Here is a 57,011-nt window from a genome sequence, read left to right as displayed (position 1 = left end):
CATCCTGCCCTACGCGAAGCTCAAGGCGTGGCGCCGCGGCCTGATCTTCGCTCTGTTCGTGTTCGCCGCGATCGCCACCCCCGGGCAGGACCCGTTCTCGATGCTCGCGCTCGCGTTCGCGCTGACCCTGCTGTTCGAGGTCGCCGTGCAGATCGCCCGCCTCAACGACCGCCGCAAGGCCCGTCGCACGGAACAGGAATGGGGTGCTCTCGACGACGACGAGGCGTCGACGATCGCCGCGCCGACGGACCTGAACGAGGCGTTCGACGTCGCCGCCACACCGGTCCCCGAGCCGGCGGGCCGGTTCCGGCGGTCCCGCAAGTCGGGCAAGTCCGGCGCTGCGAACAAGAACGACGACGCGAGCACGACCGGCAGCAACACACCGGGTCAGGACTTCTCCGACACCCTGTGACAATCTGACGGGGTGGCAGTGACAACAGGTGACACGACCGGCGGCACCGAACTCGATGTGTTCTCGGCGCAGCTCGGCTTCGTGCTCGACCCCTTCCAGATCAACGCCTGCCGCGCGCTCGAGGGCGGCCACGGCGTCCTCGTCTGCGCCCCGACCGGCGCGGGAAAGACCGTGGTCGGCGAATTCGCCGTGCACCTGGCGCTCGGCGCCGGGCGTAAGTGCTTCTACACCACACCGATCAAGGCGCTGAGCAACCAGAAGTACGCGGAACTGGTGCGGCGGTACGGCAAGGACACGGTCGGGCTGCTGACCGGCGATTCGAGCATCAACTCGGACGCCCCGGTGGTCGTCATGACCACCGAGGTGCTGCGGAACATGCTGTACGCCGACTCCCCGGCGCTGCGCGGATTGTCCCACGTCGTCATGGACGAGGTGCACTTCCTGGCGGACCGGTTCCGCGGGGCCGTGTGGGAAGAGGTGATCCTGCACCTTTCCGAGGACGTCCGCCTCGTCAGCCTGTCTGCGACCGTCAGCAACGCCGAGGAGTTCGGCGCGTGGATGGAAACGGTGCGCGGCGACACCACCGTGGTGGTCGACGAGAACCGCCCGATCCCGCTGTGGCAGCACATCATGGTCGGGAAGCGGCTGTTCGACCTGTTCGACACGAGGGCGCGCAGCGGGGACGCGCTCGAGGATCTGGTGGTCGACCAGGATCTGGTCCGTCACGTCAAACAACGGCAGGCCCTCGAGCGGGCCGACTCGTGGGAGTCGCGGGGCAGGGGACGCCGCGGTGGCGGCCGCGGGTTCTCCAACGACTTCCGGCCGCTGCCCCGACCGGAAGTGATCTCGCGCCTCGACGACGAGGGACTCCTCCCGGCGATCACGTTCATCTTCAGCCGCGCCGGGTGCGACGCCGCGCTGGCCCAGTGCCTGCGGTCCCGCCTCGATCTGACGACGCCGGAGCAGGTCGCCGAGATCCGGACCATCATCGACGCGCACACCGCCGAGTTGCCGAAGGCCGATCTGGAGGTCCTCGGGTACTGGGAATGGCGCAAGGCGCTCGAGCGGGGCCTCGCCGCGCACCACGCGGGGATGCTGCCGGCGTTCCGGCAGACGGTCGAGGAGTTGTTCGTCAAGGGACTGATCCGGGCCGTGTTCGCCACCGAGACGCTGGCGCTCGGCATCAACATGCCCGCCCGCACGGTCGTCCTCGAACGCCTCGTCAAATACAACGGCGAGGCCCACGCCGAACTCACCCCGGGGGAGTACACGCAGCTCACCGGCCGGGCCGGACGTCGCGGCATCGACATCGAGGGTCACGCGGTAGTCCTGTGGCAGCCCGGGGTGGAACCCGTGGACGTCGCCGGGCTGGCCTCCACACGCACGTTCCCGCTCCGCAGCTCGTTCCGTCCCGGCTACAACATGACCATCAACCTGGTCGATCGCATGGGCGCGGCGGAATCACGGGCCCTGCTCGAGCGGTCGTTCGCCCAATTCCAGGCCGACCGGTCCGTGGTCGGCCTGACGCGCGGCATCGAACGTAACGAGGCCGCGCTCACCACGCTCCGCGAACGGCTGGGCGGCGAGGACGGCGAGTACTTCGAATACGCGCACCTGCGGGAGGAACTGAGCAGCCGGGAACGGACACTCGAACGGGCAGGCCGAACCGAACGACGGGACGCCGCCGTCGCCTCGCTCGTCGCACTGCGGCGCGGCGACGTGATCGCGATCCCCGTCGGACGGCACTCCGGTCTGGCCGTGGTGCTGGAACCGGACCGGGACCCGACGGATCCGAAACCACTGATCCTCACCGAGGCGAAGTGGGCGGGCCGGGTGTCGGCCGGCGACTTCCCCGAGCCTGCACGGTCTTTGGGATCGATGCGGTTGCCGCGGCGCTTCGATCACCACACCGCCCGCGTGCGACGCGATCTGGCATCGGCATTGCGCAGCACCGGAATCGTTGCGCCGGGTCGCCGGAAGCGAAAGAAGTCGGGTGCCGGCGCCGACGACGCCGAGATCGCGCGGCTGCGGCGCGCCATCCGGCAGCACCCGTGCCACAGTTGGCCCGACCGCGAGCAGCTCAGCCGGATCGGTGAACGCTACAACCGGCTGGCCCGCGAGACCGAGACGATGCGGCAGAAGGTGGCTGCCACGACGAACTCGTTGGCGCGCACGTTCGATCGCATCCTGTCGCTGCTCGCCGAGCGCGACTACATCTCGGCGGGCGAACACCCCGACGCCACCGAACACGGCACGCGGTTGAGTCGAATCTATTGCGAGAGCGACCTCTTGGTGGCCGAGTGCCTCCGGCAGGGTGTGTGGAAGGGCCTCGGGCCCGCGGAGCTCGCCGCCGTCGTGTCCGCCGTGATCTTCGAATCGCGCCGTGAAGGGGACACCGTCGAAGGTGGCGGTCCGGGAGCATTGCGGCACGCCCTCGACGAGACGGTGCGGGTGTGGCGGGAGCTACGGGCGGACGAGATCCGGCACAAACTGCCGCCCACCCGTGAGCCGGACCTCGGCTTCGCTGCCGCGATCTTCCACTGGGCGAGCGACAATTCGCTCGTCGAGGCGCTGATCGCGGCAGGAGATCAGGGGCGTGCGCTGTCTGCCGGCGACTTCGTGCGGTGGTGCAGGCAGGTGATCGACCTGCTCGAACAGGTCCGGTCGACGTCCCCCGATCCGGAGGTCGGCAAGGCCGCAGGTCGTGCGGTCGCGGCGATCCGCCGCGGTGTCGTCGCCGTGGATGCTGCGTGACCCGACGCCGTGTGGTTGGATTCGCACGCCGTCCGAGGGCCCGAATCCGATGGTGGGGCGTTACGGTAGGTACAAAACTTGACACGTGAGCGGGAGGCGACGATGAGCGGCCCTTACGGACCGAACGACCCGAACGGGCAATGGGCCCAGGGACAGCAACCGGGCCAGGGTAACCCTGACCAGACCGGCGGCCAGTACGGGGCGCCGCAGTACGGTCAGCAGCCGCCCGCCCAGCCGTGGGGACAGCCGGCACCGGGTCAGCCTCAGCAGCCCGGGCAGCCGCAGTGGGGTCAGCACCCGCAGCAGCCCGGGCAGCCGCAGTGGGGTCAGCAGCCGCAACCCGGTCAGCTCGGACAGCCGGGTCCGGGACAGTGGGGTCAGCAGCCCGGGCAGCAGCCGCAGTGGGGTCAGCAACCGGGTCAGCCGCAGCAGTGGGGCCCGACCCCCGGCCAGCAGCAGTGGGGGCAGCCGCCGTCGTCGGGGAAGTCGAAGCTGCCGTTGATCATCGGCGGTGTGGTGGCTCTGCTGGTGATCGTGGGTATCGCCCTGGTGCTCGCGTTCACGGTGTTCGGCACGGACACACTCGACCAGAAGGCGGCCGAGGACGGTGTCGAGCGCATCGTCACCGATTCGTACGGCGCCGAGAACGTGTCCGGTGTCACGTGCCCCGCGGATCAGGAAGTGAAGAAGGGCAACAGCTTCACGTGCAGTCTCACCGTGGACGGTGAGAAGAAGCAGGTCACTCTCACCTTCACCGACGACAAGGGCACGTACGAGGTGAGCCGCCCCAGTTAGACACGCCCTCGGCCCACCCGGCCGTCACGGAACCCGTGCGGCGGCCACCTTTTTCATCGCCGCCGTGAGGCGGCCGACGGAATTCTCGATTCCGAGTTCCTCCGCCAGCCTGCCGAGCCGGTCCGCATCGACCGGTTCGGCGGGCAGCGTGTCTTCGCGGGACAGTTCGACATCCGCGTTCCGCACCACCCGCACCACCGGCAGTGCCGCGTCGAGATAGTCGGCTGCGGCGGCGAATTTCGCGCGCGCACCCTTCGCCATGTCGGATTCGGGATCGACTGCGGCGGCCCGCAGGGCGGTGAGCGATCCGTATTGCATGATCAGGCTCGACGCGGTCTTCTCGCCGATTCCCTTCACACCCGGCAGCCCGTCGGACGAGTCGCCGCGCAGCAGGGCGAGTTCGGCGTAGGCCTCACCGGCCCGGTCGGCGGGCACCCCGTACTTGGCTGCGACCTCTTCCGGCCCGAGCAGTTCGGCCTTGGCGAGGCCGCGCACCACGTACAGCACCCGCACCGGCACCGGGTCGTCCGTGACGACCTGCAGGAGGTCGCGGTCGCCGGTGACGACGATGGTGGTGTCGCGGGTCTCGGTGGCGGCCAGGGTGCCGAGAACGTCGTCGGCCTCGAGGCCTTCCGCACCGGCGGTCGCGATTCCGGTGGCGGCCAGGACATCCAGGATCATCGGCACCTGCGGCGACAGGGTGTCGGGCACCTCTTCCTCCGCCCCGCCGGTGTCCTCGGCGACCCGGTGCGCCTTGTAGGTGGGCACGGCCTCGACGCGGAACGCGGGCCGCCAGTCGAGGTCGAGGCACACCGCGAGCCGGGACGGCTGGTGCTTGGTGATCAGTGCGGCCACCATGTCGGTGAACCCGCGCACCGCGTTGACGGATCGACCGTCGGGTGAGGTGATCGAGTCGGGTAGCGCGTAGTACGCGCGAAACCACAGGCTGGCACCGTCGAGGAGAAGCAGAGGCCCTGTCATGACCCTCATCCTGCCAAACCGGTTTAGCCTGAAGCCATGAGTTCCCTCGGCGCATCGACTTCTCGCTTCCCGACCACCATCTATGCCGACCGGATCGCTCGCGCAGGCGCACTGGCCCGCGACGCCGGACTCGACGGCCTCCTCATCACCCCCGGACCCGACCTGCGGTATCTGCTGGGTTCGCGCGCGGAGTCGTTCGAACGGCTCACCTGCCTGGTGATTCCCGCGAACGGCGACACCGCGTCCGTGGTCGTGCCGCGGCTCGAACTGGCGTCGCTCACCGAGTCGGCGGCGTCCGAACTCGGGTTGACGATCCGCGACTGGGTCGACGGGGTCGACCCGTACTCGTTGGTGTCGGGACTGCTGCCGTCGCCTGCCCGGACCGCCGTCACCGATGCGATGCCTGCGCTGCACCTGATTCCGCTGTCGGAGGCGCTCGGCGCGCTGCCGCTCCTGGCCACCGGGGTGCTGCGGGAGCTGCGGATGGTCAAGGACGACGCGGAGATCGACGCGTTGCGCCGGGCCGGTCAGGCCATCGACCGAGTCCACGCTCGGATGGCGGAGTTCCTGAAGGTCGGCCGCACCGAGGCCGAGGTGGCGGCGGACATCACCGCCGCGATCCTGGCGGAGGGACACACCGAGGCGGCGTTCGTCATCGTCGGCTCGGGGCCGCACGGCGCCGACCCGCACCACGAGGTGTCCGAGCGGGTCGTCGAATCGGGTGACGTCGTGGTCATCGACATCGGCGGACCCGTCGAGCCCGGCTACAACTCCGACTCCACCCGCACGTACAGCATGGGTGAGCCCGATCCGGGTGTGGCCGCCAAGTTCGCGGTACTGGAGGAGGCGCAGGCGGCGGCCGTCGACCTGGTGCGTCCCGGCATCACCGCCGAGGCGGTCGACGCGGCCGCCCGCGACCTGCTGGCCGCGCAGGGGCTGGCCGAGGTGTTCGTGCACCGGACCGGGCACGGAATCGGGTTGTCGGTGCACGAGGAGCCGTACATCGTGTCGGGTAACGCGATCGAGCTGGCCGAGGGGATGGCGTTCAGCGTGGAGCCGGGCATCTACTTCCGCGGGGAGTGGGGTGCACGAATCGAGGACATCGTCATCGTGACCGCCGACGGCTGTGAGCCGGTCAACACCCGGCCCCACGGGCTGACGGTTCTCCCCGGCTGAGCACCGGGAGTGTGCGGGGGCGGTGCGGCGCGGGTAGTAACATCTTCCATTTGTTCACGACCGCACTCGCCGCTGCACGTCTGCGGAGAGTCGGGATCACAGATCACGCGAAGGTGTCATGGAAAGCGTCGCCCCGAAGGTAACCGTCGTCGTACCGACCTACAACGAACGCGACAACCTGCCCAAGATCGTCGAGCTTCTCGCGGCGTCGGAAATTCCGAACCTGCATGTGCTGGTCGTCGACGACAACTCGCCGGACGGCACAGGTGAGGTCGCCGATACGCTCGCGCAGAGCGGTCCGATCCCGGTCGGAGTCCTGCACCGGACCGTGAAGGACGGCCTCGGACGGGCCTACGTCGCCGGGATGACCCGGGCGCTCGCCGAGGGCGCGGACATCGTGATCCAGATGGACGCCGACCTGTCGCACCCCACCGAAGCCATCCCGCGGATGGTGGAGACCCTGGCGACGACGGATGCGGCCGTCGTCCTCGGCTCCCGCTACGTGGCCGGTGGCGCGGTCGCCAGCGACTGGCCCTGGCATCGCAAGGCGCTGTCGGCGTGGGCGAACTTCTACGTCAACGCGATCCTGCGGTTGCGCGTCAAGGACGCCACCGCGGGGTTCAAGGCGTGGCACGCGGACACGCTGCGGGCCATCGACGTCGACGGTGTGCAGAGCAACGGGTACGCGTTCCAGGTGGAGATGAACTATCGCACGGTGCAGCGCGGCATGACCATCGCCGAGGTCCCGATCCGTTTCGAGGAGCGCACCGACGGGGTGTCCAAGATGAGCCTCGCCGTGCAGATAGAGTCCGCGCTGGTCCCGTGGAAGTTGCGGTTCAGTGGTGACGCAGCGCAGCCGAGCCGAGTACGCGGCTGACGGCGATCTCCACGACCACGCGGGTCGGGTTCACCCGGGGCTGGCGGTACCTGGCGGCGTAGCGGGCCACGGCGTCGGCGACGGACTCGGGGTCGGTCAACACCCGGGCGGGGCCCTCGAGGGTCATCCAGCGCGGCCCGTCCACCTGGCTCACCGCGCCATACCCTCCGCGTTCGGCGTTGAGGGCCTTCTGCGAGGAGCCGTTGGTGATGACCCGCGCCAGCCCGTGCTCCTGATCCCAGGTGAAGCCGACGGCGACGACGTGCGGGGTGCCGTTCTTGCGGAGCGTGGTGAGCGTCCCGAGATGGTATTCGCCGAGGAAGGTGAGCGCCGCGTCGGTCAGGCGGATCGGGGTGGAGGGGGTGCGGTCCATGCCCCGACGGTAATCCAGGACACTGGACGGGTGAGCCTGGGATCGAAGAAGAACAGCGGCAAGCCCGGCGACGACGGGGTGGTACTCCTCCTCGGTGGTCGCAGTGAGATCGGCCTCGAGATCGCCACCCGCCTCGCGCCCGGCCGCACGATCGTCCTCGCCGCCCGCCGCAGCACCGAACTCGGCGCCGAACGGCAGGCGCTGCTGGACGCGGGCGCGTCCGTGGTGGACTGCGTGGAATTCGACGCCGACGACCTCGACAGCCACGAGAAGCTGCTGCGGTCCGTGGTGGACGCGCACGGACCGCTGTCGGTGGCAGTGCTGGCGTTCGGCATTCTCGGCGATCAGGCGCGCGCTGAGCGGGACGCACGGCACGCCGTTGCCGTGGTCCACACCGACTACGTCGCGCAGGTCGGTGTGCTCACGCATCTCGCGACCCTGCTCCGGGAACAGCGGTCGGGACGGATCGTGGTGTTCTCGTCCGTCGCGGGTGTGCGCGTGCGCCGCGCCAACTACGTGTACGGGTCGGCGAAGGCGGGCCTGGACGGGTTCGCCTCGGGTCTCGGTGACGCCCTCCACGGCAGCGGCGTCTCCCTCCTGCTCGTGCGGTCGGGTTTCGTGATCGGCCGGATGACCGAGGGGATGTCGCCGGCGCCGATGTCGAGCACACCGGCACAGGTCGCGGACGCGGTCGTGCGGGGTCTGCACCGCGGTGCGAGCCGAGTGTGGGTGCCGGGACGGTTGCGCCCGGTGTTCTTCGTCATGAGGTTGCTGCCGCAGGCGGTCTGGCGCCGGATGCCGCGATGACCGACCCGATCGTCGTCGTCGGTATCGGTGCCGACGGGTGGGACGGTCTGTCGGCGTCCGCGCGACGCTCGATCGAGGGCGCCGACGTCGTGATGGGTTCGGGCCGGCAACTCGCCCTGATTCCCGAGTCGCCGGCGCTGCGGGTGGCCTGGCCGTCCCCGCTCGTCCCCGCGCTGCCGGGCCTGTTCGAACAGCACCACGACCGGCGGGTGTGCGTCCTGGCCAGCGGAGACCCGATGTTCCACGGTATCGGCGTCACCCTCGTCGACCTCCTCGGTGCGGAGCGGGTGCGGGTGATCTCGCACCCGTCGTCGGCCACGCTGGCCTGCGCCCGGCTGGGCTGGGCGGCGCACGAGACGCCCGTGGTCAGTCTCGTGAACCGGCCCGTGGACACTCTCCTGCCTGCACTCGGCGATCACACGCGACTGCTCGTGCTGAGCCGCGACGAGCACACTCCCGCCGCCGCGGCCGAACTCCTGACGAAACACGGGTTCGGACTGTCGCGGCTCACCGTGCTCGGCGAACTGGGCGGACCCGCCGAGTCGAGGCTCGACGGCACGGCGTCGGCCTGGTCGCACGAGCCGGGGGCCCGGCTGAACGTGGTCGCGATCGACTGCCGGGCCGATTCCGGCACCCTCCGGTTGACCCGGATGCCCGGACTGCCCGACGTCGCGTTCACGGGCGACGGGCAGATGACCAAACACGAGATCCGCGCCCTGACGCTCTGCGCCCTCGCCCCCGCGGCGGGGGAGCTGCTGTGGGACGTGGGAGGTGGGTCCGGCACGGTCGCGATCGAATGGATGCGCACCCACCCCCTCTGCCGGGCAGTGACTTTCGAGCGCAGCGCGGCACGTGCCGACCAGATCGAGTCGAACGCTTCAGCGCTCGGGGTGCCGTCTCTCCCCGTGTTCGGTGACGCACCCGCAGCGTTCGAGGACGTACCGCCGGAACTGTCCACACCGGACGCGATCTTCGTCGGCGGTGGCGTCACGCAGGACGGTCTGCTCGAGGAGTGCTGGTCCCGGCTTCGGCTCGGCGGCCGGATGGTCGCCAACGCGGTGACAGCGGAATCGGAAGCACTTCTGCTGCAGTGGTTCTCGAAATGCGGAGGGCAGCTCCGCAAGTTTCAGGTGTATCGCGGTGAGCCGCTCGGCGGGTTCACCGCGTGGCGGCCGCAACTGCCGGTTGCGCAGTGGTCGGTGACGAAGCAGTCGAAAGGTGATGCGGCATGACGGTGTACTTCATCGGAGCAGGTCCCGGCGCGGCCGACCTGGTCACGGTCCGCGCGCAGCGGATCATCGCGGCGAGCCCCGTCTGCCTGTACGCGGGCAGTCTCGTCCCGCAGGAACTGCTGGCGGAATGCCCCGAGGGTGCGAGGGTGATCGACACGGCGCGGCTGAGTCTCGACGAGATCGTCGCCCTGCTGATCGAGGCGGACGCCGCCGGTCAGGACGTCGCCCGGCTGCATTCGGGTGATCCGTCGATCTTCAGTGCCGTCGCCGAACAGGTGCGCCGGCTCGAGGCTGCAGGCGTCGCGTACACCGTGGTGCCCGGGGTTCCCGCGTTCACCGCCGCGGCGGCGTCGCTGGGGCGGGAGCTGACCGTTCCCGGTGTCTCGCAGTCGATCGTGCTGACCCGCGTGTCCACGCTGTCCACCGCGATGCCGGAGGGTGAGGACCTGCGTTCCCTCGGCCGCAGCGGTGCCACGATGGTGGTGCACCTCGGTGCGCACCGGATCGATCAGATCGCCCTGGAACTCACCGAGAACTACGGCCGCGACTGTCCCGCCGCCGTAGTCGCGTTCGCGTCGCGTCCCGACGAGATCGTGCTCCGCGGCACCCTGGCCACGATCGCCGATCAGGTGAAGGCCGCGGGCGTCACGAAGACCGCCGTGGTGATCGTCGGGAAAGTGCTTGCTGCCGAAGGATTTCCGGACAGCTACCTGTATTCCGCCACCCGCGAGCGCACCACCCACTGAGCGTGGCACGGATCCTGATCCTCGGCGGCACCGGGGAAGCCCGAGCGCTCGCCGCCGCACTCACGGACGTTCCGGGGGTCGACACCGTGTCCTCCCTCGCCGGCCGGGTCCGCGATCCGCGCCTGCCCGTCGGCGACGTGCGGATCGGCGGATTCGGGGGAGCGGACGGACTCGACGAGTGGCTGCGCGCGCATCCCGTCGACGCGATCGTGGACGCGACACACCCGTTCGCGGCGCAGATCACGAGCAACGCCGCCGATGCCGCGCACCGTCGCGGGATACCGCACGTCGTGCTGCGGCGCCCGGAATGGTCTCCACGTCCCGGCGAACGCTGGCACAGCGCCGCCGACCTCGCCGACGCGGCCGCCCTGCTGCCCGACCTGGGAACGAGAGTCTTCCTCACCATCGGCAGGCAGGGTGTTGACGCGTTCGCCGGCCTGCACGCACTGTGGTTTCTGATCCGCGCGATCGATCCACCCGACGTGGCGACGCCACCGCAGTCGACACTGCTGCTCGCCCGCGGGCCGTTCGCGGTGGCCGACGAGATCGCACTGATGCGCGAGCACCGCATCGACGTCCTGGTCACCAAGAACAGTGGCGGCGGTCAGACCGACGCGAAACTCGACGCAGCCCGCGCACTGAGCGTGCCTGTGCTGATGATTCGCCGTCCACCGTTGCCGTCGGCAACAGCAACGGTGGACGACGTCGCGGGAGCAGTCGAGTGGATCGACTCGGTCACACGATGAGGACGTGGGCGCGGTGACCCGTCAGCAGGCCGGCGCCGGCGCGTCCTCGGACAGGGGCTTGCCCTCCGGTTCCGTGTAGAACGCGAGCAACACCAGCGGTTCGGTGCCCAGATTCGAGCCCTCGTGGACGTGATCGCTTCCGTGGTCCTCGGTGATCGCCTGACCGGCTGTCGTCACCGCTTCCGTGCAGTCCTGCAGAGTGCGGGACAGCACACCCGATTCGACGAACGCGTACACCGGACCGTCGTGGTAGTGCCATCCCGTCGTGCCGCCGGGGGCGATCTCGATGCGCCGCAGCGTGAGATCCGTGCCCGCCGAACTGCCCGCGACCGCCGGAATCGTCGTCTCGAACAGAACCTGCGCGGTCACACCCGAAGACGGCGTGGCCTGGGCCGGAGACGTGGACAGTACCGCGGCGACGGCACAGGACAAGACGACCACACTCGATCTGAGCAGCATCGTGACGACCTCTCGGCGCGCTGGCCCCGCACACTGTGCGCAGGCATCCAGGGGAGTGCATTCCGGCGTGTCCAGGGTAGGGCTCCGGAGAGAGCCGCCGCGGAGATATCCGCGAAACCCGATCCCGCGTGGACTACTTCAGCCGCACTTCGAGACGACCTCCCCGTCATCGTCGCACCGATATCGCGCCCGGGCCGGTCGGAGTCAGCCGTTGTCGAGTTCGGTGCGGATCTGCATGGCCAGGACCTTGGAGTAGATCCGGCACAGCTGGAAGTTGCCGGCGGAGAACCACAGTCCGGGTTGTGCGGTCCGCCTCCACGTGTTGCGGACCTCGCCCTCGTCGTCGTATCCCCAGATGGGGCCGACCGTGTCGGCGATCTCGTCGCCGAGCAGCGCGCGGACACCCTCTTGCTGGGTCTGGTATCCGGTCGCCAGGATGACGGCGTCGGCCTCGACGACGTCACCGTTGGTCAAACTCACACCGTCGGCGACGAAGCCTGCCGTGTCGGCGTACTGGACCAGCCCGACCTGCCCGGAGATCAGCAGATCCGAACAGCCGACGTTGAGGTAGTAGCCGCCGCCGCGGCGCATGAACTTCATTTGCTGGCCGGTGTCCTCTTCGCCGTAATCGGTTCGGAAACCGATGCGATTGAGGGCGGCGATCAGGTCCTTGTCGAGTTCCTTCATCGTTGCGGTGATCATCTGGCTGCCGGTGTAGAGGTCGGGATAGACCGTCGCCATCGAGAGGAGGTCGCAGTCCTCGAGGGTCGGTGCAGTCAGGTACGACGCATCCGCCGCCGCGGCCGAGGGGTCGACGCTCACGATGGTGGTCGAACTGCGCTGCACCATCGTCACGTCGATACCGTGAGCATGCAGGTCCTGGGCGACATCGTGGGCACTGTTCCCGGTTCCGACGATGACGACTCGCTGACCCGCGAATTCGCCGGCGTCGTCGTATTCGCTCGAGTGCAGCGTGCGACCGGCGAACTGAGAAAGTCCGGGTAGCTCCGGGACGTACGGGATGCCGCTGACACCCGTCGCGATCACGACGTGCTTGGGGCGCAGGGTGCGAACGGTGCCGTCGCCGCGACGAACCCGCGCAACCCAGGACTGCGACTGTTCGTCGTAGTCTCCGCCGATGAAGGCGGTGGCACCCCAGAAGTTGATTTCCATGGCCTCGACGTACGCCTCGAACCACCCGGCGAGCTTGTCCTTGGGAACGAACTGCGGCCACGTTGCGGGGAAGGGCATGTACGGGAGGTCGTTGAGCCACACCGCGTTGTGCAGGGTCAGGGCGTGGTATCGGGTGCGCCAGTTGTCGCCGGGCCGCGCATGGGTGTCCACGACGAGGGCATCGACGTCGAGCTGTCCGAGCCGGGCCGCGAGGGTCAGTCCCGACTGGCCACCGCCGACGATCAGCACGTCGGGGTCGCGGCTCTCGTAGGCTTGCGCGGCGACACGGCGGTCCAGCCAGTTGGGGCCACCGAACTTGGACGAGTCCGCCTGTCCGACGGGCCGGTGCTCGCCGGTGCGTTCGGGGTGGTCGGCCAGCTGGTCGAGCGTTGTGAACAGGGAGCGTACGAGCAGACCGCGTTCCGGCACGTCGACCAGCCGTGCGACCCCGACCGCGGACCCGGCGAGGGTGTCGAACTCGAAGATGACCTCCAGGCAGGGGATACCCGCCCGCTCCACCAGACGGGGAGGCGTCCGGTTTTCGGCGATCCGGATGTTCGTCGCCTTCGTGAGCTTCTGGCGGCGGAGCAACTCCGCGGGAATCTCGTCGCTGAACGTGCGCAGATCCCCGGTGAATGCCAGCACGTCGCGCCAGTAGGACTGCGGGGCGAAGACAGCGGTGGGCGCGAGTTCGGCGGTGAGGAACCGGGAGAATCCGTCGAGCCACGCCTGCGCGTCGGTTCGAAGATCGGTGTCACTGAAAGTGGTGGTCATGATGTAGTCCTGTCGAAAGTGTAAATGGGTTACGGAATCAGGCGAAGATGCTGGAGCTGCTCGAGGTTGGCGACGAAGCTCTCGTGGGTGTCGATGCACGCGGTGAAGCCGGCCTGGCGGATCTTGATCGTGCTCTGCACCATGTCGGACTCCATGGCGAACCATCCGTCGACGAACGGCCAGGCTGCCACTGCGGACAGCGGCAGCGGACGTAGCTGGTGCCGGGCCACGACGTCGTCCCAGAGTGCGGATTTGTCCGCCATCTGCTCGGCGAGCGTCATCGGCTGCATCGGTGCGACGTCCATGCCGAAGAAGCCGGCGATGTCCGACCACAGATGCTGCCAGCGGAAGTTGTCACCGTTGGTGACGTTGAAGACCTCTCCGCGCGCGGTTTCGGCCTCGAGTGCCCAGTGCACAGCTGCGCCCACGACGCCACTGTCCGTTGCCTGGTGCAGCGCCGTCCAGGCTTTCGGCGTGCCGGGGAAGCGCAGGGGCAGACCTTGATGTCGGCACAGGGTTGCGTAGACGCCGACACCGGTCAGCATGTTCATCGGTGATCCGATGCTCACCCCCAGCACTGCATCCGGTCGGAGGACGGTCCAGGTGTACCCGTGCTGCCGGGCGTCGGCGAAGAGCAGGTCCTCCTGGTCGTTGTAGAAGATGGGACCGAGGTGGCGGGGGTCGGTCTCCTTGGCGGGTGTCTTGTAGAAGCCGAGGTGCTCGCCGTACGACTTTCCACCGCCGATCAGAACGACGTGCCGAAGGGTGGAGGGTGACCCGCCGACCGCCTCGAGCACGTGCCGAAGCATCGCGACGTTCGGTGCGACGGTGGCCGCCATCGACTCACGTTCGGCGTACGCGGCGTAGACGATCGTGTCGATGTCGGAACGGCCGGCCAAGGCAGCCGAGGTGGCCGCGCCGTCGAGGAGATCGACCTGGATGTGGTCGGCGGCTGTCGTCCTGCCCGGCAGCTCGACCGGGCCGCGGCGTGCCACCGTAACCACGTCCCTGCCCTCGTCGGTCAGCGTGCGTACCACTGCGCTGCCGATCACTCCGTGGGCGCCGACGACCAGAGTCTTTCCGTCGCTCATGCGATGCCTCCGGTGCTCGTGGGTGCGGTGCCCGCGCCCAGTGCGACGTACTTCGTCTCGAGGTATTCGGCGAGGCCTTCCGGGCCGCCTTCCCGCCCGTAGCCGGAATGTTTGACACCGCCGAAGGGTGCTGCCGCGTTCGACACCGTTCCCTGGTTGATCGCGACCATTCCGCTGTCGAGTTGTTCGGCGGCGCGGAACGCGCGGTCCAGGTCGCGGGTGAACACATAGGCCGCGAGCCCGTACCGACTCGAGTTCGCGGATTCGAGAACCGCGGTTTCGTCGTCGAAGGAGATGATCGGCGCGACGGGCCCGAAGATCTCCTCCTGGATCAGGAGCGCGTCACCGGGCACGTCGGTGAGGACAGTGGGCGCGAAGAAGCAGCCCGGGCGGTCGAGGGCGTGCCCGCCCGTCTCGACGCGTGCGCCCTTGGCGACGGCGTCGTCGACCAGCCTCTGCACCTGGCGCCGCTGCTTGTCGTCGATGAGCGGGCCGATGTCGGTGCGGGGGTCCATGCCCGGGCCGATGGTCAGCGCGGAGAACCGTTCGGCGAGTTCGGCAGCGAACTCGCCGGCGATCGAGGAATGGACGTACAGGCGGTTGGCGCTGGTGCAGGCTTCCCCGTTGTTGCGCAGTTTCGCCTGTATCGCGGCGTCCACAGCCGAGCCGATGTCCGCATCGTCGAAGACGATGAACGGGGCGTTGCCTCCGAGTTCGAGCGACACGCGCAGCAACTGGTCGGCCGATTGCCGGACCAGTGACTGTCCTACCTCGGTCGAGCCGGTGAACGAGATCTTCCGCAGCCGTGGATCATTCATCGCCGCGGCCACGATTCGGGTCGAATCACTGCTGGGCACGATGTTGACCACTCCGGGGGGAACACCGGCTTCCTCGAGGATCGACGCCGTCGCCAGCATGCTCAGCGGAGTCTGCTTCGCCGGTTTGACGATGCAGGTGCAGCCTGCCGCCAGCGCGGGGCCGATCTTGCGGGTGCCCATCGCCAGGGGAAAGTTCCACGGTGTGACGAACAGGCACGGACCGACGGGCTGGGCCATCGTGACGATCCTGCCGACCCCCGATTCGGTGGGGGTGTAGCGGCCGCCGATGCGCACCGCTTCCTCGGAGTACCAGCGCAGGTATTCGGCTGCGTACGTCACCTCGGCCTGGGCCTGGGCGTAGGGCTTACCCATCTCGAGCGTGGTCAGGGTGGCGAGGTAGTCGGATCGCTCGAGCATGAGCGTGTAGGCGCGGCGCAGGATGTCCGAGCGCACCCGGGGAGCGGTGCGTGCCCAGTCTCGTTGGGCGGCCGCGGCGGCGTCGACAGCGGCGGCCATGTCGGCGAGCCCGCCGTCGGCGATCTCGGCGATCACGTCGCCGGTGGCGGGGTTCTCCACCGCGATGGTCTGACCCGTACCGGGTGACACCCACCTGCCTCCGATGAACAGATCGGTGGGCACTTTTGCCAGTGCGGCATCGGGTTTCATGGTTTCGTACGTCATGGTTTCCTTTGGTCGTGTGTCAAGCATGCTGCGCCCCCGAGGACTTCATGCGCAGCCGGTCCAGCGCCACCGCGAGCACGATGACCGCGCCCTGGATGATCTGCTGGTAGAACGTCGAGACGTCGAGCAGCGTCATACCGTTGACGAGAACCCCGATGATCGCCGCACCCACCAAGGTGCCGATCAACGAGCCTCGCCCACCCATCAGTGACGTCCCGCCGAGGACCACGGCAGCGATCGCGGACAATTCGTATCCGGCGCCGAGGTCCGGCACCGCGCTCTGCAGACGGGCCGATGCGATGATTCCGCCCACGGCGGCGCAGAGGCCGGAGATCACGTACACGGTGGTGAGCACTCGCCGGACGGGGATGCCGGCCAGCCGGGCGGCTTCGGCATTGCCGCCGACTGCGCGAACCCAGCGTCCGAAGACGGTGCGATTGAGCAGATACCACCCGCCCGCGAAGACCGCGGCCATGACGAGCACCGGAATCGGCACGCCGAGAAGGGAGCCGTGGCCGAGGACGGCGTAGCCGAGGTCCGTCGAGAACAGGGTCTTGCCGCCCGTACCGACGTAGGTCACTCCGCGTAGGTACGTCAGCGCGGCGAGGGTGACGATGAACGACGCCAGCCCGAGCCCGGCCACCAGCACACCGTTGATCAATCCGATGATCAGGCCGGCGGCCAGCGCACCGAGCAGGGCGACCGGGGCGGGAGCGCCGTTGATGGAGAGAGCGACGGCGACGAATGCGGTCACGCCCACCGCCGAACCGACGGACAGGTCGATGCCTCCGGTCATGATGACGAAGGTCAGTCCCGCACCGAGTATGGCGGTCACGGAGATCTGCCGGGCGACGTCGAAAAGGTTGTCCACCGACAGGAAATACGGTGCGACCGCGGAGAACACGACGATCAGCACGATGAGCGCAAGTGCCACACCGAGCCGATCGGCGAGTGCGGCGACGTGGTGGCGGATGCCGTTCGAGCGCGGGTGCGGCGCCGCCGGCAGGGTGGGGGAGGGAAGTCGGGTGGTCATGAGGTTACCTCGGTGAGCGATGGAGGGGCAGTCGCGCTTCCGGTGGCGTGCCGGATGATGTCTTCCTCGGTCATGCCGTCGCCGGAGACCTCGGCGACGATCTCGCCTTCGCGCATGACGAGGATGCGGTCGGAGAGCCCGATGACCTCCGGAAGCTCGGAGGAGATCAACAGTATTGCAACGCCTTTCGATGCGACCTCGTTGATGAGTGCGTAGATGTCGGCCTTGGCTCCGATGTCGACGCCGCGGGTGGGTTCGTCGAGGATGAGTACCGACGGTTGTTTGGCGAGACAGCGTGCGAGCAGGACCTTCTGCTGATTGCCGCCGGAGAGGTCCCCGACGCGCTGGTCGACGCCGGTGGTCTTGACGCGCATCTGCTCGGTGTATCGAGTGGCCGCGCGCTTCAACGCTGCCGGTGAGGTCCGGCCGAAACGGTTGCGGCCGAACGTAGTACCGAGGCAGACGTTGTCGGCGATCGACATGTCGAGGAACAAGCCTTGTTCTTTACGGCTCTCCGGGAGCATCACGATCCCGGCTGCAGCCGTCGAGCGGGGGTTGCCGAGGTCGACGTGTCGTTCGTCGACCTCGACGCGGCCGGCCGCGGCTTTGTCGAAGCCTGCCACCAGGCGGCACAGTTCACTTCGGCCCGCGCCGACGATGCCGGCCAATCCGACGACCTCGCCCGCGCGGACCTCGATCGAGCACGGTTGCACTCTGTCGGAGGAGAGATCGCTGACCTGGAGGCGGACGTCGGTGCATGTCGTGGCTCGCCGGTGCTGGTACATCGTTTCGACCGGTCTGCCCACCATCGACGTGACGATCCGGTCCGGGGTCATGTCCGCTCGGGCCATCGAGTCGGCGACGACGCCGTCGCGGAGGACGGTGACGTGATCGGCGATGCGGTCGATTTCCGCCATCCGGTGACTGATGTACAGCATGGCCAGACCGTGCGCCTTGAGTTCGGCGACCAGGCGGAGCAGGTTGTCGGCCTCGTCCTGAGAGAGTGCGGCGGTCGGTTCGTCCAGAACGAGGATCCGGGGCTCCTCGGACAGGGCGCGGGCGATCTCGACCAACTGTTGCTGACCCGTACTGAGTTCGGCCACATAGGTTTCGGGCCGGATAGCCGATCCCACCCGGGCCAGGGCCGCGACCGCGAGTCGGCGGGCGGCACCGCGGTCCAATCGACCCAGGCGGTGCCGTGGCTCGCGGCCGAGCACCATGTTCTCGGCGACGGTGAGTTCGGGAACGACACTGAGCTCTTGATGGATGACCGTGAGTCCGTGTGCGCGCGCGTCGCCCGGGCCGCTGAAGTGCGCTGGGGCGCCGGCGATGTGGATCGTTCCCGAGTCCGGTTGGTAGATTCCGGTCAGCACCTTGATCAGGGTCGATTTTCCTGCACCGTTCTCACCGGCGAGGACGGAGACCGATCCGGAATGCAAGGACAATGACACCCCGCGCAGCACCGAGTTGCCGTTGAAGGACTTCGTGATGCCTTCGAGATGCGCTGCGGGGACCTTCGTGAGCGTACCCATGGTTCATCCCCAGGTGTTGTAGGCAGTGATGGTGTCGGCGGTGACGAGGACGGTAGGAATCAATGTCGGTGCGCTGTCGACTTTCTCGCCGCCGGCGAGACGAACGGCGGTGTCGAGTCCCGAGCGGCCGAGCTGGGCGGGGTCCTGCCCCGAGGTGGCGATGATGGAACTCTTGCCGAGGAGGTCGGTCAGTTGTTTCGCGCCGTCCACTCCGACGACCTTCACGTCGACACCCTTTTGCTGTGCAGCGAGGGAGATTCCGATCGCGGTGGGATCATTGACGCCGAAGAAGCCGTCCACGTCGGGGTTCGCGGTGAGGATGGTGCTCGCGACGTTCATGGCCTTGTCTCGGGTGAGATCTGCGCGCTGAGTGGCAACGACCTCGACATCCGGGTGTGCGTCGAACGCTTCCTGGCAACCCTGCATGCGGTCCGAGATCGCGGATACGGCGGCCCCGTCGACGATGGCCACTTTGCCGGATCCGCCGAGTTGCTCGACGAGATACGTGCACGCTTCGCGGCCTGCCTGGACGTTGTCGCTGGTCACGGTCGCGTCGGCGCCGATCGCGGTGACATCGACGGCGACGACGGGGATGTTCGCCTGTGTCGCCCGGAGCAAGGCGGGACCGATGCCGTCGGAATCGACGGCGTCGACGATGATCGAGTCCACCTTCTGCCGGATGAACGTATCGATCTGGTCGCTTTGCACGGCGACGTCGGCATTGGCGTACTGGACGGACACTTCCACGCGCTTCTCGGCGGCGGCCGTTTCGATCGCCTGGCCTTCCGCGAGGAAGAAGGGGTTCGACGCCGCGTTGAGGGTGACGCCGATCGTGGTCCTGCCGTCGTCTCCGGCACCCGCGCCGGACGCGCACGCCGTCATGGTGCCGGCCGCTATCAGCGCGGTACCCAGGGCAGCGGCGATCTTCGACGGCGTTTTCGCACGCGGACAGGTTCTATCGAGAACTGACATCTGGCTGTTCCTTCTTGCTGGTCTGGATCGGTCAGACGACGGGCGTGACGCCGCCGTCGATGCAGAAATTCGCCCCCGACACGAAACTTGCGCGGGTGGACGCGAGATAGACGACGATGCCCGCCACCTCGTCCACGGTTCCCAGCCGTCCAACCGGGATCTTGTTCAGTTCAACGTATTTGGCGAGCGCAGTCTCTTTGTCGACGCCGAATTCGGCCGCCAGCGAATCGGCGATACCGCCGGGCCGGTCGTAGATCGGAGATCGGATGAACGCCGGCGACACGACGTTCGATCGGATGCCTTCGGAGGTGAACTCCGCGGCGAGGACTTTCGAGAGCATCAGAATCGCAGCTTTGGAGACGCTGTAGTCGGGCAGCCGGGGATTGGGCATCCGGGCCGCTTCCGATGCGATGTGGACGAGGGCGCCGTCGCCGTGCCGGCGCATGGCTGTGATCGCCGCACGGGACGCCCGGACATAGCCCATCAGATTGAGGTCCAGCGTGAGCGCCCAGTCGTCGTCGGACGTCGTCAGGAAGCTGTCGCGTACCGGTGCGACACCGGCGTTGTTGACCAGGACGTCGACGCGCCCGAACTGGTCGAGCGCGAAGTCGATCATCGTCTGGGCGCCGGACGGATCGAGGAGGTCGACGTTCGTCAGGCGTAGGTGCTCGGAATCGTGGGGCAGGTCCGAGGTGGTGACGTCGAGATCGGCGCCGACCACCTCGGCCCCCGCTGCGAGCATGTGTCGAACACAGGCCCCGCCGATGCCGCCCCCTGCACCGGTGATCACGACCACGCGGTCGTGAAGCTCGCCGCTCATGTCCTTGCCTCCTGCTGGTGAGTTGAACCACTGACTGTGGTGCTCACCACTGTCTCACGTCACGGACGACATGTCTAGTAGGCGGGACAAACTAACCAAGGAGGACGCGAATGGGTGGGGTGCTACCCGAAGTTCGCGACCTTCTGGCCGGCGAGATCTACGCCGAGGGCACGAGAAATCTCCTGTCCGCCGCTGATCACCTCCGCCTTCCAGCGGTCGCTATCGGCTCCGAGGATGGATTCGCGAACGCCGCTGATCGACAGTGCGGCCCGGACCCGGCCCTGGTAGTCGATGATCGGGACGCCGATCGCGGCCACGCCGACCGTCACGTCCTGGTCGCTGATCGCGATCCCCTCGTCGCGGGTGCGCCGCAGAAGTGCCCGCAATTCGGATGGCTCGGCGGGGGTGGAGGGCGTCAGTCGTGTCAGCGGCGTGTTGCGGGCGATATAGGCCTCCCACTCGCTCTCATCTCGGAATGCCAGGATGGCGCGGGAGGCGGCACCAGTGTGCATCGGCAGGGACCCGCCCAGCCGCAGGGCCAGCGACTGCACGCGTTTGCCGTCGAGGCGTTCGATGCAGACTGCCTGGTCGCCGCGGGGAACGCAGAGGAATACCGTCTCGCCGGTGAGTGCGTGCAGCCGTTCCATGACCGGCTGTGCGAACTGGCGCTCGTCGAACCGTTCGACCACTGCCGAACCGAGTGACACCAACTTGAACCCGAGGCGGAACTTGCCGCGCCGCGATCCCGCCTCCACGAGGTCTTCCTCTTGCAAGCTCGCCAGCAGGCGGTACATCGAGCTGCGCGGCTCGTTTATCGCTTCCGCGATTTCGGTGGCGGTTGCCTCCCCCTTGGCCAGGAAGTCGAGCAACTCCGCGACCTTGCGTACCAACATCAAACTTCCGTCATTTGCCATACGTCCAGATTATCGCTCAGTGGACAAACAGTCCATCAAATAGTTTTATTGCTCTATGGACATAGCGTCCGACAGTTGGTACTTTTCGTCCATGCTGACACCAACCCCACCGGTCACCGACCACGACGACGAGCTCGTCGACCTGATCTCCGAACGCGCGCTGTTCGCACGCCTCGAAACCGTCCGCCTCATCTCCATCGCCAAGACCGGCCATTACGCCTCCGGGTTCTCCTGCGCCGAGATCCTCGCGACCTTGTACTACGGCGTCATGCGGCTTCGGAAAGGCGAACCGGATTGGCCCGACCGCGACCGTTTCCTGTTCGGGAAGGGCCACGCCGCGGCCACGCTCTATCCGCTCCTGGCGGATTGGGGATTCTTCGACCCCGCCGAGCTCGACGAGTACACCCGCCTCGGCAACGCGTTCGGCGACCACCCCGACATGACCCGTATCCCCGGCATCGATTTCAGCAGCGGATCGCTCGGGCATGCCTTGTCCACCGGCACCGGAATCGCGCTCGGCACACGTCTGCAGGGCCGCCCGTCCAACGTCTTCGTCCTCCTCGGAGACGGCGAACTGCACGAAGGGCAGATCTGGGAAGCCGCGCTCGGTGCGGCCCACCACGACGTCGCGAACCTGATCGCGATCGTCGACCGCAACGACCACTCCCTCGACGGCCGCATCGACACCGTGACGAACATCGAGCCGCTCGGCGACAAATGGCGCGCCTTCGGATGGGACGCGCACGAGGTCGACGGACACGACGTCCGTGCACTGCTCGCGACCTTCCGCGCGATCGTCGAGGACCCCGAACGAACACGCCCGGCGGTGATCATCGCGAACACCGTCAAGGGCAAGGGCATCTCCTATATGGAATCCGAATTCGGCTGGCATCTCGGCTGGCTGGCAGAACAAGACGAAATCAACGCGATCGAAGAACTGAGGAACAACCGATGAGCGTCGCACCCGGCCTGCAGGCCGAGTCCTGGCACCTGCTTACCCTGATCGAGCGGGCCCCCGGCTTCCATATACTCGCCGACACGTTGGCCGATCTGGTGGACGAGGGTCATCCCATCGTCGCCGGAACCGCCGATCTCAAGTATTCGAACGGCCTGGTCGCGTTCCAGGAGCGGCACCCCGACCGCTACGTCCAGTTCGGAATCTCCGAACAGCACATGGTTTCCACCGCCGCAGGACTCGCGACCACTGGGCTCCAGCCGTACGTCGCCACCTTCGCGTCGTTCATGGCCTACCTGGCCTGCGAGCAGATCCGCACCGACATCGCGTACACCAAGCAGCCCGTCCGGCTCATCGGCCATCACGCCGGTATCACGCTCGGGTTCTACGGCACCTCGCACCACGCCACCGAGGACCTCGCCATCACGCGCAGCATCCCCGGGCTCACGGTCATCGCCCCCGCTGACACCGCTCAGCTCGGGGCGGCGCTCCGCGCCGCCGTCGATCATCCGGCACCGATCTATTTCCGGATCGGCCGTGGTCAGGATCCGGACGTCTACGCCGACGGCACTCACCCCTTCACCATCGGCACCGCCATCGAACACGGCACCGGCACCGACCTGACGATCATCGCCACGGGGTCGATGGTGCATCCCGCTCTCGAGGCGGCGCAGGCTCTGAACTCCGGCGGTATCTCCACCGGAGTCGTCGACATGCACACCGTCAAGCCCCTCGACGCTGAAGCCGTCGCCCGCGCCGCACAGCGGTCCCGCATAGTCCTCACCGTGGAGGAACACAATGTCATCGGCGGGCTCGGGGGAGCGGTCGCGGAGGTCGTCGCCGAGTACGGGTACGGCACTCGTGTCGTCCGACACGGAGTGAAGGACGAATACGCGCTGATCGGACCGCCGACCCACCTGTACCGGCACTACAAGCTCGACGCCGCCGGTATCGAGGAGGTTGCGCGAACTGCCGTAGGGTCGTAAATCCGCACACGGCAGCGACATTCCTGCGTTCCGATACTCGGCCGGGCGGGGTGGGTCGTCACGACAACACGACACCCGCCCGGCCTCGCGGCCGATGAGGGTGCTCTTTTCGTCCACCTCGGCGACACTGTACTGGCGTGCCGGTTGCGGCGATGACGTCGTGGCCGTGAGGTATTCGGAGCGGACCGACGGGAAGAGTATGACGATCGAGCATTTGCTGACAACGCACTTCCCGGACGATCCCGTGTTGGATGCGGCGCTCGCCACGGCACTTCTGCGCCGGACCGCGCGAGAGCCGAATGCCCCTGCGCTGATCCGTGTCTACAGTCCTGCGCGGACGCTGTCGTTCGGGCGACTGGACGCTGTTCGACCGCAGTTTCCGGCGGCCGCCGCGGCGGCGCGGCGACACGGATTCACCCCCGTCGTCCGAGGAGCCGGCGGTCGGGCGGCGGCCTACCACGAGCAGACCCTCGTCGTGGAGATGTTCTCCCGGGACACTGAGGGCATGGTCGGGGCGCGCCCCCGCTTCGAGCGCATCACCCCGAGGCTCGTCGACGTGCTGAGGAAGCTGGGTGTCGACGCTCGCATCGGACCGGTGCCCGGTGAGTATTGCCCCGGTGATTGGACGGTGAACGGCGCGGGCCGCGTCAAGCTGGCAGGAACTGCGCAGCGAATCGTTGCCGGGGCGTGGCTCTTCGGCTTCGAACTGGTGGTCTCCGATTCCGACCCGGTGCGGGCGGTGCTCACCGATGTCAATGCCGCCCTCGAGTTGGAGTTCGACCCCGGCACCGCGGCGTCCCTGACGGACCTGAACCCGGCCGTCACGCTCGAACAGGTCCGGGCAGCGATCCTCGCCGAAATCGGCGTGGTCCGCGAACGGACCGCCGACCCCGACCTCCTGGAGGAGGCCGCGAACCTGCGCGACACACATGTGGCGTGAGGCGTTACCGCGCCGTGCGTCAAGGACGGCGAATTCGACTTGCGACGGCACGTCCTTCCGGGCCCAGAGTATCGAGTCCTACCCGAAGCAGCAGTGCGGATGTCCGATTCGGTGGAGTACGTGAATGTGCAACGTCTCGTGTCCTCACCGCACTGCCCGGCGCGGGTACCTGGAATGTTCCATGAGGAAGGGGTCACGCATCGAGGATCGCCCACGCGGCGTCCGACGCCCGGGCACGAGCACTGTCCTCGGCGCGGATCGAAGGTCGCCCGATGTGCGAGCGTGATCGACACCAGCAATCTCTCTTGGGCGGGTCGGTGACGGGCCTTGCGCTCGCCGCGTCCTCGTGTCAGGCTCTAGAACTATGACTACCGGAAAGGCGGACACCGCCACCGTCGCGTGAGCGCCGCACCGTTTCGCTCGGCGGCTCGACCCCGAGCGGAATTCACTCAGAACGCTGATCCCTTCTCCGACTACATTCTCGTGGTCGAGGCTGTGCGCGATGCATGGCTCAGGCACGGGCTGTGCGCACACCCCTCCGATCGCACCACTGCGGAATCGGCTGTCGCGCAGCTGTATCGACAATCAAAATCTCGCGAGCCGGAGTTCGTCTGGGTTCCGTCTCCCTCAGCCGGATCGAACCTGATCGCCGCCGAAGGCCTGTCGATGCCGATGTCGCTCGAGGGCGACGGAATCCATGGCGCTACCGCCGGTATCGCAACCATGCTGTCGGAATCACGTAAACGCATGGACGCACGCATCAAGCGGAGGGTATCCGACTGGCCGAACGAACGCCGGGCGGTCGAGACCGCACGGGTGAAGCCGCCTGAGGATGCCGCCCGCGTCGGCATCAGCCCCGATCGGATCATCCGAGCTACCGTCTGGGATTCGCTGCACACCACGCTTTTCGACGGGGTTGCAGCTGCGATACGGACGCTTCTGCCTCCAGCTGTTCTCGGTGTCACCTGGTACGGACAACAAGAAGCCCACCGAGTCGCCTACTACGACACGTACCGTCGGCTCGGCCTCGCGAAATTCCACTCCCACGACGACGCACTACTCGACGCCAACATCGCGTTGACTGGCGCCACCGGATGGTGGTGGGCGTTCGACGACGTATGTGTCATGGCAGAGCGTCCCACCACCCTTCATTCCGAGCCCATACCGGGCCGTGTGCACAACGAACACCGGCTGCACCACTCGGATTCCCCGGCACTCGAATTCCAAGACGGCGATGCAGTGTTCGTTCAGCACGGAACCATCGTCCCGGACTGGGTCGTCCGCGACCCGACTGCCGAACGCATCGCGCGCGAACGCAATGTCGAGATTCGCCGATGCGCGATCGAGCGCATCGGGGACACCTACATCGATGCGGCCGACCTCGCGCTGGTCGACCAAGCCGACGATCCCGGCAATGCCGGTGGCACCCTGCGGCTCTACGCGACCCCGGACGGCTGGGGGCGCACTGGCCGTATCCTGCTCGCGATCAACGGTTCTCCCGAACGCGACGGACATCGGCGACAATACGGGCTTCACGTGCCCACATGGATCTCATCCGCACTGGACGCCGCGGGCTGGACCTACGGCCTCGGCGGCGACGACTACGCCCGCCTCGTTCGTCGCACCTGAACAAGACCGAAACCTGACTCCCTGAACTCGAAGGTGACTCGCATGAATGCAACCATGACCTTGTCCGCTCTCACTGCCCTCACCGGCCTCGATGTGTTCGACTATCTCGCCCAGGAAGTGTCCATACCCGTCGTCGACGGTCTGCAGGCACAGGGAGATCTCATCGTGATCCCGTATTCGCTTCTCGCCGACACCGTCACGTCCGCCCCGTGGACACGGTCCGAGAACGTACCGCTCTCAGGAGTGGAGTTGCTGCGTAGTGCTGCGGGCGGGAATCCACACAGCCTGGTCGCTGACGAAGGGGGTTGCACTTGGTCGACGCCCGTCAACGACCCCAGGCGTCTCGCGCTCGGTATCCTCGACAGCCGAGCGACGGCTTACCTCATCCACCCCGAGCACGGAGCCACCGGCATCGCCCCTGGCCGGTATGTCATCGGACGGCAGCGAGAACAAGGCATCGGGCGGACTTCCGGGAGGGCGCAGTTGGTCGCCGATTAGCGTTCGGACCTCGTCCGAGGCAATCGAGTCAGTACCTGTATCGGGAATGCTGCGCGGCTGTCGATTACGGACCCCCACGCGTACCTCCCGGGCACGGTGGCCGCGGGGGACGGTGGTGAAGCGACTGTCTGGTGACCGCTCGCAGTGCCATCGACGGCGGCACGTGCGAATCCCGGTCCTCGGTTTCAGTCCAGGTCCAGGTCGAGGTCGAGGTCGGGTGCGGTGGCCAGGTATTCGATCTGCTCCAATGCCATCGGCACGATGGACCCTCCGATGGACGGCATCAGCGGCACGGCAGGTGTCCAGTAAGTCGAGCACCGTGCCGTCCGGGCGGGTGTCGCGTCGATCCACCGCGCCTGCCACGCACGGCAGGGCCGGGCGGCCCCAGGCCCGGACATCGACGGTCAAGGTTCCGACGTGCCCGGCCATTCGGTTGCTCGAGTGGTCCGTGGTCTAGTGCATTGCAGGACAGAGAATTTCACGAGTCCAGCGGGGCGCGCGAGCGTTCTGTTCTGGAGAACGCAGGCATCGGTACAAACTGTTGGACCGCTGTTCGGCCGGGTTCTAGCGTTGTCGCAAAGCCGTCCGGTGTGACGTGCAGCACGTGGGACACACTGCGACACGTCGGAAATTTGTGGAGGAGCCCAGCATGAGCCTGCAGAACCGTCTGACCGAGAAATTCGGAATCGAACACCCCATCGTCCTTGCACCGATGGACTACGTCTCCGATTGGAGATTGGCTTCTGCCGTGGCCGAGGCAGGTGGGCTGGGATTGATCGGCGGCGGATACGGCGGCGAGTCCTGGCTGCACGATCAGTTCGACCGCGTGACGACCGACGCGGTCGGCTGTGGCTTCATCACCTGGTCCATGGCGCAGCAACCGCAACTCCTCGAGAAGACGATCGGCTACCGGCCGGCGGCCATATTCCTCTCCTTCAGCGACCCGGCACCGCATGCGCCTGCGATTCGTGCCGCGGGAATCCCGCTGATCTGCCAGGTGCACGATCTCGAACAAGCGCGCCGCGCGGTGGCGGTAGGTGCGAGCGTCATAGCTGCTCAAGGAGGGGAGGCGGGTGGCCATGGAACAGGAACCCGATCGACGTTCACTCTGGTGCCGGAGATCGCCGACTTTCTCCGGCGGGAGGCCCCGGATGTGATGCTGCTGGCGGCCGGTGGAATCGGCGACGGCCGAGGCCTTGCGGCGGCGCTCGCGCTCGGAGCGGACGGTGCCCTCGTCGGGACCAGGTTCTGGGCGGCGGAGGAGGCGGCGATTCCCCGTGCGGCCCAGCACCGTGCCCTCGGGGCGAGTGGGGACGACACGATCAGGCAGAGCGCCTTCGACATCGTGCGGGAGAAGCCCTGGCCGATTCGTTACACGGGCCGAGTCCTGCACAACGACTTCATCCGTCGATGGCACGGCGACGAGTCCGGCCTCCTGGGTGTGCTTCCGGAGAAGCAGGAGCAGTTCCGGGCAGCAGTGAAGGCCGAGGACTACGACGTCGCGAATCTGATCGTCGGTGAGGTCGTCGGACAGATCGATCGTGTCGACACCGTCGCGTCGATCATCGATGACATGGTCGCCACCGCCGCCGCCATCCTGGGCCGCACTTCCCACAATCTGGCGGCGATCGGCTCCTAGCGCCCTTCGGTGCGACCTCGCAAACCCCCACCCCGTGCGTCCCCAGAAGGATTCCCCATGACCAGCCAGTCCGTGTCACCACCCGCTCTCACGAGCGGTGTAGCGAAGAGCAGCCTTCGCAAGATCATCACCGCGTCGAGCGTCGGAACGTTGATCGAATGGTACGACTTCTACATCTACGGCAGTCTCGCAGTCGTGTTCTCCGGGATGTTCTTTCCGGAAGGAAACGGAACCGCAGCACTTCTCGTCACGATTGCCGCCTTCGGGACGGGTTTCGTCGTACGCCCCATCGGCGCCATGGTGTTCGGCAGAATGGGCGACCGGGTCGGACGTAAGAAGACGTTCATGACGACCCTGCTCATCATGGGCGGCGCCACCACGACGCTCGGACTGATGCCCACCTATGACCACATCGGAATTCTGGCGCCGATACTGCTGGTGACGTTGCGGCTGCTGCAGGGTCTCGCGATCGGCGGAGAGTACGGGGGTGCAGTCGTCTACATCGCGGAGAATTCGCCGGCGAAGAAACGCGGAGCCCTCACCAGTGTTCTCCAGACCACCGCGACCGGTGGTCTGCTCCTGTCGATCGGCGTCATCGTGCTCTGCCGGGTGGGGTTGGGCGAGGAGGCATTCACTGTGTGGGGCTGGCGGATTCCGTTCCTTCTGTCCGCGGTCCTGGTGCTGTTCTCGCTGAAGATCCGCATGAAGATGCACGAATCACCGGTGTTCGAGGAGATGCGACGGAGCGGAAACCTCTCGCGTTCACCGATCAGGGACGCGGTGGCGAACAAGCCGGCCTTCGCGTTGCTGCTCGTCGTGCTCTTCGGAGTCACGGCCGGGCTGGGAGTTGCCTGGTACACCAGCCAGTTCTACACGCTGTACTTCCTGCAGACGATCTTGAAGATCGACTTCCTCACCGCGAATCTCTCGGTCGGAATCGCCCTGGTCATCGCGACACCGTTCTTCGTCGTCTTCGGCAAGATGTCCGACAAATATGGACGGACTCGGATCATCCTGTGCGGATTGGTACTTTCGGCAGTCGGCTACCTCCCGCTGTTCCAGTGGGTCCGGGACGCCGCGGTCGAGGGCCACCACATCCAGATGATCGTGCCGCTGACGATTCAGGTCATCTTCGTCACCATGGTCTACGGGCCCACCGCGGCATTCCTGTCCGAATTGTTCCCACCCCAGATCCGTTACACCGGACTGTCGCTGGCGTACCACATCGGGACCGGCGTGTTCGGTGGCTTCACCCCTCTGGTGGCGCTCTCGCTCAACTCCGCGACCGGGAACGTCCTCGCCGGGCTGATCTACCCCATCGCGGTAACCGCGGTCACCGCAGTGGTGTTCGTGCTGACGTTGCGTCGGGGAGTCGACAGCCCGATAGTCCGGCGGGCGTGGAAGCACATCGATTCCGAGTACTCGTCATGAGACACCCGACCCGGTACGGCGCGATCGCATTCACTACTCCGGTGGCCGAGCGGCAGAAGGCGACGGGAAGCATCAACTGGTACAGGAGCATGCGGGCGCAGGAGGACGACCCGGGCCTGCCCGACCAACTGGACACCCGGGTCACTGCCCTGATCCGAGCCACCGATTCGTTCTTCATCGCGACCGTGACACCCTCGGGGTGGCCCTATATCCAACACCGAGGCGGCCCGCCCGGATTCGTGCACGTGCCGAACCCGGTGACGATTGCGCTGGCGGACTACTCGGGAAATCAGCAGTTCGTCACGGTCGGCAACCTCGACGAGAACGACCGAGTGGCTCTCTTCTTCATCGACTACCCTACCCGCACCAGAGTCAAAGTCTACGGGCGAGCCGAGGTCGTCGAGCGTTCCGACGATCCGGATCTCATCGCCCGGCTCCTCACCGCACCCGGCGGGGTCGGTAAGGCCGGATGCGATCGCGCGTTCGTCATCCACGTCGAGGCCCTCGACCGGAACTGCACGAAGAACATCCCGCCGAAGTACGGCGAGGCGCGGATGCGGGAGTCGCTCACGTTGGCCCGCAAGGGTCTACAGGAAGAAATCGAACGACTGCGATCCCGCAATGCAGAACTGGAGCGGGAAGTCGCCCAGCTTCGCCGGCACACCGACGACGGTCAGTCGTGTTGAGCGACAGTGGCACTGCCGGGTGGCGGAGAGTGCCGGATCGCGGCGTCCCGCAGTACTCGCAGCAGCGGCGTCGCGCGGTTGCGGCGGTACACGAACCTCACGACCGCGGGCGGCGCACCGACCAGCGGGATGAACTGGACGTTCCGATGGGTTACCCGCCTGCGGGCCACTTCGGGAACCGTGCCGACACCCCGATCGGCGGCGATCAATTCGAGCCACTCGTCGAAGTTCGAGCACGTCACCACCGGACCGTCGTGGTTCGGCCACAGATCTTCGGACGTGGTGCCGCTGAGGGTATTGATGACCAGGGGAAGCGTTCCGAACTCGGCCCAGTCGATCGATTCTCGGGTCGCGAGAGGCGACGCGGTCGAGACTGCCGCAATCCGCTGCTCCTCGAACAGCGGATGCTGCACGAACTCGTCGCCGGGAACATCCCGGCGGACGACGGCGGCGTCCACGGTGGCGTTGTTCAGTGCGGCGATGGGGTCGTCGCAGCGACGCGGTACGACGGTGGCGCGGGAGTTCGTCTCGACGTCGTCGATCACCTGCTGCGCCCACGGATCGGGGAGGAGCCAACTGAAGCCGAGGACAAGGGATCGGTTGGTGTACAGCGCAACCGCGGAATCGAGATCGCCGAGAATGACGCGTACCTTCTCGACGAATCCGGCACCGTCCTCGGTGAGGGCGAGTGCCCGCGACGTCCGGTCGAACAACCGAACGCCGAGCGAGGTTTCGAGCTGCTGCACCGTGCGGGTGAGCGCCGGCTGGGTGATGTGGAGTGCGTTCGCCGCGGCGGTGAACGAGCCTGCCTCGGCGATCGCAACCGCCGCCCGCAGATGCCGCAGTTCGATGGACATAACTCCCAAGCATAGATCCAGCCGAATAGGCATTTCCGCTCCGCACTGCGGCGGTGCAGGATCAGGAGCGGAAAGGGTGAAGCGGACGTGAACCCGGTCCGCCACGCACACATCGACCGAAAGGATCCTGGTGTTCGATCTCGAGGACGGCCTCCGAATTCCCATCGTCGGGGCGCCCATGGCAGGAGGACCGAGCACGCCCGAGCTGGTTGCCGCGGTCTCGTCCGCCGGTGGCCTCGGTTTCCTTGCGGCCGGGTACAAGACCGTCGACGCGGTTCGGCGTGAGGTCGACGCGGTCCGCGCGCTGACGAGCGCACCGTTCGGACTCAATATTTTCGTCCCGGGCCGCCCCCTGGCCGACCGTGCAGCGGTGGAGGCCTACCGAGCGCGACTGCAGCCACTCGCCGAACACTGGCAGGTGTCGCTGCCGGAGGTCGTCGACTTCGACGACGATGCATTCGACGCCAAGGTCGACCTCGCGGTCGAGCTTGCCGTTCCGGTGGTGTCGTTCACCTTCGGTCTTCCGCCGCGGGCCGTCGTCGATCGGTTACACGACGCCGGCAGTGCCGTGGTGGCCACGGTGTCCGATGTCGGCGAGGCGCTCTCCGCCGCTCGGGTGGGCGTCGACGCGATATGTCTACAAGGAGTCGACGCGGGCGGGCACCGAGCAACGCTCGACCCCGACGCCGAGCCGGATCCACGTTCGACGAGGGAATTGGTCGAGGCGGCCCGCTCGGCGATCGACCTTCCGATCATCGCGGCGGGTGGGATAGCGACCGCAGCAGACGTCGCGGCAACACTCGCGGCCGGTGCCACCGCCGTCCAGATCGGAACCGCGCTCCTCGACGCCGACGAGGCAGGGACCAAACCCGCTCACCGGGCCGCGTTGCACAACGCCCGCTTCACCGACACCGTCGTCACTCGCGCGTTCTCCGGCCGTCCCGCGCGTGGCCTGGTCAATGACTTCATCACCGACTTCGATGCTCACGCGGTGGCGGCATATCCACAGGTGCACCTGCTGACCAGTGGGCTGCGAGCCGCAGCAGGCGCCGCCGGCGACCCGCACGGCCTCGCCCTCTGGGCCGGCATCGGATATCGCAGTGCTCGTTCGGCCCCCGCACGGGAGATCGTTCGGGACCTGTGGGGCGAAACACGGTAATTCTCATGGACATCGGAGACCTGAGCTTCTTCCTGGCCGTGGCCCGCGCCGGCGGAATCTCCCGGGCATCGAAGGAACTTCTGACGGTGCAGTCGAACATCAGCTCACGGATCCGCACGCTCGAGGACGAACTCGGTGTGGAACTGTTCCGCCGCCATGCCCGTGGGGTGACCCTGACGAATTCCGGCGAACGTCTGCTGCCCTATGCCGAACAGATCACTCAGCTCGTGCGGGAGGTGACGCAGGTCGTCAGCGACGATCACGAGCCGGGTGGACGACTGGCGATCGGCTCCATGGAGACCACCGCCGGGTTGCGGCTTCCCGGGGTGCTGGCCGCCTTCAGCGAAGAGTGCCCCCGAGTCGACTTCACCTTGGCGACCGACACGACCGACGCGCTGACCACCCAGGTGCTCGAGCATCGTCTCGACGGCGCTTTCGTCTGCGGCCCGGTGCGCCATCCGGACCTGGTCTCCGAGCAGGTCTTCATCGAGCAACTTGTGCTGGTGAGCGGCGTTCGCGTGGCAGATCTGGACTCGGCACTGGCCGACGGCGGGCGGCACAAGCTTCTCGTCCTCCGGGCCGGCTGCGCCTACCGGGCCCGCCTGGAGCGGCTCTTCGAGCAGCACGGAGTGCCGAGTCCGAACGTCCTCGAATTCGGAACTCTCGAGGGCATCCTCGGGTGTGCGGCCGCGGGGATGGGCGTGACCCTGCTGCCACTGGGCGTGGTGACCACTTCGCCGTTGGCGGCGGCGTTGAAGGTGCATCACCTCGCGCCGGCCGACTCGCGCGCGGAAACCCTGTTCATCCGCCGCAAGGACTCCACCATGACCGCTGCGATGTCGCGTTTCCTGTTCCACACCCACGACTCCAGCCGCCCGGCCTCCCTGAAATCCGTGGCTCGCTAGAGGGGCCTGCGCGCCGACCGAATGTTGTTGAAAGAGAATGCATGAACGCAGTAGACAGCGCCGACGACCTGATCGCATCCCGCACGCCGACATCGCCGTGGGTCACGGTCGGTCAGGTCGGGGCCGCATTGGCGGCGAGCATGGGCATCGGACGGTTCGTCTACACACCTGTTCTCCCTCTGATGGAGGCCCAGGCAGGATTGACACCGTCGGCGGGCGCCGCCCTGGCGACGGCAAACTATCTCGGATACCTCGTCGGGGCGCTCGCCGGAATCGTCCTTCCCGCCGTGGTGCGCTCGGCGGCAGCCATGCGTGTCTCGCTGCTGATCCTGACCGCCACGCTGGCGTTCATGCCGGTGACATCGAACGACACCGCCTGGGCCGTACTGCGTTGTGTTGCGGGTGCTACCAGTGCTTTGGTCTTCGTCATCGCGGTCAGCGCCATGCACTCCAACCTGAGTGGGCACGCGGCACACCTGTCGGGTTGGGCGTTCGGCGGAATCGGAGCAGGTATCGCCCTGTCCGGGCTCGTCGTCCTCATCTTGCGGTCGATGAGCACGTGGGGCTCCGTGTGGTGGGCGGCCGCACTGCTGACCCTGATCTGCACCCTCGCGGCGTGGACTCTCACACCGGAACGTGCTCCGACGGTGCCGACGGCCGAGCGCAGAAGATCGCACGAGCAGGGGCACCGCCGGTTCGGTGCGCTCTTCATCAGCTATTCCCTCGAGGGTGTCGGATACATCATCGCCGGCACTTTTCTCGTTGCAGCGATCGACCACACTGCAGGCAGCTTCGCCGGCAGTGGCGCCTGGGTGCTCGTCGGGCTGGCGGCGCTACCGTCCGGTCCACTCTGGGCGTTGTTCGGCAGACGATGGTCTCGCCCGATCCTGCTGGTGATCGCCCTCGTCATTCAGGCCGCCGGCATCGCGTTGCCCGCGGTGGCAGACGGCATCTGGCCCGCCCTGGTCTCCGCCTTCCTGTTCGGGGGAACATTCCTCGGCATCAGTCAGATGTCGCTGACGATCGGCGCTCACCTCCAGTTCCCACGCGCGGTCGCGATACTGACAACCGGATACAGCCTCGGTCAGATCGCGGGCCCGCTCATCGTCACACCACTGCTTTCCGATGGCTACCACCTCGCATTGCTCGTCGCCTCGGGCATCGTTCTGGCGGCAGCACTCGCCGCCGCGGTACTGACCGTCCGGTTTCGTCAGCGAGCCACGGTCGAATGAGGGTGGCAGCCGAAAAGCAGGTATGCGCACGCGTACTTCGGCCGATGTGGTCACGACGCGTCGCGGCCATGCTGACTTTCACGTCGCCGGCGCCGCGGCACGGTCAAGAGCACACGGAGATCGTCATGGTGAGTCAACGCAGAGGCCGAAGATTTCAACCACTTCACGCGATTCGCGCGAGCGTAGGCGGCGCGGCCTGTCTCGCCGGCCTCGTCATCGGCGCCATGGCGCTGACGATTCTCGCGTTCCCGGCACCCGGCGTGCAGGCTGCGACCGTCACGTCCCAAAGCCGGTACAGCGTGGGGAGTGGACCCACCCCGCAAGCGTCCACTCACATCAGGTCTGTCGAAACGAGTCGGAGCCACAGCCATAGCCGCGTGGTCGGATTGTCGAAGTCGATCTGGAACTCTTCGGCGAGACGGGTGATTCGGTACCGAATGGTATTGCCGTGGACATGCATTCGGACCGCCGCTTTGGACACGTTCGCGTTCGAATCGAAGTACGCACGCAGAGTGATCAGAAAGTCGGTGTGATGGGTGGCGTCGTACGCCCGGATCGCATCGACGACGTCGAACTTGTCGAGATGCTTCTCGGCTATGTACCTGCCGATTTCGAGTAGGTTGAGCTCGGTCCAATGGTCTTCGAACACAGCCGCTGCCGGGCGTTGGGGAGTCGGATTCTCTCGCGTGACCGACTGTTGACGCATCAGGTACTGCAATGTGCGCACCGCCTCGGTCCGGGATCGAGGTAGCTCGCTGATCTGCTCGGCGATGCCGCCTACCGCGGCGACAACCGGATGCGCGCTGATCGTCGTCGCGTAGGAGCCGATGTCACGAATGACGCGACGGTGGGCTGCCCGGGGAGACTCGCCCGCGCAGGGCAGCAGCGCATACACGACCGAGTCGATCAGGGCGCTGTACGCACTGCGGAACTGGACGTTGCACGTCACGGTCACGAGCTGCAGTAGTCGATGTTGCTCGCGCATGGCGTCGAGGCTGCCGGCGTTCGGGTGGGAGAGGGCGAACGCCGCAATGGCGAATCCGTCGGTGAACTCGAGACCGAGTTGTGCGGCAGCGAAAGAGGCCTGGGCCGGATCGTCCATCAACGTCCGCATGAGGTCGGCGTTGCGGCGCTCGGTGAAGTCGGAAGCGGACCGGGCGTGAAGCATGTGCAGGCCCGCCAGTGGCGCCAGCCTGTCGAGCGCATCGAGGGCCGGTTGGCGGCGGTCACCTCCGGGATCGATGATCCAGATCGATCCGAGCAGTTCCCCGCCCGCCCGGACGGCAAGTGCCAGCCGGTCCGCGATCCCGCTGGGTGACTGCACGAAATGCGCGGCGATGGAGGAGTAGACGACCTTGAAATCTGCGTCGAGGGCTGGGGGTGTCCGCTCCTGCAGGGTCAGAGTCGTCTCGCGCCGTAGGTCGTCGATCGGCTGGCCCGGCACTGTGGAGTATCCGAGGATGCGGCCCGAAGGATCGACGATGCTGGCGGCTCCGTTGGCTATCGAGGCTACGGCGTTGGCGAAAGCGAACAGATCGCCCAGACGCACGCCCGATACCGAATCGACCGCAGCACCCGCGACCGCTGTTCGTGCCATCGCGATCAGTCGTGTCCAATCCGCGTCGTCTCCGACGACGAGCACGGGAACGTCGTGACGACTGGACGCGATCCGCAGGTCCTCGATCGGCGTTCCGCGTGCTTTGACGATCACGGCGGCGGCCTCGCCGTCGGCGGCGTGCACGAGTACTCGCTCGAATCCGGCCGACCCGCAGGACACGCCCATCGCAAGGACGACGGTGTTCCTGACGTTCGGCTGGTCGTCGAATGCGTCGTAGAGCTGCACGTCGGCGACGGGGCGGCGGAGATTTTCCGCCGTCGGATTCGCGTGCAGTAGATCTTCCTGCACCAGGTCGGTCCAGGCCGACAGCGCGATCGGCACGGATGCCGCGTCGCCGTGCCACGACTCCTCCGATGGGTCCATTGAGAAGATCTTACAAGCGGAACTGTTGAGCTTGGAAACTTCTCCATATCAACCGTGTGAGGTGTGGATCACTATTGGTTCACCCCACGCACCGGGTGTCAGCCCCACTTCGAGGAGTCCCGATGAAACTCAGAGATATCAGATCGTTAGTGAATGTCGAGGGCCCCGCTCGGTCCGTGTCACAGCGGCTGGCACGGCGATGCCACAGCATCGAAGACGTACGAAAGATGGCCGCCGCGCGTCTCCCGCTGAGCATCTTCGACTACATCGAGGGCGGCGGCGAAGACGAAGCGTCGGTCCGCCGCAATCGTTCCTCGTTCGACGACTGGTCCTTCGTGCCACGGTGGGGTGCCGTGGAGAACCTCGACCTGGCGTCGACTCTCCTGGGCAAGCCGGTCGCCATGCCGTTGATGCTCTCTCCCACCGGGGGAACACGACTGTTTCACCCGGAGGGCGAACTCGGTGCGGCGCGTGCCGCTCTCGCCGCGAATGTCCCGTACGGCCTGGCGCACCTGAGCACGACGCCGATGGAACTGGTCAGCGCGCAGACTCCGGGCCTTCGTCGCTGGTTCAACATCGAACCGATGGCGGACAAGGGCATGCTCCAGGCGATGCTCGACCGGACAGCCGACGCGGGATACGAGGCCCTGCTGGTCAACGTCGATTGCCGGGCGATCGGTCATCGCGAACGCGACTACCGCAACGGCTTCACGGCACCCCCGTCCCTGAAACCGCGGACGGTCGTCGAAGGGGCGCTACATCCCGTGTGGGCGTGGAGGTTTCTGCGCAACGACGCGATCGCCTTCCCCAATCTCGACGGGACCGTCGCGGAGGGGCCGCTGGCGAGCACGCCGGATATGTGGCGAACCCTGCTGTCGGGTTCCTACGAACCCACCGACTGGGACACCCTCTGCGACCTACGCTCCCGGTGGAGCGGTCCGATCGTCCTCAAGGGGTGCGTCAGCGCCGACGACGCGGCGATCGCCGCTGACATCGGGATCGACGCCATCCAGGTCAGCAACCACGGCGGCCGGCAACTCGATCACATGGCCTCCCCGCTGGACGTTCTGCCGGAGATCGTCGAACGCGTGAACGGGCGGGTCGAGATCATCGTCGACGGCGGCATCCGCCGCGGCTCGGACGCGATCAAGGCCCTGGCGCTGGGGGCGAATGCGTGCGCGATCGGCCGCCCGTACCTCTACGGCCTCGCGGCGGCGGGCCAGGAGGGTGTCGCGCACGTGCTGCGGATCTTCGCGGAGGAGATGACCCGGACGATGATGCTGCTGGGGGTCTCGAGCATCAAGGAACTGCAGGACAACGGGCCGTCCTTCGTTCGCAACCGACACGCCGCCTTCGCCCGCTCGACGCACGAATACACCGGAACGCAGACGGCCACGCCCAAGCAGAAGTCCTCGTCATGACAAGTCGCACCGGAGGCTCCTCTCACCGGCTCCTGTGCGCCGGCGCACTCGCCGCCCTCCTCTTCTCCACGGTCGGCTGCGGTCGGCTCGAAGAATTTGCGGACCCGCCGGCCTCGGCTCCCGTCGACGGCGACAAGACGCCGTCACTCGCGGTGAACGAATCGGCCGTCGCATTGCTGCCCGACGCGGTGGCAGCACGGCACACGCTGCGGGTGGCGATCCCGACGAATGAACCGCCCACCCAGTTCTATTCGGCGGGAACCCGGTACATGACGGGCACGAACCCCGACATCGCGAGACTCATCGGAAACGCCCTGAACCTGGACGTCGACATCAAAGTCGTCAATTTCGACTCCATCATTCCCGGGATCGCAGCCGGTCGTTACGACCTGACGGTGTCCTCGATGACGCCCACCACCAAGCGGATGGCGGCAATGGATTTCGTCGACTACATGCAGATGGGAAACGCCATCGTCGTCGGCAAGGGAGGGGAGCCCGTCACGAAGGACACTCTCTGCGGCAAGAAGGTCGGCGTCCTGACGGGCTCGTATCAGCTCACCGTCAACATTCCGGCCTATGAGCAGGAGTGCGCGGCCGCCGGCAAGCCGCCGATCCAGACCGGCCAGTTCCAGGACACGCGGCAGGCGATTTCCGCGCTGACCAGTGGCAGGCAAGACGCCGTCCTGGCAGATTCCCCGATCCTCTCGTACGCCACGGCGAACAATCCCGCCCTCGAGTTGTCGGACACATTCGATTACGCCCCCGTCGCCGTAGGCGTGACCAAGGAACCCGCACTCGTCGACGCCGTGTCCGCTGCACTCGACTCTGTCATCGCCAGTGATGCATACAGGGAAGCACTCGGAAAATACGGTGCGGAGTCCGCGATGATCACTCGAGCTCGCGTCAACGCGGCTCAATAAGGAGGCCTACCATGCAGCAATTGGCCTCGCGAGACGCCTTCCCTCCTCCGTCCGCAGTGTCGGCGTCCCCGGACACTTCCATCCCGGTTGTGCCACTCAAACATCCTGTGCGGCAGACGTTCGGACTGGTGCTGCTCATCGTCGCCGTGGCGGTGACGTGGAACGTCGCAACGAACGACCGATTCCACTGGAATGTCGTGTCGTCCTACCTGTTTGCCCCGGAGATACTTCGAGGCGTAGTTCTCACGATCATCCTGACGATCTTCTCGATGACCGCGGGCATTTCGCTCGGAACGCTCCTTGCCGTCATGCGGCTGTCGGACAATCCGATCGTCAGTTCGATCAGCCGGGGCTACATATGGTTCTTCAGGGGCACTCCGCTCCTCGTCCAACTGATCTTCTGGTACAACATCGCTGCCCTGTATCCCACCATCTCGATCGGAATCCCCTTCGGGGGACCAGAATTGATGGTTGGCTCGGTCAACACGCTGATCACGCCCCTCGGGGCCGCTCTCCTCGGACTGTCTCTGAACGAAGCGGCTTACATGGCAGAGATCATCCGCGGTGGCATCGGATCGGTGGACAACGGCCAGTACGACGCGGCTCAGGCGCTGGGAATGAACAAGACTCAGCTGATGCGCCGGGTCATTCTTCCCCAGGCCATGCGCGTGGTGCTTCCGCCGACGGGGAACCAGGTGATCTCGATGCTGAAAGGGACAACCCTCGTCAGCGTTCTGGCGATCTCCGATCTGCTGTACTCCGCGCAGATCATCTATTCGTTGAACTACCAGACGATCCCGCTGCTCATCGTCGCGAGCCTGTGGTATCTCCTGATGACCACCATCCTGAGTTTCTTCCAGGACAAGCTCGAGAAACACTACGCGCGCGGGTTCACCGCGTCGGTAGCACCCACACGTCGTCGACTGGCACTGGGAAGGGCGAAATGAACACCGTCATGGTGAAAGCACAGGGCGTCCGGAAGAGATTCGGTGCCACCGAGATCCTCAAGGGCATCGACCTCAGTGTCGAGCGCGGTTCGGTGACCTGTCTCATCGGACCGTCCGGATCCGGGAAGACCACCTTCCTGCGCTGCATCAATCACCTCGAGAAAGTTGATGCGGGCCGACTGTACGTGGATCGACAACTGATCGGCTACTCGGAACGCAATGGCCGGCTACACGAGATGAAGCCACGTCAGACGGCACGGTCTCGACTCAATGCCGGCATGGTGTTTCAGCGCTTCAACCTGTTTCCGCACATGACCGTTCTCGAGAACATCGTCGAAGCCCCGATTCACGTTCTCGGCAGACCCCGCGACGAGGTGACAGCGGAGGCGCACGTCCTGCTCGATCGTGTCGGACTGGGGAACCGAGGTCAGGCATACCCACGGGAGCTCTCCGGCGGACAGCAACAGCGGATCGCGATTGCCCGCGCACTGGCGATGAAGCCCAAGTTGCTGCTGTTCGACGAACCGACCTCAGCGCTCGACCCGGGACTCGTCGGTGAGGTACTGGACGTGATGAAGTCCCTGGCGGAAGCCGGTATGACCATGGTCGTGGTCACCCACGAGTTGGGGTTTGCCCGCGAGGTCAGCGATCAGATCGTCTTCATGGACCAGGGTGTCGTCGTCGAGGCGGGCCCGCCGTCCGAGGTTCTGGGGAACCCGCAACAGGAGAGGACCCGCGCGTTTCTCTCGAAGGTGCTGTGAACACCTCACCCGCCCGCCCGCCCGCGATCGAGAACAACGAACATTCAGGACTGAGGAACCACATGAACAGGCAACAGGTCAGCACAGACGATGCACCCAGCCCTGCAGGGCACTACTCCCAGGCGATCCTTGCCGACGGGGTCCTGTACACGGCAGGTCAGACGCCCCACCACCCGCAGACGTGGGAACTCGTCGGCACCACCATCGAAGAACAAACGGAACAGGCGATGCGCAACCTCGCAGCCGTACTCGAATCGTGCGGCTCGGACTTCTCGCACGTGGTCAAGGCGACCGTCCACCTGCAGAATCCAGCGCGAGACTTCACCGGTTTCAACGAAACCTTCCAGAAGTTCGTCTCGCACCCGTACCCGGCGCGAACCACCGTCGGATCGCATCTCGGTGACTTTCTGGTCGAGATCGACGTCGTCGCTCTGTGCCCCCGCTGACTGGATCGATTGCGCACTCCGACCAGCGGAGTCGCTCGATTCGACATCAAGACCGATAGAGCCCGCACGGCAGAGATCATGTGGCATTCTCACGAGGTGCGACGGTGCAGAGGTGAGAGTGGTGTGGCCGGTTCGCCGGCCGCGACCACGTCAGGGGAAACCCCTGGCTCGACAGTGTTCATCGGAGACACCGTCCGACGCGCGACCGTATGCTCCGCGTGCTTCGGCGCGCCGCAGACGACAGATATCGGTCACCTCGCACCGTCGCACCCATGACAGCCGGCCGGGCTCTGCAGCCTGAGATCGCTCGTCGCCTCGCTGTCGAGGCAACCGTTGGAGCCTGGACCAGGGCCGGCCTCATCCTCCGCTTCGAGGAAGCCGGTGTGCCGGATGCCGGCCGGATCGCGACCCGGCTCTACGACCTCATGCCCACGCCGCCGATCGACGGCGTCGACGGCGTCTATCGGCTGCTGTCGGAGCTCCCGCAGATCGAGCAACCCGAGACGGTCGTCGAGTCGTCCGGCAGTGACTGGAAATTCGACGTCCCGCGGTGGTCGCACACGGCGGCGGTCGCCGAGGCGGTCGGTCTCACCCCGGCCGAACTCGACTGGTTCGCAGATCCCGGCGGGTGGCTGCGCACGAAAGCGACTCCGCTGCAGCACTACCGCTATCGGATCCGATCGGACAACCGCCTGCTCGAGGCGCCCAAGGAACGCCTTCGAGAGGTGCAGCGCCGGATTCTGCGTTCGGTACTCGACCGCGTCCCACCACACGCCGCGGCGCACGGATTCGTCCGAGGTCGCAGCGTCCACACATTCGCCGCGCCCCACACGGGACACGATGTCGTGCTGCGCATCGACCTCCGTGCCTTCTTTCCCTCCGTCTCCCAGACGCGGGTGAGGGCGGTCTTCGATGCCCTCGGCTACCCGACTCGGGTGTCACGCGTGCTCGCCGGGCTCTGCACGACGTCTACCCCGTCAGGTGTCCTCGCGCAGCTTCCGTTCGATGCGGCGAGTCGGCTCCGGGGTGCGCACCTACCGCAAGGCGCACCGACCTCGCCGGCGCTCGCCAATCTCGTCGCATATCGACTCGACCGCAGATTGACCGGACTCGCGAGAACCCATCGCGCCGGTTACACGAGATACGCCGACGACCTCGCGTTCTCCGGCACGGAACTGGCGGTGGACCGACTGATCCACGCAGTCGGCCGGATCGTGGCGCACGAAGGCTTCTCCGTGCACACCGGTAAGACCCGGATCATGCGGGCGCATCGACGCCAGCACCTGGCGGGGTTGGTGGTCAACACTCGTCCGCAGGCGGCGCGAACCGAGTACGACGACCTGCGAGCGCTGCTCTTCAATTGCGCTCGACACGGACCCGATTCGCAGAATCGTGACGGCCGACCGCATTTCCGTGAATACGTCTACGGACGCATCGCCTGGGTCGGGGAATGCAACGCGAGCAGGAAACGGTCGCTGCACGCACTGGCCGCCCGGGTCGACTGGGCAGACCAGCGTCGCTGACCGGCCGCCCTGTCAGCCGCGGCCGATGTACGGCATCCCGGTGGCCATGATCGTCATCGTCGGCACGGTGACGTCCAGGGGGAGTTCTACCAGTCGGGTCACCGCGTCCGCGACGTATAACGGATCGAAGGTGGGTTCCGCTCGCACTGATCCGTCCGGTTGGCGGGCGGATTGGCCGATGTTTTCGGTCATGGCGGTTGCGGCGTTCCCGATGTCGATCTGGGTGCAGCAGATGTCGTGGTCGCGCCCGTCGAGCGCGATCGACTTGGTCAACCCCGACACCCCGTGTTTGGTTGCCGTGTAGGCGACACTCGCGGGTCGTGGCGTGTGCGCCGACAGTGAACCGTTGTTGATGATGCGTCCACCACGAGGTGTCTGCGTCTTCATCATTCGCACGGCCTCGCGCGAGCAGAGGAAGACCCCGGTCAGATTTGTGGCCACCGTCCGGTCCCAGTCTTCCGGGTCGATCTCGTCCACCGCGCCGGAGGGGCCGAAAGTGCCCGCATTGTTGACGAGTACGTCCACGCGGCCGAACCGTTCGGCCACGACGGCGAAGAGGCTGTGCACCGACTGTGGCGACGAGACGTCGGCCGGCACCACGAGCGCGTGTTCGTGACCGTGCGCTGTCTCGTCCAGCTTGTCACGCGCCCGTCCCGTCAGCACCACGTGATGTCCGGCATCGAGCAGTCCGGTCGCCATGGACCGCCCGATTCCCGATCCGGCACCCGTCACCACGATGACCCGTTCCGTCACGTCCACTCCCTTGCATCACGTAGTTCCCGAACCGCTGTCGGCAGCCCCCGAATTGTCGCCGATCGGCGGCCTCGCTGCGGCCGTTCACGCGTTCCTTTCGCGGTTGTCGACGAGAACGCCGAGGATCTCCGGAATCACGGTGCGCCTAACACTGGAGTGAGGGACGGCGGTCGGCTTTCCTGTCCGGGTGACCATCGCAGACATCGCACCCCGCACGGCGCTGCAGCAGCGCTACTGGGATCCCGCCCTCACCGAACCCGCTCAGTGGAATCCGGTTCTGGAAGCCCTGCACTCGCACCGTTCGGTTCGCCGCTACCTACCCGATCCGCTGACCGACGAGACGCTCGACGTCCTCGTCTCGGCTGCGCAGTCGGCCGCCACGTCGTCGAACCTCCAGGCGTGGAGTGTCGTCGCAGTCCGCGACCCCGAACGCAAGGCTCGTCTGGCCGCGCTCGCGGGCGAGCAGGCCCACATCGTCGAGGCCCCCGTCCTGCTGGTCTGGCTCGCCGACTTCGCCCGCGTCCGCCAGCTCGCCGGCGACCGCGGTGCGCCGATCGAGGGAGCCGACTACCTCGAGAGCAGCTATATCGGGTTCATCGATGCAGCCCTGGCTGCGCAGAACGCCGTGACCGCGGCGGAGTCGCTCGGGCTGGGAACGGTGTTCATCGGGGCGCTGCGCAACAAGCCCGAGGAGGTCGCGGCGGAACTCGGCCTGCCTCCCCACGTGTTCGCGGTGTTCGGGCTCGTCGTCGGACATCCGCATCCGGACGCCGACGCCCAGATCAAACCGCGCCTGCCCCGAGCGGCGGTGTTGCACCACGAGAAGTACGACCTGCCCGCCCAGCGCGACCACGTCGACGCCTACGAGGGGCGGATCGCCGCCTTCTACTCGGCGCAGCAGCTCGAACATTCCTGGATCGACAGGGTTCTGGACCGACTCGCGTCCGCGGCGCGGCTGAACGGGCGGGATCGGCTGAAAGAATCGCTCATCCGTCTCGGGTTCCCACTTCGCTAGCGTCTGGACGCCATGAGGCGGAAACCCCGGTGGGTGTCCCTACGGAGGCATCGCGCCAGATCGACACGCACGCGCGAGCCTCCGCCGGCGCCTCCTGCTCGGGCTCAACGAGCGCTGGCGCCTTCCGCACTCCGATCCACTGCCTCTGATGGGGTCGGCAGCGCCCGGATCGCATGGCGGAGTGCCGCATCTGGTTCGGTGCGTGACGGCCACCATCCGGCCGGAGCCCCGTCCGGGCGTGCCAGGAGTGCCCCGCCGTGGGGGATGCCCATACCGCGGGCGGTGATGGCGTCGAGGTTGCGGACGACGAGCGGAGGCCCGGGAATGGAACTCGCTGCGCGCTGCCAGGACGCACTCGGGTCGGTGGTGAACAACGTCAGCCCGGGTCCGAGTAGGTCGAGGGTGGACACAGCGTTGGCTCGGGAGGGCAACCAGACGTGCGGGATTCGGCCGCCGAGGTCCGCAGGCAGTTCGTGCGCGGCGAGTCGGGCCCCGCCGTGCGGGTCGGCCGACCGGGCCACGTTGTGCGCGGCCACCGGTCGTCGTTCGGCCTCGTAGGTGTCCAGTAGCTGCGGTCCGGCCCAGCCGCGGAGCACCCAGGCGAGTTTCCACCCGAGGTCGTAGGCACTCTGGATGGCGGTGTTCATGCCGGTGCCCCCGCGTGGCGTGATCTGGTGTGCGGCGTCGCCGACGAGAAACGCGGCGCCCTCCCGCCAGCGGTCCGCGAGCTGCGCGGCAAAGGTGAACGTCCCGATGCGGTCGACCCTCGGCTCCAGGTCGGTCAGTCCGATGCCGAGCCGGATGAGGCGGGCGGACTGCTCCTTCGTCAGACGTGGCGCGGGCTCCTGCGCGAGGTCGTGCTCCACCCCGTAGACCCATCGGTCACCGCGGCCGGCCGGAACGAAGACCCCCGCGGCGTCGGGGTGGGTGACGGCGTAGATGCAGTAGCGACGGCCGCCGAGCAGGTCCCACAGTGGCGCGCGGAACTCGGTCCCGATGGCCTGGGACAGACGCCCCGGGCCACGCATCGCAATCCCGAGGGCGTCGCGGATCGTGCTGCGCGCGCCGTCCGCGGCGATGAGGTAGCGGGCGTGGACGATTCGGGTTTCGCCGGTCTCGACGTCGCGTAGCGTCACCTGAACGTCGTCGGACCGGCCGTCGAGGCCGACCACTTCGATGCCCATCGCCACCCGCGCGGTGCCGAACGAGCGCAGGTGGTCCAGCAGCACCGGTTCGAGGTGATCCTGCGGAACCGAGGCCAGGTGGCACGGGCGGCGGGTGTCTCCCGCTCCACCGTCTACCTCGTCTTCGGTTCACGAGCCGGGCTGTTCGATGCGCTCACCACCGACCTGTGGTGGCACCGGGCCGGGTTCCAGGCGGTGGTGGACGCGGTGGAGCACCCGGACGCGCGCGAGCACCTGCGCGGCGGAATCGACTCTGGAGTACGGGTGTTCGCAGCCCACCGCGATGTTTTCCGGGCATTGTTCTCGATGGCCCAACTCGACGCGGATGCCGTCGGCGGGGCCATTACGCGGATCGAGGAGAACCGGGCCGGCGGAATGGTCCACCTCGCCCGGCGACTGGCCGAGCAGGAGGTTCTGCGGCCGGACGTCACCGTCGACGAAGCCGCAGACCTGCTCTGGCTATTGGCGAGCTTCGACAGCTTCGACCAGCTCTACACCGGGCGGAATCTCCCCGTCGCCGACGTCTCCCGCACCCTGATCACCACCGTCGAACGCAGCCTCTGCCGGTGAGTGGTCGGCCTCGTACCGCACGGTCACGCCGGGTCGGTGTCGCTGTGGGGTCGGCGGCGCCGGTGGAACCGCGCACGCTGAAGATCCAGGAGGGTCGCACCTTCGGCATCTACCCGCCGGTGTCGACGGGCGATTCCGACCCGGACGGCAGTCGTATGTCGGTGCAGCTCTGCTGCGCGGCCGTTGGCGTTCTCGTCGTTGAGAAGGTAGCCGGCTGCTCGATCGCATTGAATCAGCAACTTTTCGTAGGCGAGGCGCGCTGGTGCTTGTTCGTCGAGTTGGGTGATCGCGATGTGCTCCACGAATTGCAAAGGGATACGCAGCAATTGGTAATTGATACGCAAAAGCGTCATGGGCACGTCGCGGAGTGTTGTCACGATCGGCGATGTTAGCGCTCGTGGAGGAAGCGTGCGGAGAGTTTCGCGCCGTGCTTTCGCCGGGTGGTCAGCTGGGAGCGAACAGGGGCATAGGTGGTGGTGTGCCCGGCGCTGTAGTGGGTATGGGCGAACTGGATGAATTGGACGGGTACTCGAGGACGGTGATCTCGGTCGCCGATGCGGTGTTGCCGAGTGTGGCCAGCCTGGTTGTGCGGACCTCACGGGGGAGCGGTTCGGGCAGTGCGAGTGTGATAACCGATGACCGGCTGTTGCTGACGAGTGCGCACGTGGTTGCCGGAGCGAGCGCGGCCGAGGCGGCGTTCACCGACGGGACCGTTGTGCGCACCGATGTGGTGGGACGCGATCCGTTGTCCGATCTGGCTGTGCTGCGGGCTCGGGACGATGTTCCGGCTCCGGTGGAGTTGGGTGACGCCGCGTCGCTGCGGGTGGGGCAGTTGGTCGTCGCGTTGGGCAACCCGCTGGGTCTGGCGGGCAGTGTGACGGCGGGCATCGTGTCCGGGTTGGGCCGCTCGTTGCCGGTGGAGTCGGGGCGGGTGATCGATGAGGTGATCCAGACCGATGCGGCGCTGAATCCGGGGAACAGCGGTGGCGCGTTGGCCGACAGTGCGAGCCGGCTGGTTGGGGTGAATACCGCTGTCGCCGGGATGGGTGTCGGTCTGGCGGTGCCGATCAACTCGACGACGAGGCAGATCATCGCCGCGCTGGTATCGGCGGGACGGGTGCGTCGGGCCTGGTTGGGGATCGCGGGCATGCAGGTTCCGCTGCCTCAGAAGCTGCAGGGGCGGATCGGGTCGAAGACTGGTCTGCAGGTGGCCGGTGTCTCCCCGGGCAGCCCGGCCGCCGAGGCGGGGTTGCGGCGCGGGGACATTATGGTCGAACTCGACGGCAAGCCGATCGTGACGACGACTGCCGTCCAGCGGTTGATGGTCGAGGACGCGATCGACCGGCAAATCGAGATCACGGTGTGGCGCAACGGTGCGCTGGTGGACGTGTTCGCTCGTCCTCGTGAGCTCGCGGCCTGACGACCACACGGCGACGTGGGATCCGATCGACGGTCACCGATTCATCTCGTGGCGGATCGCGTCCTGGACTTTCCCGTGAGCCACCGCGATACCGCCCGCGATATCGGTCAGTGTTCTTCGATGCTGGAGGCGCAACGGATCGTTCACTGCGCCATCGTGCAGGTGTTGCCGATGGGGGAAGACCGGGCGAGGCTCGGTCTTCACGAGGTGCTGGTTGAACGTCCCAGTGAGCTGCGACAGCTCGTTGAGTCGTCGGTAAACGTCATCGCTGGCCACGACCCGCGCCTGGCTGAGCAGGGAATCGAATTCGTCGCTGCCGATCTCGTCCGCGTCATGCGGGTGCGATGCAGCCGATGTTGTTGCGGTTGCCGCGATGCGGGCCGTCGCTTGCAGCAGGTCGGCGTAGATCGCGAGCCGTAGTTTCACGAGCTGGTCCCGGCGTGCATTCTTGCTGCGCATGTGTTCGGTGATCCACGGTGAGAGTGCCGTGCCGACTATTCCTGCCACGCCCATCCACATGATCGCATTCACGATCGGTCTCCTGTCTGTTCCAGCCTTCGTGCCGAAGACCTGCACTCAAATCCCGCCACCGCTGAGAAACCCATGTCGGGCACTCTCACGGTCGATCTCCGGATCGGTTCGCACGAGTGCGGTGCCGGCTCTGCAGTGGCCCCGGCCGGGTTCGTCCCGCTGCTCACGGCCGAACCCGGTAGTACGACAACTGGCCGGCCCGACACCGCCGCCGCCACCTGCAAGGCCAGCAGGCGTCGGGGTAGGACATGAACGCCGTGCATCGTTCTACACGGCGAACCGCCCACGGGCTGATCAGTCTTCGTTGTCGCCGAAGATCGCCTTGGCCTCGAGGTACTCCACCAGGCCGAACTTGCCGAATTCCCGGCCGTTGCCTGACTGTTTGTAGCCTCCGAACGGCGCATCGAAGGCCAGCGGAGCACCATTGAGATGAACCATTCCCGTCCGCAACTTCCGAGCGGCATTCCGTGCGCGCTCCGGATCGCTCGACGAGACCATCCCGGACAGCCCATACGCGGTGTCGTTCGCGATGCGGATTGCATCAGCCTCGTCCTCGTAGCCGATCAGCATCATGACGGGGCCGAAGATCTCCTCTCGCGCGATGGTCATATCGTTCGTCACGTCCGCGAAGACGGTGGGGCGGACGAAGTAGCCGGTGCTCAGTCCCGCCGGGCGACCGACACCACCGGCGACGAGTGTGCCGCCCTCGTCGATGCCGGCCTGGATCAGGCGCTGCACCTTGTCGAACTGTGCCTGTGAAACCAGCGGCCCCACGGTCGTTCTCTCGCACTCGGGTTGTCCGACCACGATCGACGCGGCGGCGGTCTTCGCGATCGCGATCGCTTCGTCCATACGGTCCCACGGAACCAGAATGCGAGAGGCGGCATTGCAGGACTGGCCCGAATTGACCACCACGCCTAGAACGTCTCGGGTGATGACCTCCTCGAAGTCCGCGTCGTCCAGCACAATGTTCGCCGACTTGCCGCCGAGCTCTTGTGTGACACGTTTGACCGTTGTCGCAGCGTTCCGCGCGACCTCGACGCCGGCACGCGTCGATCCGGTGAACGAGACCATGTCGATGTCGGGGTGCATCGACAGTGCGGCTCCGACGGTAGGTCCGTCACCCTGAACGAGGTTGAAAACTCCCGTCGGGACTCCTGCTTCGTGAAGGATCTCCGCGAAGATGATCGCATTGAGTGGCGCGATCTCGGACGGCTTCAACACCATCGTGCAGCCTGCGGCCAACGCCGGCGCAACCTTCGCGGCGATCTGATTGACGGGCCAGTTCCAGGGTGTGATGAACGCACACACACCGACCGGCTCGTGCACCACCGTCGTCGTTCCGATCCTCTCCTCGAATTCGAACGCGCGGAGCGCATCGACGGCCGCTGTGAGATGCACCAGGCCCGACGGTGCCTGAGCGGTGGTGGCGAGTGAAGTGGGTGCGCCCATCTCCTGGGTGATCGTCGACGCAAGGTCGCCCAGCCGTCGTCCGTAGACCTCGATTATCTGATCCAGTAATGCAATCCGGTCGGCACGTGTCGTCGACCCATAACCGTCGAAGGCTTTGCGGGCGGCCGTGACGGCGCGGTCGACGTCTTTCTCGTCGCCTAGTGCGATGGTGGCGACGGTCTCTTCTGTCGCAGGGTTGACGACGTCGAGCGTGTCGGTGCCGATGGGGTCGACCCACTCACCGTCGATGTAAGACTGCTGGGTGTTCTCCATGGTGGTCCTTTTGGTTGGTTGCTGCAGAAGGTGAGAAGGTTGGTGACCCTTCGGGGTGAGCCGCGATGGCGTCTCTGTTGCGCAGTCCTGTCATCCCGGGTTGCGTCGGAGTGTTTCCGGCGTCTGAATAACAATGACTCGTCACAGCTCAGACGTCTGTCCGCCAGCCGGGCCCCACTGGGGGATGAATGCGTTGTCCCCCAATCGGAGGACAACCGCGATTTCGGGTCGCGATTATGGAATGAAGCCGGATTCCGCCGGTCAGCGCCATGCGCTCATCGGCTCCCGCAGTCCCGGGCCGCCCATGAACCGGACGCCACGACGGCGACGACGACTGCACCACAGATACGCCCACCCCGACCGCAAGACTCCCCGGACTTTGAGCTATCTACAGGTCACGGTGATCTCGCCGTAAAGAGTCGGCCACTGCCGCGGTCCGCAATTCAACGGTTGTCTACGGCCGGCTGCACTCGTCCTGCCTCGGTCCCTGACACTCCCCGATGCAGCCCTGACCCGATAGGCGTCGGTGGTCCGCGCGGTCAAAGCGTCGGCGACCCGAACCGGTTCGCGGAGAAGGCAACCGGACCTTCGACTCCGCCCTTGCGCACCTCAGCTACCGACATGACGTGCTCGACGTGTTTCCTGACGGATCTACAGGCCGGTTCGGTCAAGGCCGGTGTGTCCTCTAGGGGGCGTCGAGTGGCTGCCTCGTCGCGGAGCTGCACCTGTTGGCGGACTCATGGGGAATACGATGAGCGAGTCCGAGTCGGTCCGAGTGCAACATCGGCTCGAGTTTGAGGGCGCACAACTCGTCGAGGCGGCGTCGGACGCACTCGTTCACCCCGGGGTGGCGGAGGAGACGTTGCAGTCGCTGGTAGAACTCCGTGGGGAAGACACCGAACTCGGGCAGGATATGTTCGTCTCCGCCTCCGAAAGGTGCCCACTTGACCGCGAAGTCGAGCATGACGAGTTCGTCTTCAGTCACGTCGTCTCCGTTCTTTCCAGTCCAGATGTAGAGGTGGCAGGAATGGCCGCGCGACGTCTCGCGCGGCCACTCCGGTCATCGCACCTCGAATAGTTGCTCTTCCAGCGCATGCACCCCACCGGCCCGGTCGTGCGGCCGACCTCCGGGATGCCGAGGGCCACTGGCTGGGCGCCCCTGAGGCGCTGCTCCCCGGGTCAATGGCGAACGCCCAGGGCCGTCAGCGGCAGACCGCGGTGGGCAACCAGGACGGCGTCAATGTGGGCACGAGGAGGCGCTCCGTGCCGGCGCTACAGGTCGAGGACCAGTCGTGGGCCGATGGCTCGGGAGACGCAGATCAGCATCGACGTGCCTGCCTCCCGCTCGTCGTCGCCGAGGAGCAGGTCGCGGTGGTCGGGTACCCCGTCGAGCACTTTCGTCTCGCAGGTGCCGCACAGGCCCTCTCCGCAGGAGGTGGGGACGACGACGCCGACGTCGGCTAGCGCGTCAACGATCGACTGGCCCGGCGCCACGGAGCAGACCACGCCACTGCGTTCGGCGACGACGGTGAACGCGTCGGTCGGCCCGTCGGTGATTGCGCCGGAGAACCTCTCCAGGTGCAATGCCCCCGCGGGCCACGGTTTGCACAACCGCTGCACGGCGTCGAGTAGACCGGTGGGGCCGCAGCAGTAGACCTCGGTGTCCGGCCGAGGTGTGCCCAGCAGCGCGGGCAGGTCCAGAAGGCCGAGCTCATCCTCCGGGACCAGCTGCACCCGGTCCCCGTAGCGCTGCAGCTCGGTGGCGAAGGCCATCGAGTCGCGGGTCCGCCCGCCGTAGAGGAGCGTCCACTCGCTCCCGTCCTGCTCGGCTTGTCTGATCATGGCGCGGATCGGCGTGATTCCGATTCCGCCGGCGATGAACAGAGCCCGGTGCCGGGCAGCAAAGGTGAAGTTGTTCCGTGGCTCCCGCACAGGGACCATGTCGCCGACACGCAAGCGGGTGTGCACGTGCTCGGAGCCACCGCGGCTCTGCGGCGCGCGCAGCACCGCGATCTCGTAGGCCGCATCGTCCCGGGGGTCACCGCAGAGCGAGTACTGGCGCACCAACCCGTTCGGCAGCAGCAAGTCGATGTGTGCTCCGGGCTCCCAACCAGGCAGCGGGGTGCGGTTGCGACGCTCCAAGCGCACCTGCCGCACACCCTCTGCCAGAGCGACGACGGCGGTGACCTCGAGTGAAAACTCGGCGTCACTGGTCATCGAGACCGCCGAAGGTGATGGCTTGCGCGATGTCCCAGCGGCCGGTGAGGTAGGCGGAGGCGAGCTGGGCCTGGAAGGCTCGGACGCCGTCCTCGCGCGCGTCGAAGGGACCGGGCCGGTACCCGTTGCTCAGCAGGCCCTGGTACACGGACTCGCAGGCCGCGAAGTCCTGGCGGTTGGTGATGTCCCAGAACCCGGCGGCGTAGGACGGGTCGAAACCCGGACGCTCGGCCACGTGGCGGGGGAACAGCCAGGAGCACTCCACGAACGTCTCGCCGGGAGAGAGCGGCACCAGGCGGTGGGTCATCACGTAGTCCGGCTGCAGGGTGAGCAGCAGATTGGGTGCGAGCATGAAGTAGATCGTCCGACGGGCCTGCTCGTCGCTGATCCCGGCGATGCGCTCGCCTCCGCTGCGGCCGTCGAGGCTCATGGTTTCCGCATTCTCGCGCAACTCCAACGGCCCGCCCAGCCACATGCCGGTGTGTCGCAGGCCCATTGCCGTCTCCGGAGGGCTGACCCGGCAGAGCTCCGGGTGGATCGAGGGGCAGTGGTAGCACTCGAGGTAGTTCTCGATCACCAATTTCCAATTGGTCTGGAGGGTGTAGCTGTGAGACTCTCCGACGACCATGTCGGTGGGATCCCAGGGGGCGACGACATCGGTCAGATTGCCGACCCACTCGCTGAAGTCGGGGGCGTCGTCGGAGGCGTTGACGAAGATCCATCCGAACCACTCGACTGCGCGCAATCCGACAAGCGGCCATTCCTCTTTGGAGAAGTTCTCCGTGCCGGTGAACTGCGTCGCGGAGCGGAGCTCGCCGTCGAGTTCGTAGACCCACGCGTGGTAGGGGCAGTGCACCACCCTCTTGTTGGTGCACGAGTCCACCGCCAACAGCTCGTGCCCTCGGTGCCGGCACGCGTTGTAGAAGGCGTGGAGAGTGCCGGCGGCATCGCGGGTCAGCAGGATGCCCTGAGTCCCGACCCGGACGGCGCGCTGGTCACCGGACCTGCCGACGTCACTACTGCGCCCCACGCAGACCCAGGCGGCCTCCAGTAGGTGCTTACGCTCCCAATCGAGGACATCGGGGGACAGGTAGGCATCCGCTGGAAGGGTTCGTGCATCGGAGAGTTGTTCCTGGAGCACGGAGTCCAGCGCAGCAGGGGTGAGGGGTGCGGGCGGAAGGGCGGTGGTCATGTCGTCGTCTCCATCGTGGGGGAGTGCTGGATCAAGTGACAATGAACTTAATCACTAATTCAGCCCGTCAACATATGCCCATGCACAGTTCAAGGAGTGGGAACTGTGCACGCCCACACTCGCGCTCGCATTTACGTCCAGATTGAGGCGTACTGCGTGAGGAGGTCGTCGGAGGCCGGCGTCTGGATTCCGAAGGTGACCCCGAATGGATCGGCGAGCACGGCGAAGGGGCCCATCGCTGATTCGGTGGCTGGGACCCGGACACGAGCGCCGAGGTCGCTCAGGCGGGCGACCTCCGCTTCCAGGTCGAGGACTCGTAGGAAGGGGATCCAGTGTGGCGGAACGGCAGAGGGCAGGACGTCCAACATGTCGACCACGCCGGCCAGTGGTCGGTCCGCGGACACCAGCAGGCGGTAGTTGCCCGGGCCAGGTGCTGGCTCGTCGATCACCTGACAGGACAGCGCGTGGGCGTAGTAGGTTGCTGCTTCTCGAGCCAGTGGCGTGTACAAATCGACGAAGGCCACGTCCCCCAGTCGCTGACTGGGTGATCGGGGGGCGGTGTCGGTCAGTCCGAACAGTGCCCCGTCGGGCGCGGAGTACACGGGCTGGGGTCGGCCGTCGACGGGCACCGTGCCGGCCGGCCGGGCGCCGAGGTCGAGCGCTCGGCGGCCGGTGGCGGTCATGTCGTCGGTGTCGAAGCAGGGCACCCAACACCCGGACGGTGGGGTGGGAACGTCACCCGCCGGCGCGAACGAGATGCGATGTCCGGAGTCCTCTCCGGCCTTTTCATGGTTCATGGCCAGGGTGTAGAACGCGCGACTGGCCGGTGCGTCGCCGCCCACGAAGAGGACGGTGTCGAGGGCGACCCGGGCGCGGGCGGTCACTGTGGACCTCGCCCGTCGAGCAGCGACGACAGATCGGTGGCGGAGCCCATTTCCCAGCCGGTCGTGGCGAGCCAGAAGTGTGTGCGGCTGCTCGGCGAGTCGATATCGCGCCCGGTGAGCTCCTCGATCAGTCGCAGCCGATTGCGTAAGGTGTTGCGGTGCACGAACAGTGCGGTCGCCGTGGCTGCCGGTGCGCAGTCCTCGGCCAGGTAACAGCGGAGTGTGGTCACGAGTGAGGTGCCGTTCTTCCGGTCGTACTCGAGGAGTGGGGCCAGTGCCTCGGCCGCGAGATCGCGTAGCGGCATCCCGGCCTCGATGCTGGCGATCAGCAGGGCTGTGGCCAGGTCCTGGATCCGGTGCACGTGCACACCGTGGCCCTCGGCCAAGGCGTTGCGCGCCTCGAAATAGCCCAGCCGAAGACCGCGCACCCCGACGCGCGCCTTGCTCACGCCCACGCGAGCGTCCGGCCCCAGGCTGGTGAGGTGCTCGTGGCACAGTTTGGCCACGAACAGTCCGGCTCCCTCCGGGACGACCAGGACGACGCGGTCGTGCACGATGGCCCGCAGGTGCGGGTCCTGGTGCTGGCTGAGCAGGGTGTGCAAGTTCCACGGGTAGGAACGGAGCCGCCGAGGTGGACAAGCCACGGACCCGACGACTACCTCGTGCGCCTTGCCGGCGTCCAAGCCGTGCTCGCCGAGCCGCCGCGCGGCCTCCTGCTCACTGGACTGCCCGGCGATGACGTCCTCGAGTACCTGGCCGAGCAGCTCCCGTCGCCCGCTCAAGACGGCGTGTCGGCGGGACAGCTCGATGCCGGCCAGCGTCGCGGCGAAGGCGAGCAGCGCCGGTGGGATGTCCTGTCCCCGCGCGCACAGCACCGCGACCGGCTCGCCCTCCAACTCCACCGGCCGGAGCATGCAGCCGGCCACGAGGTCCCCGGGCGGGGGCGAGGCCGCGACCAGTTCTTCGGCCGACCACTCGGCCCGCGCCGGCACGCTGACCAACACCCCACCGCGCAGGTCGATCACGGCCACCGGCGCGGCCGAGAGCCCGTGAAGCGCGGTTACCAGCGCGTATAGCGGCCGCTCAGCGGTCAGCGCGTCGGCCAGGACCCGGTGGTCGGCGAGATCAGGGTCGGCCGACGTCATAGCGTGCATCCTACGCACGGTGCGGCCGGGCGATGTGGGAGACGCCAGTCGATGTTGCCGCGGAGCCGGTAGGCGATGTCCTCCCCGACCTGCGGAGCCGGGAATGCGGGAAAGTGCGGGCTCCTCGACGTCGACGCGATCATCGCTGCTGGGTATCGGTCCAGGTCAGGCTGGTCTCGGGGTCGTGTGTGTCCACGCGGCCCGCGCGCGACCCGGACGGTGCCGGTGCTGTGCGAATACGTCGGCGAACTGTCCGTAGCAGGCCCGCTCCGTCGGAACCCACGGTGGCACAGGGTGTTCGAGCACTGCGACGAAGCACCGTCGGCGTCTCGGGCCACATGCTGTCGTCACGCAGGTGGCGAACAACGCCACACGCATCCCGTGAGTGGGGAGGCCGTCGGTGTCACGCCATTCACGAAAGCGGGGTGGGCTGCAGGCCGACAAGGGGGCGCAGGGCAAGCATCAGGGCGATACTCCAGCCGGCGACGCCGGAGGTGTTGTGCGCCAATAGAAGGGGCGAGCCCTGCCTCCGCCGAGCACGACGGCTACCTTTCACTCGCTCAACGTGGCTCCCTTTCCGAGGGGCGGGGCGAGACCGGCGTCGAGGACGGCTTCGCGCAGAAACCGCAGGACCTTCCGGGTGATTTCCCAGCGCAGCTGTGCGGCCGGCAGAACCGTCCAGTAGTGCCCTGAGTACGTGACCTCCTCGGGGAGGACCCGGACCAGGGAGGGGCGCCGACGTGCAATGTAGGAGGGCATGACGGCAATTCCCACCCCGGCCAGTGCGGCTTCCTCGTGTACAAGGAGATTGTTGGACTGTAGTCGGATGATGTTGGGCAGCATCGGTCTGAGAGTCACAAAGTCGGGCACGGCTGCAATGGGGTCCTCTGCGTACCAGCACAGGACGTGCTGTTGCAGGTCCTCAACCCGTTTGATCTCGGCGTGTTCGCGCAGATAGTCCTCGGTAGCGTAGAGCCCGATCTCATAGGTAACGAGTTCTTGAATCCTGACCCGGGGGGACGTGGGCTTGGTACGGACCACTGCCGCGTCGTAGGACACGCCGTCACGGCTCGCGAGGGAGTCCGCCGTCACGATTCGCAGGATGACCCCGCTCTCGGCGACCAGGCGACCGCAGCGCGGTGCCAGAACTGTCGCCGCGAACCCGTCCGGGGCAAGAATGGTCCATTCCTCCGGGCCGGACACGATCGGGTCGCCGTCCGCGAACACATCGACACCGAGGGAGACCATGCGCGCTGCCGGCAGGAGACCTTCGCCCGTCGGTGTCAGCTTCCACCCAGTCCCACTTCGGCTGAAGAGTCGAGTGCCGAGCGCTTTCTCCAGCCGGCTTATCCGGCGGCTGACGGTTGTGTAGTCAACCCCCAGCTCCTGGCTGGCGCGGACCAGAGTCTTGGCTTCGGCCACGACGTGGAAGTACTTCACATCTTCCGCATCCACTCTCATCCGATCCCTCCTGCTGATCTCATTTCGATGCGTTCCCGACTGTCCGCGCCGCGGGACCGTGGCCGGCCCCAGAAGCCCGACCTGGTACCGGCCACCCGAGGCATGTCGCCGTCCGTTCCTCGCCGCGATCGGGGGACCTACCCCGATGGCGAGGAGATCGTCATCTACGAGCCGTTGGCACACTCGCGTCCGATCCCGAGGCTGCATGGTGACCAGCGTGGTGTCGGCGGTGAACCTGCCGGTCATCGAGCTCGCATGGTCCTCACAGAGGGTCCTTCTCGAGTTCGGTTGGCGTCATCGGGTCACGGTTCGCCAGGTGGGTGGGCGAGGAATGCATCTGCCGCATCTCGTGCTCGAGGGCGACAGCGTCGGCACCGTGAGGCATGGCAGGCGCAGGAAGTCGCCAGAGCATGGGAAGTTTGTCCTGGACCACGCGTCGATAGGCGTAGAGCACGACTGAGAACAGCAGAACGGCCACCGCGACCAGAGACTCTCGGGCGCCGCCGTAACCCAGTAGGGAGGGATTCAGAACACCGACCACGGTGATGAAGATGTTGAACGCAACCAAAATTGCCACGACGGGAATCCAGCCATTGCTCCTCCGGATTGGCCGCGGCCAGTTCGGGCGATCCCTGCGCAGCAACAGGAATGCCGAAAGTCCCAGGATGATCGACAGCAGGTAGCCGAGGTTGCTTGCCAGCAAGATACTCACAGGGTGGCCCACCAGGACCATGACGGTCGCGTTGAGGAGCACGTCCAGGGTCAGGGACCGGCCAGGCACACCCCAACGGTTGACCCAGTCGAGTTGTTTGATGGTCATGCCTTCCTGCGC

Annotated in this window: 55 protein-coding genes (1 of these 55 cut by a window edge); 29 read left to right on the top strand and 26 right to left on the bottom strand. The window is 66.8% G+C overall.

Annotation, left to right across the window (positions count from 1 at the left end):
• The 3 genes from tatC to AZG88_RS51335 form a co-directional block, all read left to right on the top strand.
• Positions 1-412, top strand: partial view of a twin-arginine translocase subunit TatC gene (tatC, locus tag AZG88_RS47755; RefSeq protein WP_025432816.1) — the 3' portion only. Its footprint begins 629 nt before the window's first position; 412 of the gene's 1,041 nt are visible here — the last part of the coding sequence; the start codon falls outside the window, past its left edge; it ends in the stop codon at positions 410-412.
• Positions 413-430: 18 nt separating this feature from the next.
• Positions 431-3,166, top strand: coding sequence for a DEAD/DEAH box helicase (locus AZG88_RS47750; protein WP_061701493.1), 2,736 nt, complete (start codon positions 431-433; stop codon positions 3,164-3,166).
• A 102-nt stretch (positions 3,167-3,268) separates the two neighbouring features.
• Entirely contained in the window at positions 3,269-3,961 is a 693-nt protein-coding gene (locus AZG88_RS51335; protein WP_005242966.1) for a DUF4333 domain-containing protein, read from the top strand.
• 24 nt (positions 3,962-3,985) lie between these two features.
• On the opposite strand, the gene AZG88_RS47740 is transcribed toward AZG88_RS51335, so the two are convergent.
• Positions 3,986-4,942 (bottom strand): 5'-3' exonuclease, encoded by a 957-nt coding sequence (locus AZG88_RS47740; protein ID WP_061046059.1) that lies wholly within the window; start codon positions 4,940-4,942, stop codon positions 3,986-3,988.
• 36 nt (positions 4,943-4,978) lie between these two features.
• Here AZG88_RS47740 and AZG88_RS47735 point away from each other — a divergent pair, with 36 nt between their 5' ends.
• On the top strand, positions 4,979-6,118 hold the full coding sequence (locus AZG88_RS47735; RefSeq protein ID WP_061046058.1) for a M24 family metallopeptidase: 1,140 nt from the start codon (positions 4,979-4,981) through the stop codon (positions 6,116-6,118).
• A 118-nt stretch (positions 6,119-6,236) separates the two neighbouring features.
• Positions 6,237-6,995, top strand: coding sequence for a polyprenol monophosphomannose synthase (locus AZG88_RS47730; protein WP_005242959.1), 759 nt, complete (start codon positions 6,237-6,239; stop codon positions 6,993-6,995).
• Here the strand turns inward: AZG88_RS47730 and AZG88_RS47725 are convergent.
• On the bottom strand, positions 6,955-7,368 hold the full coding sequence (locus tag AZG88_RS47725; RefSeq protein ID WP_005242958.1) for a TIGR03618 family F420-dependent PPOX class oxidoreductase: 414 nt from the start codon (positions 7,366-7,368) through the stop codon (positions 6,955-6,957). The genes AZG88_RS47730 and AZG88_RS47725 overlap by 41 nt on opposite strands.
• Positions 7,369-7,398: 30 nt before the next feature.
• Between AZG88_RS47725 and AZG88_RS47720 the strand changes: the two genes are divergently transcribed.
• From AZG88_RS47720 to AZG88_RS47705, 4 genes are read left to right on the top strand one after another with little or no spacing between them, the layout of a single operon-like run.
• On the top strand, positions 7,399-8,175 hold the full coding sequence (locus tag AZG88_RS47720) for an SDR family NAD(P)-dependent oxidoreductase (protein ID WP_025432815.1): 777 nt from the start codon (positions 7,399-7,401) through the stop codon (positions 8,173-8,175).
• The gene (locus AZG88_RS47715) at positions 8,172-9,407 is read left to right on the top strand and encodes a bifunctional cobalt-precorrin-7 (C(5))-methyltransferase/cobalt-precorrin-6B (C(15))-methyltransferase (protein WP_061701474.1); all 1,236 of its coding nucleotides are present in this window, start codon (positions 8,172-8,174) and stop codon (positions 9,405-9,407) included. Before AZG88_RS47720 ends, AZG88_RS47715 begins: the two co-directional genes overlap by 4 nt.
• The gene (cobM, locus tag AZG88_RS47710; RefSeq protein WP_005242952.1) at positions 9,404-10,153 is read left to right on the top strand and encodes a precorrin-4 C(11)-methyltransferase; all 750 of its coding nucleotides are present in this window, start codon (positions 9,404-9,406) and stop codon (positions 10,151-10,153) included. The genes AZG88_RS47715 and cobM overlap by 4 nt, the downstream gene beginning before the upstream one ends.
• 2 nt (positions 10,154-10,155) lie before the next feature.
• The gene (locus AZG88_RS47705; RefSeq protein WP_061046056.1) at positions 10,156-10,899 is read left to right on the top strand and encodes a cobalt-precorrin-6A reductase; all 744 of its coding nucleotides are present in this window, start codon (positions 10,156-10,158) and stop codon (positions 10,897-10,899) included.
• A 21-nt stretch (positions 10,900-10,920) separates the two neighbouring features.
• Here AZG88_RS47705 and AZG88_RS47700 read toward each other — a convergent pair whose 3' ends face one another.
• From AZG88_RS47700 to AZG88_RS47660, 9 genes are all read right to left on the bottom strand, one after another.
• A complete protein-coding gene (locus tag AZG88_RS47700) occupies positions 10,921-11,358 on the bottom strand; it encodes a cupin domain-containing protein (protein WP_061046055.1) in 438 nt (145 codons plus the stop codon).
• Positions 11,359-11,562: 204 nt separating this feature from the next.
• Entirely contained in the window at positions 11,563-13,305 is a 1,743-nt protein-coding gene (locus tag AZG88_RS47695; protein WP_005242946.1) for a flavin-containing monooxygenase, read from the bottom strand.
• Positions 13,306-13,334: 29 nt separating this feature from the next.
• The gene (locus tag AZG88_RS47690) at positions 13,335-14,396 is read right to left on the bottom strand and encodes an SDR family oxidoreductase (protein WP_005242944.1); all 1,062 of its coding nucleotides are present in this window, start codon (positions 14,394-14,396) and stop codon (positions 13,335-13,337) included.
• On the bottom strand, positions 14,393-15,895 hold the full coding sequence (locus AZG88_RS47685) for an NAD-dependent succinate-semialdehyde dehydrogenase (RefSeq protein WP_037179660.1): 1,503 nt from the start codon (positions 15,893-15,895) through the stop codon (positions 14,393-14,395). The genes AZG88_RS47690 and AZG88_RS47685 overlap by 4 nt, the downstream gene beginning before the upstream one ends.
• A gap of 19 nt (positions 15,896-15,914) precedes the next feature.
• Positions 15,915-16,928 (bottom strand): ABC transporter permease, encoded by a 1,014-nt coding sequence (locus tag AZG88_RS47680; RefSeq protein ID WP_005242941.1) that lies wholly within the window; start codon positions 16,926-16,928, stop codon positions 15,915-15,917.
• On the bottom strand, positions 16,925-18,460 hold the full coding sequence (locus AZG88_RS47675; protein ID WP_005242940.1) for a sugar ABC transporter ATP-binding protein: 1,536 nt from the start codon (positions 18,458-18,460) through the stop codon (positions 16,925-16,927). The genes AZG88_RS47680 and AZG88_RS47675 overlap by 4 nt, the downstream gene beginning before the upstream one ends.
• Positions 18,461-18,463: 3 nt before the next feature.
• Entirely contained in the window at positions 18,464-19,432 is a 969-nt protein-coding gene (locus tag AZG88_RS47670) for a substrate-binding domain-containing protein (protein WP_005242938.1), read from the bottom strand.
• Between the two features lie 31 nt (positions 19,433-19,463).
• Positions 19,464-20,252 carry an SDR family NAD(P)-dependent oxidoreductase gene (locus tag AZG88_RS47665; RefSeq protein ID WP_005242937.1) on the bottom strand — a complete coding sequence of 263 codons (789 nt, stop codon included), beginning with the start codon at positions 20,250-20,252 and terminating at the stop codon, positions 19,464-19,466.
• A gap of 122 nt (positions 20,253-20,374) precedes the next feature.
• Positions 20,375-21,145 carry an IclR family transcriptional regulator gene (locus tag AZG88_RS47660; protein ID WP_231914475.1) on the bottom strand — a complete coding sequence of 257 codons (771 nt, stop codon included), beginning with the start codon at positions 21,143-21,145 and terminating at the stop codon, positions 20,375-20,377.
• 112 nt (positions 21,146-21,257) lie between these two features.
• Here AZG88_RS47660 and AZG88_RS47655 point away from each other — a divergent pair, with 112 nt between their 5' ends.
• The 5 genes from AZG88_RS47655 to AZG88_RS47635 all read left to right on the top strand — a co-directional run bounded on the left by AZG88_RS47655 (position 21,258) and on the right by AZG88_RS47635 (position 26,174).
• Positions 21,258-22,121 carry a transketolase gene (locus tag AZG88_RS47655; protein ID WP_025432812.1) on the top strand — a complete coding sequence of 288 codons (864 nt, stop codon included), beginning with the start codon at positions 21,258-21,260 and terminating at the stop codon, positions 22,119-22,121.
• Complete coding sequence (locus AZG88_RS47650) at positions 22,118-23,107, top strand: transketolase family protein (RefSeq protein ID WP_005242930.1); 990 nt, start codon at positions 22,118-22,120, stop codon at positions 23,105-23,107. The genes AZG88_RS47655 and AZG88_RS47650 overlap by 4 nt, the downstream gene beginning before the upstream one ends.
• A gap of 199 nt (positions 23,108-23,306) precedes the next feature.
• Positions 23,307-24,047: a lipoate--protein ligase family protein gene (locus AZG88_RS47645; protein ID WP_005242929.1), complete on the top strand. Its 741-nt coding sequence runs from the start codon at positions 23,307-23,309 to the stop codon at positions 24,045-24,047.
• Between the two features lie 399 nt (positions 24,048-24,446).
• On the top strand, positions 24,447-25,676 hold the full coding sequence (locus AZG88_RS47640; RefSeq protein WP_061701473.1) for a DUF6745 domain-containing protein: 1,230 nt from the start codon (positions 24,447-24,449) through the stop codon (positions 25,674-25,676).
• A 42-nt stretch (positions 25,677-25,718) separates the two neighbouring features.
• A complete protein-coding gene (locus AZG88_RS47635; RefSeq protein ID WP_025432811.1) occupies positions 25,719-26,174 on the top strand; it encodes a hypothetical protein in 456 nt (151 codons plus the stop codon).
• Positions 26,175-26,359: 185 nt separating this feature from the next.
• Here the strand turns inward: AZG88_RS47635 and AZG88_RS52380 are convergent, their stop codons facing one another.
• Positions 26,360-26,572, bottom strand: a complete 213-nt coding sequence (locus AZG88_RS52380) for a hypothetical protein (RefSeq protein ID WP_143548713.1) — start codon at positions 26,570-26,572, stop codon at positions 26,360-26,362.
• A 251-nt stretch (positions 26,573-26,823) separates the two neighbouring features.
• Here AZG88_RS52380 and AZG88_RS47630 point away from each other — a divergent pair, with 251 nt between their 5' ends.
• From AZG88_RS47630 to AZG88_RS47620, 3 genes are read left to right on the top strand one after another with little or no spacing between them, the layout of a single operon-like run.
• Positions 26,824-27,813, top strand: a complete 990-nt coding sequence (locus tag AZG88_RS47630) for an NAD(P)H-dependent flavin oxidoreductase (RefSeq protein ID WP_061701472.1) — start codon at positions 26,824-26,826, stop codon at positions 27,811-27,813.
• A 57-nt stretch (positions 27,814-27,870) separates the two neighbouring features.
• Positions 27,871-29,244: an MFS transporter gene (locus tag AZG88_RS47625; RefSeq protein ID WP_061701471.1), complete on the top strand. Its 1,374-nt coding sequence runs from the start codon at positions 27,871-27,873 to the stop codon at positions 29,242-29,244.
• Complete coding sequence (locus AZG88_RS47620; RefSeq protein ID WP_061701470.1) at positions 29,241-29,930, top strand: pyridoxamine 5'-phosphate oxidase family protein; 690 nt, start codon at positions 29,241-29,243, stop codon at positions 29,928-29,930. The genes AZG88_RS47625 and AZG88_RS47620 overlap by 4 nt, the downstream gene beginning before the upstream one ends.
• Here AZG88_RS47620 and AZG88_RS47615 read toward each other — a convergent pair.
• Positions 29,918-30,787, bottom strand: a complete 870-nt coding sequence (locus tag AZG88_RS47615; protein WP_061046049.1) for a LysR family transcriptional regulator — start codon at positions 30,785-30,787, stop codon at positions 29,918-29,920. The two genes, AZG88_RS47620 and AZG88_RS47615, sit on opposite strands and share 13 nt — an antisense overlap.
• Positions 30,788-30,917: 130 nt before the next feature.
• On the opposite strand from AZG88_RS47615, the gene AZG88_RS47610 reads away from it, so the two are divergent.
• Genes AZG88_RS47610 through AZG88_RS47600 form a run of 3 tightly spaced genes read left to right on the top strand, consistent with a single transcriptional unit; the run spans position 30,918 to position 34,083 of the window.
• The gene (locus AZG88_RS47610; RefSeq protein ID WP_061701469.1) at positions 30,918-31,946 is read left to right on the top strand and encodes a nitronate monooxygenase; all 1,029 of its coding nucleotides are present in this window, start codon (positions 30,918-30,920) and stop codon (positions 31,944-31,946) included.
• A gap of 5 nt (positions 31,947-31,951) precedes the next feature.
• The gene (locus AZG88_RS47605; protein ID WP_061046048.1) at positions 31,952-32,851 is read left to right on the top strand and encodes a LysR substrate-binding domain-containing protein; all 900 of its coding nucleotides are present in this window, start codon (positions 31,952-31,954) and stop codon (positions 32,849-32,851) included.
• Between the two features lie 41 nt (positions 32,852-32,892).
• Positions 32,893-34,083, top strand: a complete 1,191-nt coding sequence (locus tag AZG88_RS47600) for a YbfB/YjiJ family MFS transporter (RefSeq protein WP_061701468.1) — start codon at positions 32,893-32,895, stop codon at positions 34,081-34,083.
• Between the two features lie 331 nt (positions 34,084-34,414).
• Here the strand turns inward: AZG88_RS47600 and AZG88_RS47595 are convergent, their stop codons facing one another.
• A complete protein-coding gene (locus AZG88_RS47595; protein ID WP_061701467.1) occupies positions 34,415-36,064 on the bottom strand; it encodes a helix-turn-helix domain-containing protein in 1,650 nt (549 codons plus the stop codon).
• A gap of 227 nt (positions 36,065-36,291) precedes the next feature.
• Here AZG88_RS47595 and AZG88_RS47590 point away from each other — a divergent pair, with 227 nt between their 5' ends.
• The 6 genes from AZG88_RS47590 to AZG88_RS47565 all read left to right on the top strand — a co-directional run bounded on the left by AZG88_RS47590 (position 36,292) and on the right by AZG88_RS47565 (position 42,082).
• Positions 36,292-37,485: an alpha-hydroxy acid oxidase gene (locus AZG88_RS47590; protein WP_061701466.1), complete on the top strand. Its 1,194-nt coding sequence runs from the start codon at positions 36,292-36,294 to the stop codon at positions 37,483-37,485.
• Positions 37,482-38,405: a transporter substrate-binding domain-containing protein gene (locus AZG88_RS47585; RefSeq protein WP_061701465.1), complete on the top strand. Its 924-nt coding sequence runs from the start codon at positions 37,482-37,484 to the stop codon at positions 38,403-38,405. The genes AZG88_RS47590 and AZG88_RS47585 overlap by 4 nt, the downstream gene beginning before the upstream one ends.
• A gap of 89 nt (positions 38,406-38,494) precedes the next feature.
• Positions 38,495-39,352, top strand: coding sequence for an amino acid ABC transporter permease (locus tag AZG88_RS47580; protein ID WP_226955520.1), 858 nt, complete (start codon positions 38,495-38,497; stop codon positions 39,350-39,352).
• Positions 39,349-40,113: an amino acid ABC transporter ATP-binding protein gene (locus AZG88_RS47575; protein ID WP_061701464.1), complete on the top strand. Its 765-nt coding sequence runs from the start codon at positions 39,349-39,351 to the stop codon at positions 40,111-40,113. The genes AZG88_RS47580 and AZG88_RS47575 overlap by 4 nt, the downstream gene beginning before the upstream one ends.
• A gap of 62 nt (positions 40,114-40,175) precedes the next feature.
• The gene (locus AZG88_RS47570; protein WP_005242878.1) at positions 40,176-40,559 is read left to right on the top strand and encodes a RidA family protein; all 384 of its coding nucleotides are present in this window, start codon (positions 40,176-40,178) and stop codon (positions 40,557-40,559) included.
• Between the two features lie 272 nt (positions 40,560-40,831).
• Positions 40,832-42,082 carry a reverse transcriptase family protein gene (locus AZG88_RS47565; RefSeq protein WP_082833666.1) on the top strand — a complete coding sequence of 417 codons (1,251 nt, stop codon included), beginning with the start codon at positions 40,832-40,834 and terminating at the stop codon, positions 42,080-42,082.
• 12 nt (positions 42,083-42,094) lie between these two features.
• Here the strand turns inward: AZG88_RS47565 and AZG88_RS47560 are convergent, their stop codons facing one another.
• On the bottom strand, positions 42,095-42,841 hold the full coding sequence (locus AZG88_RS47560) for an SDR family oxidoreductase (RefSeq protein WP_061701463.1): 747 nt from the start codon (positions 42,839-42,841) through the stop codon (positions 42,095-42,097).
• 181 nt (positions 42,842-43,022) lie between these two features.
• Between AZG88_RS47560 and AZG88_RS47555 the strand changes: the two genes are divergently transcribed.
• Entirely contained in the window at positions 43,023-43,850 is an 828-nt protein-coding gene (locus tag AZG88_RS47555) for an NADPH-dependent oxidoreductase (RefSeq protein ID WP_061701462.1), read from the top strand.
• A 104-nt stretch (positions 43,851-43,954) separates the two neighbouring features.
• On the opposite strand, the gene AZG88_RS47550 is transcribed toward AZG88_RS47555, so the two are convergent.
• On the bottom strand, positions 43,955-45,079 hold the full coding sequence (locus AZG88_RS47550) for an FAD-dependent monooxygenase (protein ID WP_231914474.1): 1,125 nt from the start codon (positions 45,077-45,079) through the stop codon (positions 43,955-43,957).
• On the opposite strand from AZG88_RS47550, the gene AZG88_RS47545 reads away from it, so the two are divergent.
• Complete coding sequence (locus AZG88_RS47545; protein ID WP_231914473.1) at positions 45,065-45,604, top strand: TetR/AcrR family transcriptional regulator; 540 nt, start codon at positions 45,065-45,067, stop codon at positions 45,602-45,604. The two genes, AZG88_RS47550 and AZG88_RS47545, sit on opposite strands and share 15 nt — an antisense overlap.
• Before the next feature lie 23 nt (positions 45,605-45,627).
• On the opposite strand, the gene AZG88_RS47540 is transcribed toward AZG88_RS47545, so the two are convergent.
• Positions 45,628-45,957, bottom strand: coding sequence for a hypothetical protein (locus AZG88_RS47540; RefSeq protein ID WP_061046040.1), 330 nt, complete (start codon positions 45,955-45,957; stop codon positions 45,628-45,630).
• Positions 45,958-46,103: 146 nt separating this feature from the next.
• Between AZG88_RS47540 and AZG88_RS47535 the strand changes: the two genes are divergently transcribed.
• A complete protein-coding gene (locus tag AZG88_RS47535; protein WP_061701459.1) occupies positions 46,104-47,024 on the top strand; it encodes a S1C family serine protease in 921 nt (306 codons plus the stop codon).
• A 33-nt stretch (positions 47,025-47,057) separates the two neighbouring features.
• Here AZG88_RS47535 and AZG88_RS47530 read toward each other — a convergent pair whose 3' ends face one another.
• The 9 genes from AZG88_RS47530 to AZG88_RS54885 form a co-directional block, all read right to left on the bottom strand.
• Entirely contained in the window at positions 47,058-47,555 is a 498-nt protein-coding gene (locus tag AZG88_RS47530) for a hypothetical protein (RefSeq protein WP_061046038.1), read from the bottom strand.
• A 294-nt stretch (positions 47,556-47,849) separates the two neighbouring features.
• The gene (locus AZG88_RS47525) at positions 47,850-49,280 is read right to left on the bottom strand and encodes an aldehyde dehydrogenase family protein (protein ID WP_061701458.1); all 1,431 of its coding nucleotides are present in this window, start codon (positions 49,278-49,280) and stop codon (positions 47,850-47,852) included.
• 685 nt (positions 49,281-49,965) lie between these two features.
• A complete protein-coding gene (locus AZG88_RS47520; protein WP_156517785.1) occupies positions 49,966-50,265 on the bottom strand; it encodes a DUF3263 domain-containing protein in 300 nt (99 codons plus the stop codon).
• Positions 50,266-50,552: 287 nt separating this feature from the next.
• Positions 50,553-51,497: a PDR/VanB family oxidoreductase gene (locus AZG88_RS47515; protein WP_061046035.1), complete on the bottom strand. Its 945-nt coding sequence runs from the start codon at positions 51,495-51,497 to the stop codon at positions 50,553-50,555.
• A complete protein-coding gene (locus AZG88_RS47510; RefSeq protein WP_061701457.1) occupies positions 51,487-52,689 on the bottom strand; it encodes an aromatic ring-hydroxylating oxygenase subunit alpha in 1,203 nt (400 codons plus the stop codon). The genes AZG88_RS47515 and AZG88_RS47510 overlap by 11 nt, the downstream gene beginning before the upstream one ends.
• Positions 52,690-52,820: 131 nt before the next feature.
• The gene (locus AZG88_RS47505) at positions 52,821-53,573 is read right to left on the bottom strand and encodes a VOC family protein (protein ID WP_061701456.1); all 753 of its coding nucleotides are present in this window, start codon (positions 53,571-53,573) and stop codon (positions 52,821-52,823) included.
• Positions 53,570-54,718, bottom strand: coding sequence for a PucR family transcriptional regulator (locus tag AZG88_RS47500; RefSeq protein ID WP_061046032.1), 1,149 nt, complete (start codon positions 54,716-54,718; stop codon positions 53,570-53,572). The genes AZG88_RS47505 and AZG88_RS47500 overlap by 4 nt, the downstream gene beginning before the upstream one ends.
• Before the next feature lie 552 nt (positions 54,719-55,270).
• The gene (locus tag AZG88_RS47495) at positions 55,271-56,179 is read right to left on the bottom strand and encodes a LysR family transcriptional regulator (protein WP_197488047.1); all 909 of its coding nucleotides are present in this window, start codon (positions 56,177-56,179) and stop codon (positions 55,271-55,273) included.
• Between the two features lie 262 nt (positions 56,180-56,441).
• On the bottom strand, positions 56,442-57,011 hold a 570-nt coding region (locus AZG88_RS54885; protein ID WP_231914471.1), incomplete at its 5' end, for an amino acid permease.

Source organism: Rhodococcus sp. LB1 (assembly GCF_001583455.1).
Lineage (GTDB): Bacteria > Actinomycetota > Actinomycetes > Mycobacteriales > Mycobacteriaceae > Rhodococcus_F > Rhodococcus_F opacus.
Note: the sequence above shows the minus strand (reverse complement) of the source record. Positions and strands in the feature narration are given on the sequence as shown.

Bases quoted from the DNA above. Each gene is read 5' to 3' on its own strand.
- AZG88_RS51335 (WP_005242966.1), top strand. From the start codon at position 3,269: ATGAGCGGCCCTTACGGACCGAACGACCCGAACGGGCAATGGGCCCAG.
- AZG88_RS47740 (WP_061046059.1), bottom strand. From the start codon at position 4,942: ATGACAGGGCCTCTGCTTCTCCTCGACGGTGCCAGCCTGTGGTTTCGC.
- AZG88_RS47735 (WP_061046058.1), top strand. From the start codon at position 4,979: ATGAGTTCCCTCGGCGCATCGACTTCTCGCTTCCCGACCACCATCTAT.
- AZG88_RS47730 (WP_005242959.1), top strand. From the start codon at position 6,237: ATGGAAAGCGTCGCCCCGAAGGTAACCGTCGTCGTACCGACCTACAAC.
- AZG88_RS47725 (WP_005242958.1), bottom strand. From the start codon at position 7,368: ATGGACCGCACCCCCTCCACCCCGATCCGCCTGACCGACGCGGCGCTC.
- AZG88_RS47715 (WP_061701474.1), top strand. From the start codon at position 8,172: ATGACCGACCCGATCGTCGTCGTCGGTATCGGTGCCGACGGGTGGGAC.
- cobM (WP_005242952.1), top strand. From the start codon at position 9,404: ATGACGGTGTACTTCATCGGAGCAGGTCCCGGCGCGGCCGACCTGGTC.
- AZG88_RS47700 (WP_061046055.1), bottom strand. From the start codon at position 11,358: ATGCTGCTCAGATCGAGTGTGGTCGTCTTGTCCTGTGCCGTCGCCGCG.
- AZG88_RS47695 (WP_005242946.1), bottom strand. From the start codon at position 13,305: ATGACCACCACTTTCAGTGACACCGATCTTCGAACCGACGCGCAGGCG.
- AZG88_RS47690 (WP_005242944.1), bottom strand. From the start codon at position 14,396: ATGAGCGACGGAAAGACTCTGGTCGTCGGCGCCCACGGAGTGATCGGC.
- AZG88_RS47685 (WP_037179660.1), bottom strand. From the start codon at position 15,895: ATGACGTACGAAACCATGAAACCCGATGCCGCACTGGCAAAAGTGCCC.
- AZG88_RS47680 (WP_005242941.1), bottom strand. From the start codon at position 16,928: ATGACCACCCGACTTCCCTCCCCCACCCTGCCGGCGGCGCCGCACCCG.
- AZG88_RS47675 (WP_005242940.1), bottom strand. From the start codon at position 18,460: ATGGGTACGCTCACGAAGGTCCCCGCAGCGCATCTCGAAGGCATCACG.
- AZG88_RS47670 (WP_005242938.1), bottom strand. From the start codon at position 19,432: ATGTCAGTTCTCGATAGAACCTGTCCGCGTGCGAAAACGCCGTCGAAG.
- AZG88_RS47665 (WP_005242937.1), bottom strand. From the start codon at position 20,252: ATGAGCGGCGAGCTTCACGACCGCGTGGTCGTGATCACCGGTGCAGGG.
- AZG88_RS47660 (WP_231914475.1), bottom strand. From the start codon at position 21,145: ATGTTGGTACGCAAGGTCGCGGAGTTGCTCGACTTCCTGGCCAAGGGG.
- AZG88_RS47655 (WP_025432812.1), top strand. From the start codon at position 21,258: ATGCTGACACCAACCCCACCGGTCACCGACCACGACGACGAGCTCGTC.
- AZG88_RS47650 (WP_005242930.1), top strand. From the start codon at position 22,118: ATGAGCGTCGCACCCGGCCTGCAGGCCGAGTCCTGGCACCTGCTTACC.
- AZG88_RS47645 (WP_005242929.1), top strand. From the start codon at position 23,307: ATGACGATCGAGCATTTGCTGACAACGCACTTCCCGGACGATCCCGTG.
- AZG88_RS47635 (WP_025432811.1), top strand. From the start codon at position 25,719: ATGAATGCAACCATGACCTTGTCCGCTCTCACTGCCCTCACCGGCCTC.
- AZG88_RS52380 (WP_143548713.1), bottom strand. From the start codon at position 26,572: ATGTCCGGGCCTGGGGCCGCCCGGCCCTGCCGTGCGTGGCAGGCGCGG.
- AZG88_RS47630 (WP_061701472.1), top strand. From the start codon at position 26,824: ATGAGCCTGCAGAACCGTCTGACCGAGAAATTCGGAATCGAACACCCC.
- AZG88_RS47625 (WP_061701471.1), top strand. From the start codon at position 27,871: ATGACCAGCCAGTCCGTGTCACCACCCGCTCTCACGAGCGGTGTAGCG.
- AZG88_RS47620 (WP_061701470.1), top strand. From the start codon at position 29,241: ATGAGACACCCGACCCGGTACGGCGCGATCGCATTCACTACTCCGGTG.
- AZG88_RS47615 (WP_061046049.1), bottom strand. From the start codon at position 30,787: ATGTCCATCGAACTGCGGCATCTGCGGGCGGCGGTTGCGATCGCCGAG.
- AZG88_RS47605 (WP_061046048.1), top strand. From the start codon at position 31,952: ATGGACATCGGAGACCTGAGCTTCTTCCTGGCCGTGGCCCGCGCCGGC.
- AZG88_RS47600 (WP_061701468.1), top strand. From the start codon at position 32,893: ATGAACGCAGTAGACAGCGCCGACGACCTGATCGCATCCCGCACGCCG.
- AZG88_RS47595 (WP_061701467.1), bottom strand. From the start codon at position 36,064: ATGGACCCATCGGAGGAGTCGTGGCACGGCGACGCGGCATCCGTGCCG.
- AZG88_RS47590 (WP_061701466.1), top strand. From the start codon at position 36,292: ATGGCCGCCGCGCGTCTCCCGCTGAGCATCTTCGACTACATCGAGGGC.
- AZG88_RS47585 (WP_061701465.1), top strand. From the start codon at position 37,482: ATGACAAGTCGCACCGGAGGCTCCTCTCACCGGCTCCTGTGCGCCGGC.
- AZG88_RS47575 (WP_061701464.1), top strand. From the start codon at position 39,349: ATGAACACCGTCATGGTGAAAGCACAGGGCGTCCGGAAGAGATTCGGT.
- AZG88_RS47570 (WP_005242878.1), top strand. From the start codon at position 40,176: ATGAACAGGCAACAGGTCAGCACAGACGATGCACCCAGCCCTGCAGGG.
- AZG88_RS47565 (WP_082833666.1), top strand. From the start codon at position 40,832: ATGACAGCCGGCCGGGCTCTGCAGCCTGAGATCGCTCGTCGCCTCGCT.
- AZG88_RS47540 (WP_061046040.1), bottom strand. From the start codon at position 45,957: ATGACGCTTTTGCGTATCAATTACCAATTGCTGCGTATCCCTTTGCAA.
- AZG88_RS47535 (WP_061701459.1), top strand. From the start codon at position 46,104: ATGGGCGAACTGGATGAATTGGACGGGTACTCGAGGACGGTGATCTCG.
- AZG88_RS47525 (WP_061701458.1), bottom strand. From the start codon at position 49,280: ATGGAGAACACCCAGCAGTCTTACATCGACGGTGAGTGGGTCGACCCC.
- AZG88_RS47515 (WP_061046035.1), bottom strand. From the start codon at position 51,497: ATGACCAGTGACGCCGAGTTTTCACTCGAGGTCACCGCCGTCGTCGCT.
- AZG88_RS47510 (WP_061701457.1), bottom strand. From the start codon at position 52,689: ATGACCACCGCCCTTCCGCCCGCACCCCTCACCCCTGCTGCGCTGGAC.
- AZG88_RS47500 (WP_061046032.1), bottom strand. From the start codon at position 54,718: ATGACGTCGGCCGACCCTGATCTCGCCGACCACCGGGTCCTGGCCGAC.
- AZG88_RS47495 (WP_197488047.1), bottom strand. From the start codon at position 56,179: ATGAGAGTGGATGCGGAAGATGTGAAGTACTTCCACGTCGTGGCCGAA.